Genomic DNA, 56,616 nt, shown 5'->3' on the forward strand with positions numbered 1-56,616 from the left:
ACGGCAGGGCGCAATGGGCAGGGAATGGGCGGTGGTCGGTCGCCGGGTTGGCACCCAGCGGCCTCGGTGTGGGGCCGCTCCCGCGTCAGGGTTGAGGTGGGGCGTCGGGGGCGCGGGTGGCGCGGCGCAGGCCGTACAGGGTCAGCCCTGCCGCCGCGACCAGGGGGGCGCCGTCGCGGACCAGGCCGTCCACGCCGAGCAGCCACCAGCACAGCGGCAGGTCCACAGCGAGTACGACCACCGTGACGACGACAAGCAGGCCGCGCGCCCAGTCCTTGCCCCGCATCAGGAACGCGGTGCAGAACAGCACCGCATAGCTGGCCGTGATGCCCGCGCCGAACCAGAACAGCACGGCCGGGACCGCTGTCAGTCGACCGTCCAGGATGGAACCCCCGGCCACCAGGGCGGGCACCAGCATCAGCGGGCTGTAGGTGAAGGCCGCCACCCGGCTGGTCAACAACCAGGCGCTGGCCTGTGGCCGGCGTGGAGGGGTTTCCCGCCAGGAGATGCCGTCCCGGTCGATGACGAGGCGGGGACGGTGCCGCACCAGGTGCCCGGCCAACGCCGACGAGCGGTAGAGCAGCCAGACCACCACGACACACAGTGCGGTGAGGATCGCGAAGCCGAGCAGACCGGGCAGCGGCGGCACCCCCTGCCGGGGCACGATGAGGCGGCCGACCGCGAAAACCGTGGTGACCGCGAGGATCAGCCCGAACGGGCGGGCCACCGTACGACCCCGGCGCACGTGCCCGATCAACAGCAGGAACCCGAACGAGCGCAGCATGGCCCAGCCGGTGCGTACGGCCAGCCCGAAACCCTGCTCCGGGGCGTACCACCAGTTGAGCAGCTCGACCACGACGGTGGCCGCCGCGGTCGCCGCCAGCAGGGTGGTGAGCACCCGGACGGCGGACGGCCGCCGGACCTGGGTCTCGGCGGCCGTCGTCATGAGAACCGATGTTGCCCGCGCGGGGCGATTCTCACACCTACCGCTGCGGCTGTGCGGCGTCGAGGCGCGCGCGCAGGGCGTCCAACTCGGCCCAGAGCACGCCGGGCAGCTTGTCACCGAACTTCTCGAACCACTCGGTGATCATCGGCAACTCGTTGCGCCACTCGTCCGGGTCGACCTTCAGCGCGATCCGGACGTCCTCCGGGGTCATGTCCAGGCCCTCGACGTCGAGGGCGTCCGGCGCGGGGACCATGCCGACCGGCGTCTCCACCGCGTCGGCAGTGCCCTCGATCCGCTCGACGACCCACTTGAGCACCCGGGAGTTCTCCCCGAAGCCGGGCCAGAGGAACGAGCCGTCCGGGTCCTTCCGGAACCAGTTGACGTAGTAGATCTTCGGCAGCTTCGCCTCGTCGCCGTCGGTTCCCTTACCCATCTCGATCCAGTGCCGGAAGTAGTCCCCGGCGTGGTAGCCGATGAACGGCAGCATCGCCATCGGGTCCCGCCGGACCACACCGACGGCGCCGGACGCGGCGGCGGTGGTCTCCGAGGAGAGCGTGGCGCCCATGTAGACGCCGTGCACCCAGTCGCGGGCCTCGGTCACCAGCGGAACGGTGTCCTTGCGGCGACCGCCGAAGAGGATCGCGTCGATCGGCACACCGTTCGGGTCGAAGTACTCGTCGGCGAGGATCGGGCACTGGGTGATCGGGGTGCAGAACCGGCTGTTCGCGTGGGAGGACAGGCTGTCGCTCTCCGGCGTCCAGTCGTTGCCCTTCCAGTCGATCAGGTGCGCCGGCGGCTCACCCATGCCCTCCCACCAGACGTCACCGTCGTCGGTGAGGCCGACGTTGGTGAAGACGGAGTTGCCCCGGTCCAGGGTGCGCATGGCGTTGGCGTTCGTCTTCCAGTCGGTGCCGGGCGCGACGCCGAACAGGCCGTACTCGGGGTTCACCGCGTAGAGGCGGCCATCCGGGCCGAACCGCATCCAGGCGATGTCGTCGCCGATGGTCTCGACCTTCCAACCAGGAATGGTCGGCTCCACCATGGCGAGGTTGGTCTTTCCGCAGGCGGACGGGAACGCGCCGGCGATGTGGTAGACCCGGCCCTCCGGCGAGGTGATCTTGAGGATCAGCATGTGCTCGGCGAGCCAGCCCTCATCCCGACCCATGACGCTGGCGATCCGCAGCGAGTAGCACTTCTTGCCCAGCAGCGAGTTACCGCCGTACCCCGAGCCGTACGACCAGATCTCCCGGCTCTCCGGGAAGTGCGAGATGTACTTGGTGTCGTTGCACGGCCAGGCGACGTCCTGCTGGCCGGGGGCGAGCGGGGCGCCGATCGAGTGCAGCGCGTGCACGAAGTCCGCGTCATCGCCCATGGCCTCGAGGACCCGGGTGCCCATCCGCGTCATGATGCGCATCGAGGCGACCACGTACGGGCTGTCGGTGATCTCGACACCGAACATCGGGGACTCGGCCTCGACCGGGCCCATGACGAAGGGGATGACGAACATGGTGCGACCGCGCATGGAGCCCCGGTACAGATCCGTCATCGTCCGCTTCATCTCGGCCGGCGCCATCCAGTTGTTGGTGGGGCCGGCGTCCGCCTCGTCGACGGAACAGATGTAGGTGCGTTCCTCGACCCGGGCGACGTCCGTCGGGTCGGTGCGCGCGTAGAACGAGTTGGGCTTCTTCTCCGGGTTGAGCCGGATCAGGGTGCCGGCCTCGACCAGCTCATCGGTGAGGCGGCGCCACTCCTCGTCGGACCCGTCCACCCAGACGACACGGTCAGGGGTGGTCAGTTCCGCGACCTCACGGACCCAGGCGAGCAGTTTCGGATGGGACGTCGGGGCCTGATCGATACCCCGCACAACAGCCGGAGCAACCATGACACATCTCCTTGTGGTCGACGCTGACCGATCTATGGGATGCACGAGACTCGGCGGCGCGAAGCGTCGCCTTCGTGGAAACCTGGGATTGGCCTCAGCGTAAACCGGGCAGCCTTCCGAGTCAGTGGGACAGGTTGTGAAGAACTGCACAAGCTACGGCCTCGCTGCGGTATCACGAGCTGATACCCGCTTTCCCGCGCAGTTTCACGCAAATCTTGTTGTGTACCCCGGCGGACGCTTGTTGCGGTCGGGCCGTGGACCTGCCCCGCCGACCGATGCGCGGATTCCCGTTCCGAGGCGGCTCAGTCCTCCCAATTGGCTACGCTCTGTGTAGCGGTTACACACAGGGCGCTGGGCCCCTCCGGGAGACCACGCCCGCTTGCCGTTGCTACCCCTCTGACTGGCCGGCAGCCGGTAGGCTCCCCCCGTGGCCGCCACGATGACCGGGGAACAACCGGGTCCCCGGCAGACCCGACGGGGTCTCGTCGGCAAGCTCCTCGACCGATTCGGTCACCTGCTCCGCGAGCTGAGCAAGTTCGCCACCGTCGGCGGTTTCGCCTTCCTCGTCGACTTCGCGCTCTTCAACTACCTGACGAGCAGGCAGGGCGTCGAAGAGTTGACCGCGAAGACGATCTCCACGGTGATCGCGGCCTCCATCGCCTTCGTGGGCAACCGGTTCTGGACCTGGCGGCACCGCCAGCGCAACAACGCGGCCCGCGAGTACGCCCTCTTCTTCTTCTTCAACGCGGTCGGCCTCGGCATCACGGTGGCCTGCCTCGCGCTCAGCCGCTACGGGCTCGGGGCCATCTGGCCAGCCGTGTTCCAGACCCGCCTGGCGGACAATCTCGCCAGCTACATCGTCGGCACCGGGTTCGCCACGCTGTTTCGATTCTGGTCGTACCGGCGGTTCGTCTTCGTCGAAGCGGGAACCCCGACCCTTCCGCAGGTGAATCCCGACCGTGACCCCGAGGCGTGACCTGCCGCCCATCTCGTTCGGCCGGTGATCGCCGGCCGCACCGACTGCCCTAAGGTGTTTCGCATGCGTCTTGTCCGCCTGCTGCCTGAGCGCTGGCAAAAGTTCATCAACGAGGCGCTCAAGTTCGGCATCGTCGGCGGCATCAACACCGTCATCAATTACGCGGTGTTCAATGCCCTTGCACTGACCGTTTTCGTCAATGGTCAGTTGAAGGCGACAGTGATCGCGACCATCGTCGCCACGATCACGTCGTACCTGATGAATCGGCACTGGACGTACCGCGATCGCCCGAAGTCGGCACTTCGCCGGGAATATCTCCTTTTCTTCCTTTTCAACGGCGCTGGCCTGCTCATTGAGCTGGGTGCCGTGGCGGCGGCCAAGTACGGCCTCGGCGTCCACGGTCTCCTGGCGCTGAACCTGGCCAAGACCGTGGGTGTCCTGCTGGCGACGCTGTTCCGGTTCTGGTCCTACCGAACCTTCGTCTTCCAACCCGTCGCACCGCCCGAGGACGAGGCAGCGAAGCCCGACTCCACCTGGCACGGCATCCCGCGCGACGAGTGGGACACGATGGCCGAGATGGACCCGGTCGCCGAGTTGGCGGAATCCGTGTCCGAGCTGGAGGAGGCGGAGTCCGCGCCACGCGACGACTCCCCACCCGGCACGCCCACCCAGGGTCGGCCCACCCGGTTGAGCGTCAACCCCGCCGTCGACCTGGACGCGGAACTCGCCGCGGAACTGCACGTCAGCACCCGCCGCTCGCCCCGCCGGTGACGACCCAGGACGCCCGCTCCGGCACGGGGCGACCAGCCGAGCTGTTCTTCGAGGACCTCGTACCAGGGCTCACCGTCGACCTCGGCGTGGTCAGCGTCGACGCCGACGAGATGGTCGCCTTCGCCCGCCGCTTCGACCCGCAGTGGTACCACGTCGACCCCGACCTGGCGGCGGCGAGCCGACACGGCGGTCTGATCGCCAGCGGCTTCTACACGGTCAGCCTGTTCATGCGCGCGTACGTCGACCACCTGCTGTCCCGGGCCGCCGCGGACGCCTCCCCCGGCCTGGAGGAGCTGCGCTGGCTCGCCCCGGTGCGGGCCGGCGACCGCCTCGCGGTGCGGGTCGACGTGATGGGCGCCCGACCGTCGACAGCCCGACCGGGGCTCGGCACGGTAAGTCTCACCGGCACCATGCTGCGCCTCGGCCCGGACGACCGGCCCGAGCAGGAGGTGCTGCGGACCCGCTTCCGTGGCTGGTTCGCCATGCGCCAGATCGAGGCCGACCCGGCGGAGGCCAACGCCGAAGCCGACGCTGACCAGGCCGACGCTGACCGCCCTGGAGGTGGGCGGCCCGACGGCGGCCCGATCGCGGCAAACCCGTCCACCGCCGGGCCGTCCGAGGACGAACCGGCGGACAGCGGCGGCCCGCCCGAGGCGCAACGGACCGACTGACCCGCCCCCCGACACAGTGGCAGGGGCGGGTCACCACCGGCCCGGATCAGGTGGTGGTGTCGCGCAGCGGCTTGCCGTCCTGCATGTCGGCGAGCATGTCGCGCATCTCACCGTCGCCCAACGAGTGCTTGTCGTGCTGTGCCTCGACCAGCTCGTACAGGGTGGTCTGCACCCTCCCGACATCCGGCACGTCGGCGAGCACCGACTGGCCGCGCTCACCTGCCGACTCGATGGTGAGCGTCCCGCACCCGAGCAGACGCTCGACGAAACGCTGGTTCATCGCGTGGTCGTTGACCCGGGCGAGCGGGAGGTCCCGCCGGTCGCGGGAGAACACACCCTTCTGGAGCAGGACGCGCTCGTTGGTGAACAGGTAGTGGGTGGTGCGCCAGACCAGGAACGGCCACAGACCGAGCCAGAGCACCGCGACCAGGGCGATCCCCCCGATCACCGCCAGCGCGATCGAACCGCCGCCACTCTCGGGCAGCAGGAGCACACCGACCACCACCGCGGCGATGGCCAGCACCAGCACCGCGATCGGCCGGATCAACGCCTTCCAGTGCGGGTGCAGGTGCAGCACGACATGCTCGTCCTCGGTGAGCACGTCCTCAGGAAACGCCACGGGAACCTCCAACGCGATTTTCTGGACGCGCAGACGGTAAACCCCCCAGGCCCCACCACGACATCCGCCGCGCGGTCCCACTCCGCTCGGCGTGAGCGTGCAGGCCGTCAGCGGAGGTGCAGCACGTCACCGGCGGCCAGGGTTCGGGTGCCGGCGGGGGTGGCGAGGATGAGCTGACCGTCCGGGTCCACTCCGGTGGCGGTGCCGGTCAGGGACTCCCCGTTCGGGAGCAGGACGCGTACCTCACGGCCGATGGTCGCGCAGGCCGCCAGGTAGGCGTCGCGCAGGCCGCTGGCCACCGCGTCGCCACCCGCCGAACGCCACCTGTCGTACCAGTCGGCGACCGCTCGCAGCAGCGCCCGCAGCAGCGGATCCCGATCGGTGGCGACCGCGCCGGCCAACTGGAGCGAGGTGGCCGGCAGCCCGGTCGGATTCACCGGCAGCTCGTCGGCGCGCAGCGTCACGTTGAGCCCGATGCCGAGCACGATGGCCGGCGGTTGGTCCGGCGCACGTCCGGGCACCGCCTCGGCCAGTACACCGGCGCACTTCGCGTCGTCGACCAGCAGGTCGTTCGGCCACTTCAGTGTGGCCTCCAGCTCGGCCAACCGGGCCACCGCCTCGACCAGCGCCACGCCGGCCAGCAACGGCAGCCACCCGTACCCGGTGGGTGGCGCAGGCAGCCAGCCGCGGTCCGGCACTGCCTCGCCGGGCCGCAGCAGCACGCTCGTCGCGATGCCCGCCCGCGGCGGCGACTGCCAGATTCGACCACGCCGGCCCCGCCCCGCGGTCTGCCGTTCGGCGACCACCACCAGGCCCTCGGGCTCGTCGGCCCGGGCGGCCTCGGCCACGTCGGCGTTCGTGGAACCGGTCTCGGCCCGCAACTCCAGCCGGGCCCACGGCCCGTTCGGCGCGATCAACGCGCGGCGCAGCCGGGCCGCCGACAGCGGCGGTCGGTCCAGATCGGTGTACGGGGAACCCGGCATTCCGCCAGCCTACGGCGGTGCTCCGAGCGACACTGAGGCGTACTGCACAGCGGCACCCACCTGAACCATCGTTATATTCCCTGGGTGACTACCGAGACCGGGACCAACATCCACAGCACCGAGGGCAAGCTGGCGGACCTGGAGCGCCGGGTCGACGAGGCGGTGCACGCCGGGTCGGCCCGCGCGGTGGAGAAGCAGCACGCCCGCGGCAAGAAGACCGCCCGCGAGCGGATCGAGATGCTCCTCGACGAGGGTTCCTTCGTCGAACTCGACGGTCTGGCCCGGCACCGGTCCACCGCATTCGGGTTGGAGCGGAACCGCCCGTACGGCGATGGTGTGGTCACCGGCTACGGCACCGTGGACGGCCGGCAGGTGTGCGTCTTCGCGCAGGACTTCACTGTCTTCGGTGGCTCGCTCGGCGAGGTCTTCGGCGAGAAGATCGTCAAGGTGATGGACCTGGCCATGAAGATCGGCTGCCCGGTGGTCGGCATCAACGACTCCGGCGGCGCGCGCATCCAGGAGGGCGTCGTCTCGCTCGGCCTCTACGGCGAGATCTTCTTCCGCAACGTGCGGGCCTCCGGCGTCATCCCCCAGATCTCACTGGTGATGGGGCCCTGCGCCGGCGGCGCTGTCTACTCCCCGGCGGTCACCGACTTCACCGTGATGGTCGACCAGACCTCGCACATGTTCATCACCGGCCCGGACGTGATCAAGACGGTGACCGGCGAGGACGTCGGCATGGAGGAGCTGGGCGGCGCGCGGACGCACAACTCCCGCAGCGGCAACGCGCACTACCTCGCCAGCGACGAGGAGGACGCCGTCGACTACGTCAAGGCGCTGCTGTCGTACCTGCCGTCGAACAACCTCGACGAGCCGGTGGTCGTCGACGCCCCCGCCTCGCTCGAGGTCACTGACGAGGACCGGGAGTTGGACACCCTCGTCCCGGACTCGGCCAACCAGCCGTACGACATCCACACGGTGATCGAGCACGTCCTCGACGACGGCGAGTTCCTGGAGGTCCAGCCGCTCTACGCGCAGAACATCGTGGTCGGCTACGGCCGGGTCGAAGGACGACCGGTGGGTGTGGTGGCCAACCAGCCGATGCACTTCGCCGGCACCCTGGACATCGCCGCCTCCGAGAAGGCCGCCCGGTTCGTCCGTACCTGCGACGCGTTCAACATCCCGGTGCTGACCTTCGTGGACGTGCCCGGCTTCCTCCCCGGCACCGGTCAGGAGTGGGACGGCATCATCCGCCGGGGCGCCAAGCTCATCTACGCGTACGCCGAGGCGACAGTCCCCAAGGTCACCGTGATCACCCGGAAGGCGTACGGCGGGGCGTACGACGTGATGGGCTCCAAGCACCTCGGCGCGGACCTGAACTTCGCCTGGCCGACCGCGCAGATCGCGGTGATGGGCGCGCAGGGCGCGGTCAACATCCTCTACCGCTCCGAGCTGGCCGGGGCCGAGGACCCGGCCGCGGTACGGGCCGAGAAGATCGCCGAGTACGAGGACACTCTGGCCAACCCCTACGTGGCCGCCGAGCGCGGGTACGTCGATGCGGTGATCCCGCCACACGAGACGCGTACCCAGATCGTCCGGGCGTTGCGTGTGCTGCGCACCAAGCGGGAGACCCTGCCCCCGAAGAAGCACGGCAACATCCCGCTCTGATCTCGCCGGTGCCCGTTGGCCCCGAGCCGGTCAGCACTGTGGGTTGGCGGCGGCGCACATCCGGGCCGCCGCCACCACGGCGAGCTGCACGAGTTCCGCCTCGGTGCCGTCGTAGCCGAGGCGCAGCACCGAGACGGTGTCGCCGACCCGGACGACCGCCAGCAGGATCGGCGACGGAGCGTCAGCGAGCGGCTGGCCGGTCTCCAGATCCCGGGTGGCGGTGAGCGAGTCCCGCAGGATGGCGGCATCGTCCCCGGCGAAGGCCCGCCGCACCACCGACCACCGGTGCAGCGCTTCCCCCCTGCGGGTCCCTCCTGCCGTCAGGATCGGCCCGACGCTCAGCCACTGGGCACACGGAGCGACCAGGTCGTCCAAACTGGCGAAGAGGTGTCTGGCCGTCTCGGGTGCCAGCCGGAAGAGGTCCTGTGTGACCAGACCGTCCGACTGGGTGAGGATCGGCGCAGCGCGTTTGGGCACGAACGTCTGCGAACGGGACAGGATCGACATCTGCCAACCCTCCGGCTGTCCCTGGCTCGTCCGGCAGTAGCTGAGCATGCGGTCCAGCAGGACCGGCTCGCCCAGGCCCGACTCACTGAGCTGCACATCGACCTGCTGTGGCAGGTCGGCCGGCTGCAACAGGGCGTCGAGGGGTATCTCGTGCCGGGTCGGCGATGCGGAGGCGACCGGCTGAACATCGGGCGGGGACGTCCTCGGTGCGGCGACCGCCACGGCGGAACCCCCGGCGACGGCCAGCACGACGGCCGCCACCACGATTCTGCGCCGGCTGCGGCGACGACCCCGGGAGCGGATCTCCTCCGGGCCGAGCCAGCGCACGTCCTGTAGGTCCCGCTGGACCTGTTCGACGAACGTCGGGTCGTCACGCATCGGTTGCCTCCTCCAGGTCAGAGACGGCGAGCAGACCGGCGAGCGCGGCACGCCCCCGGGATAGTCGCGCCTTGACCGTGCCCACCGGGGCCGCGGTCTCCCGTGCCACCTCGGCGACCGGCATACCCATCAGGTAGTAGAGGGCGATGGCGACGCGTTGCTCCTCGGGCAGCCGGCGCAGCGCGGCGACCACCTCGACGGTGTCGGTGCCCGGGCCGGGAACCGACTCGATCGCACCGTGCCGCAGGTAGGCGCGGGCCCGACTCCGCAGGCTGCGCCACCGGCTGACGGCGATCCGGCTGGCCACCACCCGCACCCACGCCTCCGGGTCGTCGTACGCGCTGACCGTCGACCAGCGCTGCCACGCCCGGACGTACGCCTCCTGCACGGCGTCCTGCGCCTCGCCCCGATCGCCGGTGAGGGCGTAGACGAACCCGAGGAGTCGTTGCCGGCTCCCCCGGTAGAACTCGTCGAACCCGTCGACGTCCGGCACCCGAACCTCCCCGTGTCGGTCGCTGGGAACACGCACCGGACCGGGTAGCCGGTTGCCCCGATCAGCCGATCATCTTCTCCAACTCGGTGAGCGGGAACGCGCCGGCCGCGATCCGGTCCCGCACCGCCCGGCGTACGGCCCGCTGCACGGCGTCGTTCGCCGGTGTCGGTACGCCGTGCAGCCGGCCGAGCAGCGCGATCTCACCGTTGAGGTGGTCGACCTCGGTGGAGCTGGTGCCCCGGGCCAGGCTCTGCCAGGTGGAGCCACCGGAGCGGGCCTCGCCGCCGACCGGCCGCTGCCCGACCAGGTCGCCGCGTTCGGCCTTTTCCTCCTCCGGCGAGGTGTGTGCGATGCCGGCGGCGGCGAGCGCGGCGACACCTTCGGCGCGTACCCGCTCGACGAGCGCGTCCGGGATCTCCTGGCCGAGCAACGCCTGTAGGCCGTTGCCGAGGTTGCTGAGCAACTTGCCGTACTTCCAGCGCAGCACGTCGGCGCGGACCGGCGCGACGAAGCCGGCGGCGGTCAGGTCGTCGGCGATCGCCCGGTCGGTGTCGTCGGCACCCCCGGGGTACCGCCCGATGTGGAGCATCCCGGGGTGCGGGTACCCGTTGGCGACCACCACACCCGGGTCCAGGTGGGTGGCCGGCAGCCAGACGCAGACCGGGTGCACGTCGGCGAAGAGCCGCAGCGCGGCCCGCTCGTTCGCGACCCCGTTCTGTGCGGTCACCAGCGGCAGACGTTCGCCCGCCGTGCCACCGCCGACCACCGGCGCGTCCACCCAGGCCGCCAACGCGCCGGCAGTGTCCTGCGACTTCACCGTGAGGACCAGCACGGTGTCCGCCGGCAGCGGCTCGTCACCGGGCCGGTCCACCGCCGGGAGCCGGGCGGTGACCTCACCGTCGGGCTGCCGCAGGGTCAGCCCTCGCGCGCGGATCGCGCCCAGGTGGGCGCCGCGGGCCACCAGTGTCACGTCCCGGTCGGCCTGGGTCAGCCGTACGCCGATGGTCCCGCCGACCGCACCCGCCCCGATGATCACGTATCGCATGACCCACATTCTGCCCGCCGGTCAGACGGTCAGGCCGGCGTCGGTGAGGAACGGGCCGGCGAGCAGGAGCGCTCCGGCGATCAGCGCCGCCACGTTGACGAGGGTAAAGAGGCTCACCCAGAAGATCGGCGGGAACGGGGTGAGTCCGGCGAGCTGATCGGCGTCGGAGGCCGGCATCCGACCGCGCGAACGCAGGCGTTGCAGCTCCACCACCGGCCGCACCCCACCGAGCAGCAGGAACCACACCCCGGCGTACGCGAACGCGGCCTGCACCTGCGGCGTCGCGTACCAGGAGACGGCGAACACCAGTGCGCCGGTGACCAGCAGCGACACCACACCGAAGACGTTGCGGATCATGATGAGCATGGCCAGCAGCAGCGCCACCGCCACCCAGAGCAGCAAAGTGATCCGGTTACCGCCGAGCAGCCAGGCGCCGCCCAGCCCGACCAGCGGCGGTGCGACGTACCCGGCGAGCAGGGTGAGGATCATGCCCGGCCCGGTGGGACGGCCAGCGGAGAGCGTCAGCCCGGACGTGTCCGAGTGCAGCCGGATGCCGCGCAGCTTGCGACCGGTCAGCAGGGCCACCAGGGCGTGCCCACCCTCGTGCGCGATGGTGATGGCGTTACGGGCGATCCGCCACGGCAGCCGGGTGGACACCACCACCAGCGCGACGGCAGCGGTGAGGAGCACCAGCAGTGCGGGCGGGTCCGGCTGCGCGCCGAACAGCGTGTCCCACAGGTCGCCCAGCCCGTCGATCGACATCATGGGGCGCGAGCCTACCGGCGGCGTTCCGTGTCGCTCCCGAGGCACCGGCTCGTATCCTGTGAGACTGAGCAGGTCAGTTCCGAAGCGGAAGGTGGACGCCGATGAGCGCGGCACCCCTTGAACCACACATCGGGCTGTGGACCGAGGAGGACTACTTCGCCCTCGGTGAGACCGCGGACCGGATTGAGCTGCTCGACGGGAGCCTCATCGTGAGCCCAGCCCCCAGCAAGCGGCATCAGTTGGTGTCGTGGGAACTCGCCTACAGCTTGCGCCGAGCGATGCGACCACAAAATCTGCTCGTCTTTGAAGCGGTCAACGTACGGCTCGGGGTCGACCGGATCGCCATCCCCGACGTGGTCGTCGCAGACACCGACGACGAGGGCACTGTGGTGGAGGCCGCCGAGGTGGTGCTGGTCTCCGAGATCGTCTCGCCGGGCAACGCAGCCGCCGATCGCCTGGTCAAGATGCAGCTCTACGCCATCGCGCGCATCCCGTGGTACCTGCTTGTCGAGCAGGACGGTGACGATCACTCGCTCCGGCTGTTCCGGCTGGACGGTGAGCACTACGTCGAGGACCAGGTGGCCAAGACCGGCGAGACGCTGACCGTCGTCGAGCCGTTCCGCTGGCAGCTCGATCCGGCCACCCTGCGCTGATCCGCTCCGCCTCGGCCTGCGGTCCCGCGCGTTCCGACATTGAAGCTTTTATTCAACTCCACTTGCGATCTAGGGCACTTACCTCCAAAGATGGATGTCGATAGAGCGACGTCCTTGGAGGCACTCATGGCCCGTACCTCATCATCGCTGCGCCGCGCGCTCGCGGCCGGCCTCACCGTCCTCGCCACCGCGACGGCGGCCCTCGTCGCGACCGCCGGACCGGCGGCCGCCGCCACCACACCCGGTGTCGACGTCTCCCGCTACCAGGGCACCATCAACTGGACGAGCGTCCGCAACGCGGGCATCGAGTTCGCCTTCATCAAGGCGACCGAGGGCACCAGCTACAAGGACCCGAACTTCAACACCAACTACGTCAACTCGTACAACGCCGGGGTGATCCGCGGGGCGTACCACTTCGCCCGCCCGAACATCTCCGCCGGCTCCACCCAGGCCGCCTACCTGGCCTCCAACGGCGGCGCCTGGTCCGCCGACAGCCGCACCCTGCCCGCCGCGCTGGACATCGAAGCCAACCCGTACAGCGGCGGCTACTGCTACGGGCTCAGCACCACCGGGATGCGCAACTGGGTGCAGGACTTCCTGAACACCTACCGCTCCCGCACCGGCCGGTACGCGGTCATCTACACCACGACGAGCTGGTGGAACCAGTGCACCGGCAGCTGGACCGGCCCGTGGGCGAACCACCCACTCTGGCTGGCCCGCTGGTCGAGCACGCCCGGCGCCCTGCCGGCTGGCGCGTCGGTGTGGAGCTTCTGGCAGTACACGAGCACCGGCGCGGTGTCCGGGATCAGCGGCAACGTGGACCGCAACTACTGGAACGGCGACCGGAGCCGCCTGATCGCGTTGGCCAACAACACCTGACCGGGCCGTTGGCGGCAGCGGGATCGATTGTCACCACACGGTCGACATTCGGTCCGGCTGCCGCCACACCACCGGGTACGGGGTCAGGCCCGTCGCCGGCTCAGGGCCGGCACCACAACTTCCTCACGAGCCAGCGCGGCCCTGCGGGTCAACCGCCAAGCGGCCACGCCAAGGCCGGCAACGATCACGACGCCGAGCAGTGCGACGAGCACCGAGACCCCTGCGCTGACCAGCAACAGGATCGCGTCGCCGAGCGCGACGAGCATCCACAGCCCCAGCCGGGGCCGAGCGTCCCTCCGTCGGTAACCCATGTCGTGCCTCCATCCGTCGTCGACTGTCAATTACCCACGACGACGGAGAGTCATGCGAATGAGTTTCAGTCCTTACGGTCCGGCACGAAACCCTTGGCGATCCGGTCGAAGTTCGGCCGGTTGGCTGCCCAGTCCTTGTCGGCGATCTCCCACCGCAGGGCGTAACCACGGTTGCTGGCCGTCACGAACCCTCGGTTACGAACGTGGATCCGCTGCCCGTCCCGGGTCTCCAGCCACTCCCAGTCCCCACAGGTCTTCCAGAAATCGCATTCAACGATGCCGAGGAGCTTGTAGTCCTTGACGATCCCTTTGCGGTACGGCTCCTTCTCCCACCAGTCGTCGACCGCGTCCTTCTCCGGTTTGTCGGTCCACTGCACGAGCAGCTTGCCCGGCCCGTTCGACTGGTTGAAGACGACAGTGACGCTGTCGGCCTGGCTACGCACCCAACCGTCGGGGATCGGCAGGGCGAAGCCGGTCGGGTCCCGGTGCAGCTTCCAGCCCGCCGGCAACGCGTTCGGGTCGACCGACGGGGTGGCCGAAGCCGACGCCGACGGGCTCGGCGCGCCGGTGGTGGGCGGCGGAGGCGCGGCAGCGGAGGTCGGCGGGGGCGCCGACGTTGCGGCCGCACCTGTCGGGTTGGCCTGCGGGCTCTTGTCGTCGTCACTGGTCAGCATCGGTACGACCACCACGAGGCCGATCAACAGCAGGGCGACCAGCGCACCGATCAGCACGTTACGTCGGGTGTTGTTCGGCTTCGTGCCATCCGACGGCGGCACCGGCGCGCGGCCGGCCGGACTCAGCGGCGGCATCAGCGACGTCGGGGTGGTCGGCTTGCGCTGCTCCGGAGCCACCGGCGGACCGTCGACAACCGTCGGCTCGTCGTCGACGTTCGTCGTACCGTCGCCGCTCGTGTCGGGCGCGGCCGGAACCTTCGCGGTCGGCTCGGCCTCGGACGGGCCGGCCTCGGACGGTCGGGCGATCGTGGCGCTCGGCTCGGCCGGGGCCGCTGCCCCCGACTGGGACGGCACCAGCGCGGTCGGGTCGGCTGTCGCACCGGAGGAGACGACAGCCGTCGGCGTGGCATCGGCAGCGGGAGTCGCCGCGGCAGCCGAGGTCGCTGCGGCGGTGGTAGCGGCGGCGGGCGGCGGCGACACCGGGCGGTCGGCACCCTCGGCCGGTCGCGGGGCCGGCACCAGCGGCGGGCGCGGCTCGCGTGGACCGTTCGGCCCAGGCCGGCGTACGCCATCAAGCAGCGAGATGCTCCGCGACCGCTTGCCACCGGCGCGGCGCAACAGGCGCTCCGCCACCTCGGCGGTGATCCGCTCGTTCGGGTCCTTGCGCAGCAGCCCGTTGAGCACTGCCTTGAGCGGACCGGCGTTCTTCGGCGGCGGAATCGGCTCGGTGGCCAACGCGGCAAGGGTGCCGATCGCCGACGGCCGGGCGTACGGCGACTTGCCCTCCACCGCCGCGTAGAGCGTCGCGCCCAACGACCACAGGTCGGCCTCCGGCCCGGCGGTGCCGTCCCGAGCCCGCTCCGGCGAGATGTACGCGGGCGAGCCGAGCACCATGCCGGTGCGGGTCACGTTGGGGTCACCCGGAATCGTGGCGAGACCGAAATCGGTCAGAACCACCCGGCCGTCGTCACCGAGCAACACGTTGCCCGGCTTCACGTCACGGTGCATGACGCCCGCCTTGTGCGCGGCGCTGAGCGCACCCAGCACACCCAGGCCGATCTCGACAGTGCGGGCAACCCCCACCGGGCCGTCCTCGGCGAGAGTGTCCTGCAACGACCTCGACGCCACATACTCCATGACGATCCATGGATCGCCGTCCGTGCGCAGCACGTCGAAGATGCGGACCACGTTGGCGTTGTTGAGCCGGGCGATGGCCCGGGCCTCCCGCAACGAGCGCTCGCGCATCTCGCGGCGTTCCTCGTCGGTGAGACCGGGCGGCGGCACCAACTCCTTGATGGCGACATCCCGGTGCAGCACCTCGTCGCGCGCCTTCCACACCCTGCCCATGCCACCCTGGCCGAGCGGCGACAGGAGCCGGTATCGGTCAGCGACGAGTTGGGGAAGCGCGTTCGACATCGGTGAGACGGTACCCGGACCGACTGACGCTCACACCGCCGGCACGCCACTGTGCGCTTCCGGTAACTTCGCGCCGCGTACCCTGGCGGCATGTCTGCCGAAGAGCCGCTGTTCCGGGTCGTCCGCGGCGTGCCCACCGCCGAGGAACTGGCCGCTCTGGTGGGGGCGATCATCGTCCGGACCCGTCCCGCCACCGCCACCGCCCCGGCGACCGCGTCCACCTGGGCGCGGAGCGCTCGGCCGGGCACTTCCCGCGGATGGCGAGCCGCCGGCCTGCCCCGCTGACCCGAACGCACCCCGTGCGGGGGCTGTCAGGGTGGCGTGGAGCCGTTAATCTCACTCAGGGAAACGGTGCCGTTACGGGTAGGGAGGATCCATGATCCCCGAAGAGGACCGGCCAGCGCCCTGGCTACGCGGTTACGGCGGCATCGAAGCCGACATCACCCAGCTCAGAGAGTTCGCCGACCGGCTCGCCGCCGAGGTCGAGAGCAACTACGCGCCGCACCTGTCGTACATCGCCGAAGACATGTCAGCGAAGCTGCCCAACCCGTGTGACGCCTTCATCGAACTGGTCACCTTCCTGCACGCGCACCACGAGACACAGCAGGCCACCGCCGACATGGTGTACGCCGTCCGAGGCGCCACCGGCCACCTCGCCGCCGCCGCCGACCAGGTCGCCGCCCACTACGCCGACAGCGACGCCTTCACCGCCGCCCGCGTCGTGGACGTGCAACGAGCCCTCGCCAACCCGGCCAGCGTCCTCCCCGGCGGCCCCACGCCGACACTCACCGACCCGACCAGCCCCAACGCCGAAGGGCCGGTGATGCTGCCATGATCGAACGGGGCACCGGCCGCACCTCCGGCCTCACCGACTGGCACCTCATGGACGTCCACAGCATGTGGGCCTGCCTCCAGGACCACGACACCGCCAACCACTGGAAGCAGGTCGCCGGCTGGCGCAAAGTCTGCGACCTGGCACAAACCCACCTCGGCCGCCTCCAGCAGTACCGCCGCGGCCTCGCCGAGGCCTGGCCGCCCGAAACCAGCGCCGCCTCCCGCACCTACCTCGCCGAACTCGACGAACTCATCGACAAGGTGCAGCGCACCCACGACGCCGCCGCCGCGAACTACACAGCACTCTCCGCCGCAACCCAGGCCATCGGCACCACCCGCGCCGCACTCCACAAGATCTACGAGGAGTACGCGACCAAGTTCCAACAGAAGCAGGCGTACGAGTCGATGGTCGCCGACCCGAAAGCGGTGATGGGCAACCGGACCACCACGCCTCCTGTTGCTGACGGAGAACTGGAACGGCTGAACGTGCAGGCCCGTTCGATGATGTTCAACCTCAGTGGTGAACTCCAACAAGCCCAAGCAACCCTCCAAAAACCACCCCCGCCACCACGTCGACCCGGCCAACAGCCAAACGATCATGACGTTTACGGCCCGAGCGTTCACAACGTCGTCATTCCCCCGGTGGTCGCGGTGCCGATGGCGCCAGCATCCTCGCCGCCGCGATCTCCGGGAACAGCTCCTTCAAAACCTGCAGTTAACCTGACTCCGCCGAGTATCGGGCCCGTCCTGGGTGGAACAGGTGCAACCCTAACGCCGAGCATGCCGAATCCAAATTCAGCCGGGATTGCGAGCCCGGCGCCAGCGTCACCAGTTGGTCCTATAAGCCCGCCACCCGGCATTTCCGTGCGACCTGTTGGGCAACAGGCTCCCCATCCGACGGCAGGATCGATTGGTAGGCTGCCGACTGGAGCCGACGACCCCGCCAATCCTTCGAAGTCGCCGCTGTCCAATAGAGCCATGCCGCCGGGAGGTATCATCGGCGGCCCACCACCGATCGGTTTGAGTCAACCTAGCGCAGGGCCGAACCCTCTCCGCCGCGTCAACCCGATTGGCGGCGTGATCGGAGGTGGGGGAGGCGCGGGCACAGCACCTAGCGGCGGGGCTGGTTCTCGGCCTGGCGCGGGTCGGATCTATTCGGCGGCACAGAGCATTCCACCGATTGGCGGTGGCCCTGGCTCAGCGAGTCCGGGTTATATGCAGCCCAAACCTGCCCGGCCGAACGCCCGCACTACTGATAGTAGTCCGAGCCACTGGGACCCCGATAATCCTTGGGAGACTCAGAAGGGAGTAACCCCGGTAGTCCAGCCACCTGAGGACAATGGTCCCATTGATCCAGGCCCAGCTATCGGCTTCTCACGGTAATGCTATTCATCACCCGAATTATTTTGATCGCACTGGTCTTGCCAATCGGAACTTTAGCAACGGCCACAACGAACGGGCTGCCCGCTAAACACCACGGAGCGAATTTCTCCCAGTTCGATCGCATTAGAGACGACCAGTGGCATCTCCGCTTCCTGGGCGCTTCCCAAGCACATATGATTAGTAAAGGCGAAGGCGTCACGGTCGCGGTGCCAGACACCGGCGTCGACCCTCATCCCGACCTGAGGAATAATCTACTCAAGGGCACAGATACTGTAGCGGGCGGCTTGGGAGATGGCCAGCAGGACTCGAACAGCCACGGCACGAGCATGGCGGGATTAATAGCAGCACATGGCAGGGGCACAAACTCAGGCGCACTCGGCATTGCACCAGAGTCCAAAATTCTCCCGATAAAGGCGTCCGGCGCAGATAATCTTGGCGAAGCCGAAGACCTCGCCGAAGCCGTCGAATATGCGACAGCTAGAGGCGCTCAGATCATTAGCATCTCCAGCGGGGGCGCATCGACACCCCGCCTCGTCCGAGCAATCAGATCCGCCCTCGCAGCAAATATCGTAATTGTGGCATCAGTAGGCAATGCGCCCCACAGTCCAACTGCCTATCCAGCCAGCGAAGAGGGTGTCATAGCGGTTGGAGGCGTCGATCGCGCCGGACGACATGCCGCAATCTCGGTCACCGGACCGAAGATCGACGTGGTCGCTCCAGCAGTCGACATTTATAGCACCAGCTACGGCGGGAAGTACTCAAGAGGAACTGGCACGTCGAGCGCGACGGCGATCGTGGCGGGGGCTGCGGCGTTGATCAGATCCAAGTACCCGTATCTGCCGGCCCGGGAGGTGGCGCACCGGTTGACGGCTACCGCCGTCGACAAAGGCCCGCCTGGGCGTGACGACGAGTACGGCTATGGAGTGATCGATCTTGTGGCAGCGCTGACCGCAGACGTACCGCCGCTGGGGTTTGAATCGGTGAGCGCTCCGGCCGGCGACGGCGCGACCACGACGGCCAATGCTCAGCAGGGTGATGGGAGCGACGGTGCGACCGCGCGTGGCCTGGCCACTCTTGGGGTGATCGTGGCTGCCGGGGTTGGGTGGGCCGTGATTGCGCGGCGACGTCGGCGTGGTGATGATCCGCCGCCCAGGATCAGTCGCTGATCGATCAGCGGAACGCTGATCGACTCGGGTTTCTTGATGTCGGGGTGTCCCGGACGGCGGGACACCCCGACATCGCCGACGCGGAGCCGATCCTTTCGCTGGGCGAGGACGCTGAAGCGGTGATCCACTCGCCTTCCAGGAAACTGCGGTGTCCGGGGCGACGGGACACCGCGTTTTCCTGGAAGGCGAGTGGATCAAGCTCACCCCGACCACCCCGACCACCCCGACCACCCCGACCACCCCGACCACCCCGACCACCCCGACCACGCGACGGCCAGGCCGCCCAATGGGCCAGGCCGCCCAACGAAAAGGCCGCCCAATGGGCCAGGCCGCCCAACGAAAAGGCCGCCCAATGGGCCAGGCCGCCCAACAGCCAAGCCGCCCGCCCCACGGCCCGCCCACTCAAGGACCACGCCGCCCAACGACCACGCCACCTGACGACCACGCCACCTGACGGCAAGGCAGCCCGAACGGCCGAGCAGCCTGGACGGCCAAGGAAGCACGGAAGGCCGGGCGGGGTGCCGGTATTGGCGGAAAGCTTCGCGGTAACGTCGGGCTCGTGTCTGAGACCTTGCCGCTTCGCCTCGTGCTCGCTTCGGCTAGTCCTGCCCGTCGGAAGTTGCTCCAGGCTGCTGGCATTGAGCCGGAGGTCCTGGTCAGCGGGGTGGACGAGTCCCTGGTGGTGACTGAGCGGGCTGAGGAGTTGTGTCTGGAGTTGGCTCGCCTGAAGGCGCAGGCGGTGTTGACCAGGCTGAACCCGGCCGCCGACCAGCGGACGTTGGTGATCGGCTGCGATTCGGTGCTTGCCTTCGACGGGGAGATCCTCGGCAAGCCGGCGGATGCGGCTGACGCGACCCAGCGGTGGCTGCGGATGCGGGGGCGCAGCGGCGTTCTGCACAGCGGGCACTGCCTCGTCGATGTTGCCGCGGGGCGGCGTGCGGAGGCTGTCGCGTCGACGACGGTCCACTTCGCTGACGTCAGTGACGGCGAGATCGCCGCGTACGTGGCCACTGGTGAGCCGTTGGCGGTGGCTGGCGCGTTCACGATCGACGGGCTGGGTGGGGCGTTCGTGGAGCGGATCGAGGGTGACGCGGGGACGGTGGTCGGGTTGTCGATGCCGCTGCTGCGCCGGCTCCTCGCCGAACTGGATCTGCGGATCACCGACCTGTGGACGACCGTCGCGCCGGGCGGCCAAACCGTCGAGCCGATCGGTAACGTCCGGTCATGACCACCAAGTCGATCCCGCTCACCGACGAGCTGCACGCCTATCTGGTCGCTCACGGCTCCCCGCCGGACGAGATCATCCGGGACCTGGCCGAGGAGACCCGATCGGTGCTGCCGGAGCACGCCACCATGCAGGTGGCCCCGGAGCAGGCCGCGTTCCTGACGTTTCTCACCCGACTGCTCGGCGTACGGCAGGCCGTCGAGGTCGGCACGTTCACCGGGCTGTCGTCGCTGGCGATCGCCCGCGGGTTGCCCGAGGGTGGGCGACTCACCTGCTTCGACATTTCCGAGGAGTTCACCGGCATCGCCCGGCGCTACTGGGGGCGGGCCGGGGTGCAGGATCTGATCGACCTGCGCATCGGTCCGGCCGCGGACGGGTTACGGGAGCTGCCGCACGAGAGGCACCTGGACTTCGCGTTCATCGACGCGGACAAGACCGGCTACCCGATCTACTGGGCCGAGTTGGTGCCCCGGATGCGTCCGGGTGGGGTGATCGCCGTCGACAACGTGTTGCGGGGTGGGCGGGTGATCGCCCCGGAGGACGCCAACGACCGGGCCATCGCCGCGTTCAACGACGACGTCCTCGCCGACGTTCGGGTGGAGCCGGTGATGCTTCCGATCGCGGACGGCCTCACCCTCGCCCGGGTCCGCTGACCGCCAGCGAACCGTCGGGCCCCCGCCCCCGCTGACGCACCAACAACGGCAGAACAGGAAATCGGGGTGTCCCTCCGCAAGGGACACCCCGATTTTCAGGAACTCGCACGCGATCAACGATCGGCGGTCAGCGGACGCTTCGGGCGAACTGGCGGGCGGCCCAGTAGACGCCGAGCGCGGCGAGGACCGCGGTGATGCTCAGGCCCTGCCAGACCTTGTCGCTGCCGAGGTCACCGGCGAACAGGGCCCGGGTGCCGTCGACCGCCCAGAAGAACGGGTTCCAGTTGGCGATGCCCTGCAACCATCCGGGCGCGAAGGTCAGCGGCAGCAGGATGCCGGAGAGCAGCAGCACCGGCTGCGCCACCGTGTTCATCAGCGGGGCCAGCGCGTCCTCGCTCTTGACCTTGAGGGCGACGCCGTAGGAGACGGCCGAGGTCATGAGGGCGATCAGGGCGAGCATCAGGTACGCCAGCAGCAGGTCCCCGAGGAACACCCGCAGGTCGAACAGGAGCGCCAGCAGCGTGATGATGACCGCCTGCACCAGGAGTGAGACCACGTCGCGCAGCGAGCGGCCGAGCAGCAGGGCGAGCCGGCTGATCGGGGTGACCCGGGAGCGTTCGATGACGCCGGCTCGCAGTTCGGCGATGAGGCCGAAGCCCTGGAACAGGCCACCGAAGATGGCCAGCAGCACCAGCAGACCCGGTACGAAGATCTTGTAGGCGGCGGCCTGGGTGGGTGCGTTGAGTGCGGGCTTGAGCAGCGGGGCGAAGAGCAGCAGGTACATGACCGGCTGGAACACGCCGACGAAGACCCAGACCGGGTTGCGCAGCAGGAGTTGGATCTGGCGCTGGAAGATCAGCCAGGTGTCACGGGCGAATTTCATTGAAGTCGTCTCCGGTGGTCAGGACTCGCGCAGCGAGCGGCCGGTCTTGGTGAGGAAGACGTCGTCCAGGCTGGGCCGGTGCAGCTCGATCGAGCGCAACTCCAGCCCGGCGTGGTCGAGTCGGCGCAGCACCTGCGGGATGGCGGTGGCGCCCTCGTCGACGGAGAGGCGCAGGCCGCCCTCGTCGACGGTCTCCAGCTTGTTGACGTACGGCTCGCCGTCGAGTGCCTTGGCCGCCTGCTCGGTGGCGGTCAGGTCGAGGCCGACGAGCACCACGTCGCCGGAGATCTCCCGCTTGAGCTCGGCTGGCGTGCCCTCGGCCACCAACTCGCCGTTGTCCATGATCGCGATCCGGTCGCAGAGCGCGTCGGCCTCGTCCAGGTAGTGCGTGGTGATGAAGACGGTCATGCCGTCGGCGCGCAGCCGGCGGATCTCGTCCCACATGTGGGCGCGGCTCTGCGGGTCGAGGCCGGTGGTCGGCTCGTCCAGGAAGACGATCTTCGGCTCGTGGATGATGCCGAGGGCGATCTCGACCCGGCGACGCTGGCCGCCGGAGTAGGTCTTGCACTTGCGGTCGGCGTACTCGGTCAGCTGGAAGGCGTCCAGGGCGCGGGCGGCACGCCGCTGCGCGTCGGCCTTGCTGATGCCGTACATGCGGGCGTGCAGCACCAGCTCCTCGCGGGCGGTGGACTCGTCCCAGGTGCTGCCGCCCTGCGGGACGTACCCGATGCGGCGGCGCACCTCGGCCGGGTCCTTGCGCAGGTCGGCGCCCGCGATGGTGGCCTCGCCGCCGTCCGGCTCGATGAGCGTGGCGAGCATCCGCAGGGTGGTGGTCTTGCCGGCGCCGTTCGGGCCGAGGAAGCCGAAGATCTCACCCTTGGCAACGTCAAGGTCGACGCCCCGCACGGCGTCCACCGTCTTCGTCTCTCGACCCGCGCGGGAGCGGAACGACTTCCGCAGCCCCCTGGTCTCGATCATTTTTGCTCCTGGTCGTTCGGGCCGGCCGGGCCGGCCGTCGATTGGGAGGACGCCAGACGGCGCACTCACCCGCTGTGCCACCAGCAGGCTAACGCGATATAGCTTTTCTAGTCAACGTTGATTATTCTGCGTTGGTGTCGAGCGGCTCCACGCCGTCCCTCCACCCTGACCAACCCTGCGCTTCGTCCAGCTCAGCAGGCAGGTACGACACTCCGGAATCGATCCGGTCGGCGATCCGCTCGCACCAGCCCACCTCCGCCTCCGCCCGCGCCGACCACAGCTCGAACATCCAGCCCACGTGGGCGGGCTTGCGGTTGCGGACCCAGTCCGACTCCAGCGAGGCGCGCATCGACTCGACGCCGGCCCGCAGCAGGTTGGCCCGGTTACGCAGGGCGGCGGCGGCCTCGGCGCGCGGCATGGCCGGCAGGAAGGAGAAGGCAGCCACGAACGGGTCGGGAGGCTCGCTGATGGTCCACCAGGAGTTGCGCAGCAGCGTCTCGAACTCGTCCTCCCCCTTGACCGTCACCTCGTACGTGGTGCGGGCCGGACGGGCGCCGACCTGCTCGGTAGCGACGGCGCGGAGCAGCCCCTCCTCGGTGAGCTTGCGCAGGGCGTGATAGATCGATCCGGGTTGCACGTTCGCCCACTTGTCGGCGCTCCAGCTCAGCAGCTCGCGGCGCACGTCGTAGCCGTGCACGGGCTGCATCCACCGCACCAGACCGAGAATCATCATCCGAGTCGAAGACACCCGATAAGCGTAATAGCCAAGTTTGACTAAACAATGGTCGGTCCAGTGCGGCATCCCACACTGAGCGATCGTTAGGGTCGCCGTGGGCGGCCGATACACTCCCCGTCAGTAACCTGCCCGGGAGGAGCCACGAAGGTGCGCAAGGTACTCATCGCCAACCGCGGCGAGATCGCCGTCCGGGTGATCCGCGCGTGCCGCGACGCCGGCCTGGGCAGTGTCGCCGTGTACGCGGACTCCGACCGCGACGCCCTGCACGCCACCCTCGCGGACGAGGCGTACGCGCTCGGCGGGGACAGCGCGACCGAGACCTACCTACGCATCGACAAGCTGCTCGACGTCGCCGCCCGTGCCGGGGCGGACGCCGTACACCCGGGTTATGGCTTCCTCAGCGAGAATGCCGACTTCGCCCAGGCCGTCATCGACGCCGGGCTGACCTGGATCGGCCCCACCCCGCAGGCGATCCGCGACCTGGGCGACAAGGTCACCGCCCGGCACCTCGCCCAGCGGGCCGGCGCGCCGCTGGTCCCCGGCACTCCGGACCCGGTGGCCAGCCCGGACGAGGTGATGGCATTCGCCGTCGACCACGGTCTGCCGGTCGCCATCAAGGCCGCCTTCGGTGGCGGGGGGCGCGGCCTCAAGGTCGCCCGCACGATGGAGGAGATCCCCCAGCTGTTCGAGTCGGCCACCCGGGAGGCGGTCGCGGCGTTCGGGCGGGGCGAGTGCTTCGTCGAGCGGTACCTCGACCAGCCCCGGCACGTCGAGGCGCAGGTCCTCGCCGACCAGCACGGCAACGTGATCGTGGTGGGCACCCGGGACTGCTCGTTGCAGCGACGCCACCAGAAGCTCGTCGAGGAGGCCCCCGCGCCGTTCCTCAGCGACGCCCAGCGCGCGCAGATCCACGACAGTGCCAAGGCGATCTGCCGCGAAGCCGGCTACCACGGCGCTGGCACCGTGGAATACCTGGTCGGCGTGGACGGCACCATCTCCTTCCTGGAGGTCAACACCCGGCTCCAGGTCGAGCACCCGGTCACCGAGGAGACCGCCGGCATCGACCTGGTTCGCGAGCAGTTCCGGATCGCCGATGGCGAGAAGCTGCGGATCACCGAGGACCCGACGCCGCGTGGGCACGCGATCGAGTTCCGGATCAACGGCGAGGACCCGGGCCGCAACTTCCTGCCCGCCCCGGGCACCGTCACCGCGCTGCGTCTGCCCAGCGGGCCGGGTGTGCGGGTCGACACCGGCATCTCGGCCGGCGACGTGATCGGCGGCAACTTCGACTCACTGCTCGCCAAGGTGATCATCACGGGCGAGACGCGCACCGAGGCGCTGGAGCGCGCCCGGCGCGCGCTGGACGAGATGGTCCTCGACGGCATGGCCACCGCACTGCCCTTCCACCGGCTCGTCGTGCGGGACGAGGCGTTCACCGCCGAGCCCTTCACAGTGCACACCCGGTGGATCGAGACCGAGTTCCACAACACCGTGCCGGCGTTCACCGCCGCCGCCGGCACCGCCGAGGCGCCGGCCGACCGCGACACCGTCGTGGTCGAGGTCGGCGGCAAGCGCCTCGAGGTCAGCCTCCCCGCCGGCTTCGGCGCAAGTACGACCACAGCGGCACCCGCCCCCCGCAAGGCGACTCGGCGCGTCGGCGGCGCGAAGGCCGGCTCCCCGGTCGGCGGCGACGCGCTCACCTCGCCGATGCAGGGCACCATCGTCAAGATCGCGGTGGCGGACGGCGACACAGTGGCCGAGGGCGACCTGGTCGTGGTGCTGGAGGCGATGAAGATGGAACAGCCGCTGCACGCGCACAAGGCGGGCACTGTCAGTGGTCTCAGCGCGGAGGTCGGTGCCGTGATCACCGCCGGGGCCCCGATCTGCACCATCGCCTGACTGGCTTGGCGGGCGGTCAGCGCAGGGTCTCGCCGGCTACCGCGCGGACGGCTGCGGTCAGGGCGTTCAGCACGTCCGACTCCAGCCTCCAGTGCTGCCAGTAGAGCGGGACGTCGAGGTGTCGTCCCGGTGCGAGGTCGACACAGCGGCCGGCGTCCAGGTCGGCGTGGGCGATCTGTTCGGGCGCCAGACTCCAGCCCAACCCGAGCCTGATCATTTCGCTGAGCGCCGGGACCGACGGTACGTAGTGCAGCGGCGGGTCGAACGGCCGACCGGCCACCGACCGGATGAAGCGGTGTTGCACCTGGTCCTTCCGGTCGAAGAGGATCAGCGGCGCGCTCGCCAGCGCGGCGGCGGTGAACCCGTCGGCGAAGTGCTGTGCCGCGAATTCCGGCGTGGCCAACGCGCGGTAACGCATCGCCCCGAGCCGCAGCACCCGGCAGCCCTGCACGGCTTCCCGCTGGGCGGTGACCGCCGCCGTCACCGAACCGTCGCGGAGCAGCTCTGCGGTGTGGTCCTGATCGTCCTGCCGGAGGTCGAACGAGAGCCCGGCCCGCTGCGGCAACCGGGCCAGCGCGGCGGGGAACCAGGTGACCAGCGAGTCCGCGTTGACCACCACGGCGACCCGGATCCGGCCGCCGCCGGCCAGCGGGCCACGGGCATCGACGAGCGCCTCCCGTTCGAGCAGCGTGAGCTGGCCGGCCAGGCGCAGCAGCGGACGGCCGGCGTCGGTTGCCACACACGGTCGGGCGCGGCGGACCAGCACCTGACCGACTGTCTCCTCCAACGCCTTGATCCGTTGGCTCACCGCCGACGGGGTGACGTGCAGCAGCCGGGCCGCCGCGTCGAAGCTGCCCTCCGCCACCACCGCCGCGAGCGTCCGCAGCTGCGTCGAGTCGAGACCTTCCATCAGCTGAGCTTAAGTTGCATCAGGATCTTTAGTTGGACTGGTGACCGTTGGCGGCCCTAGCGTCGAGTCCGTGCTCGCTTCCGCCGTCGCCGGCTTCTCGATCTCCATCGCGCTCATCGTCGCCATCGGTGCCCAGAACGCCTTCGTCCTGCGCCAGGGCCTGCGACGGGAGCACGTCGTACCCGTGGTGCTCACCTGCGCCGCGTCCGATGCGTTGCTGATCATGGCGGGGGTGGCCGGGGTCGGTTCCCTGGTGGCCAGCCGACCGGGCCTGCTGACGGCGATCCGCTGGGGCGGGGCGGCGTTCCTGCTCTGCTACGCGGGGCTCGCCGCCCGTCGCGCCCTGCGTCCCGGCGCCCTGCTGCCCACCGACCGACCGCCGGCCACGCTGGGGACGACCCTGCTCGCCTGCGCCGCCTTCACCTACCTGAACCCCCACGTCTACCTGGACACCGTGCTGCTCCTCGGCGGCGTGGCCCAACAACACACGTACCGGTGGGTCTTCGGTGCCGGTGCCGCACTGGCCAGTGTCGTCTGGTTCACCGCGCTCGGTGTCGGCGCGCAGCACCTCGCCCCCCTGCTCGCCCGCGCCGCCGCCTGGCGGGTGCTGGACGCGGTCATCGCCCTCGTGATGGCCGGACTCGCCGTGGCGCTTCTGCTGGGCTGACCGGGTCGCCACCACCCACCGCGGTACGAGTGTTTTCCGCGACCACCGGCGGTGAAATGGGCAGCGAGCGGGAATGATTGCCCGGTGCGGTTCCTTCACGGCGCGGTCCCCGCGCACGACCTGACCTATACCGACGTCTTCATGGCGCCGGCCCGCTCCGATCTGGGCTCCCGGCTCGACGTCGACCTCTCCACCGGCGACGGCACCGGCACCACCATCCCGCTCGTCGTGTCGAACATGACAGCGGTCGCCGGACGGCGGATGGCGGAGACCGTCGCCCGCCGGGGCGCCATCACGGTGATCCCGCAGGACATTCCGATCGAGGTGGTGGCGAACGTCGTCGCCTGGGTCAAGCAGCGCCACCTGGTCTACGACACCGCGATCACGCTCGGCCCGACCGAGACCGTGGGCGACGCCATCCACCTGCTGCCCAAGCGTTCGCACGGTGCGGTGATCGTCGTCGACGACGACGGCCGGCCGATGGGTGTGGTCACCGAGGCGGACACCGCGGGCGTGGACCGGTTCGCCCAACTGCGGCACGTCATGTCCACCGAGCTGCACACCGTTCCCGCGGACGCCGACCCGCGGACCGGGTTCGACAGGCTCTCGGCGGGCCGTCGCCGACTCGCCCCGGTGGTGGACGCCGAGGGTCGGCTGGTCGGGGTGCTGACCCGGCAGGGCGCGTTGCGCGCGACCCTGTACACCCCGGCGGTGGACGACCGGGGCCGGCTGCGCATCGCGGCGGCCGTCGGGATCAACGGCGACGTGACAGGCAAGGCCGCCGCCCTGCTGGAGGCGGGGGTGGACACGCTTGTGGTGGACACCGCGCACGGCCACCAGGCACGGATGATCTCCGCACTCCAGGCGGTCCGCAAGCTGGACCCGGGGGTGCCGGTGGCGGCCGGCAACGTGGTGACCGCCGAGGGCGTACGTGACCTGGTGGAGGCGGGGGCGGACATCATCAAGGTCGGCGTCGGTCCGGGCGCGATGTGCACCACCCGGATGATGACCGGAGTGGGTCGACCGCAGTTCTCCGCCGTCCTCGACTGCGCGGCAGCGGCCCGCCAACTGGGCCGGCACGTGTGGGCGGACGGCGGGGTGCGACACCCTCGGGACGTGGCGCTCGCGCTCGCCGCCGGCGCGTCGAACGTGATGGTCGGCTCCTGGTTCGCCGGGACCTACGAGTCCCCCGGTGACCTCTACACCGACGCGGACGGCCGGCGGTACAAGGAGAGCTTCGGGATGGCCTCGGCTCGGGCGGTCAGCGCCCGCACCGCCGACGACAGCCCGTACGACAGGGCCCGCAAGGCGGTGTTCGAGGAGGGCATCTCCTCGGCGCGCATGCACCTGGACCCGGCCCGCCCCGGCGTCGAGGACCTGATCGACGAGATCATCGCGGGCGTTCGCAGCGCCTTCACCTACGCCGGCGCACGGAACCTGACCCAGTTCCACGAGCGGGCCGTCGTCGGTGTGCAGAGCGCCGCCGGCTTCACCGAGGGGATGCCCCTCCCCACCAGCTGGTAACTCCCACCCACCTCTGGTTGATCATGAGGTTGACGGCCTCCCGCCTCGGCGTGTCGCAGCGGTAACCTCATGATCAACCGAGAAGAGGTCGCGGCGCGGTGGGCCTCCTGGTGCCGGCGACCGCCCGGGTCGCCGCAGTCGGGCTCGGCCTGCTCATGCTCGCCATGTTCCCGGCAAACGCCTCGGCCGCGCGCCGGAAGCTGACCCTCGCCGGACGTCCGGTCACCCCGCTCGCGCAGCGGACGATTCTGCAGATCGTGTTCGTGGCCACGGCGGCGGCAATTTCGTTTGGCCCCTGACTATCAGGGCGCTAACCTACTTGTCGTGGAACTCGTGACCCTCCAGGACGTGCCGCTCGGCCGGCTCCTGGTGGTGGCCGGGCACCTCGTCGGGCAGCGGTGGAACCGTTACCTGGCCGAGGAGCACGGCCTCACCCAGGCCGGCATGATCACCCTGATGACGCTCGCCCGACACGGCGAGCTTCCCCACCGGGCGGTCGCCGAGAAGGGGTTCGTCCGGCCGGCGACCCTGACCGGCATCGTCGACACGCTCGAGCGCGACGGCCTGGTCGAGCGCCAGCGCGACGACAACGACCGGCGCAGCATCCGACTCGCCATCACCCCCGCCGGGCGCGAACGGGTGGCCGCGCTCGGCGCGCTCATGCACTCCGGACGGCCCCTCACCTCGGTCGACGCCGACCCGGCGAAGGCCGCGGTGATCCGGGAGTTCCTGCTTGAGGTCATCGGCAGCGGAGACGACCCGCGGATGACCGGACGCCCTACCGAAACGAAGGACCCGGCGTGCTGATTCGACTTCTGCGCAACCAACTGCGCACCTATCAGAGACCGTTGCTGGCGGTCGTGCTGCTCCAGTTCGTGGGCACCATGGCCTCGCTCTACCTGCCCAGCCTCAACGCGGACATCATCGACCAGGGCGTGGCCCGGGGCGACACCGACTACATAGTGCGCACCGGCGGCTGGATGCTGCTGGTCAGCCTGGTCCAGATCGTCTGTTCGATTGCCGCCGTCTACCTGGGTGCGCGGGTCGCGATGGGCTTCGGCCGCGACGTACGCGCCAAACTGTTCGGGCACGTCAACCGCTTCTCCGCCCGCGAGGTGGCCCGGTTCGGGGCGCCGTCGCTGATCACCCGCAACACCAACGACGTGCAGCAGGTGCAGATGCTCGTGTTGATGAGCTGCACGATGATGGTCGCCGCCCCGATCATGAGCGTCGGCGGAGTGTTCATGGCGCTGCGCGAGGACGTCGGGCTCTCCTGGCTGATGCTGGTCAGCGTGCCGGTGCTGGCCATCGCGCTCGGCGCGATCATCCGTCGGATGGTGCCGGGCTTCCGCCTCATGCAGACCCGCATCGACACCGTCAACCGGGTGCTGCGGGAGCAGATCACCGGCATCCGGGTGGTCCGCGCGTTCGTCCGCGAGCCGTACGAGACGGACCGCTTCGGCGTCGCCAACGCCGACCTGACCGCCACCGCGCTGCGTACCGGCCGGTTGCTGGCGTTGATCTTCCCGGTGGTCATGCTGGTGCTGAACGTCTCCAGCGTGGCGGTGCTCTGGTTCGGCGCGCAGCGGGTGGACGCCGGCGCAATCCAGATCGGGGCGCTCACCGCGTTCCTGCAGTACCTGATGCAGATCCTGATGGCCGTCATGATGGCCACCTTCATGCTGATGATGGTGCCTCGGGCGGCGGTCTGCGCCGAGCGGATCGTCGAGGTGCTGGACACCGACTCGTCGGTGGTCCCGGCCAGCGTTCCGGTCACCGAGCTGCCCACCCGCGCCGAGTTGGAGCTGCGCGGGGTGCGCTTCCAGTACCCGGGCGCGGTGGAGCCGGTGCTGCGCGACATCTCCTTCCGGGCGACCCCGGGCACCACCACGGCGATCATCGGCAGCACCGGCGCGGGCAAGACAACACTGCTGTCACTGATTCCCCGCCTGGTCGACGTCAGCGCCGGCGCGGTGCTCGTCGACGGGGTGGACGTGCGGGAGTTGGCGCCGGACGAGCTGTGGCGACGCATCGGCCTGGTGCCGCAACGGCCGTACCTGTTCACCGGGACGGTCGCCAGCAACCTGCGCTACGGCAACCCGGACGCCACCGACGAGGAGCTGTGGACGGCGCTGGAGATCGCCCAGGCCCGGGACTTCGTGGCGCAGATGCCCGGCGGGTTGGACGCCCCGATCGCGCAGGGCGGCACCACCGTCTCCGGTGGGCAGCGGCAGCGCCTGGCCATCGCCCGGGCCCTGGTGCGGCAGCCGGAGATCTACCTCTTCGACGACTCGTTCTCCGCGCTCGACCTGGGCACCGACGCGCGGCTGCGAGCGGCCCTGCGGCCGGTCACCGCGCAGGCGGCGGTGGTGATCGTGGCCCAGCGGGTCTCCACGATCATCGACGCCGATCAGATCATCGTCCTGGAGAACGGAGGGGTCGTCGGAGTGGGACGACATGCGGAGTTGTTGGACACCTGCCCGACGTACGCCGAGATCGTGGCCTCGCAGCAGACCACGGAGGTGGCGGCATGAGCGAGCGTGACGAGCCGCGCACCGCGGCCGTACCCAGTCAGAAGCCGGCTGGCGACGCGGCGCGGACGCCGAAGCGGCTGCCGCCCGGCCGCCCGGGCGGCGGCCCGGGGTGGATGAGCGCCGGGATGCCCGCCGAGAAGTCGATGAACTTCGGGCCGTCGGCCCGACGGCTGCTCGGCCGGCTGCGCTCGCACCGACTCCACCTCGCCGCGATCATCACCCTCGCGGTGGTGAGCGTCGGGTTCAGCGTGGCCGGGCCGAAGATCCTCGGCCACGCCACCGACCTGATCTTCAGTGGGGTGATCGGTCGGCAACTGCCCGCCGGCACCACCGCCGACCAGGCCGTCGCGGCAGCCCGGGCCAGCGGCAACGACAGCTTCGCCGCCATGCTGGCCCGGATGGACCTGGTGCCCGGGGTGGGCATCGACTTCAGCGCCCTGAGTCGGGTGCTGCTGCTGGCGCTCGGGCTCTACCTGGCGGCGAGCCTGCTGTCCTGGTGGCAGGGCTGGCTGCTCAACGGGGTGGTCCAGCGCACCGTGCTTCGGCTGCGCGCCGAGGTGGAGGAGAAGCTGAACCGGCTGCCGCTTCCCTACTTCGACAGGCAGCCGCGTGGTGAGCTGCTCAGCCGGGTCACCAACGACATCGACAACATCTCCACGAGCCTCCAGCAGACCCTCAGCCAGCTGCTCACCTCGCTGCTGACCGTCGTCGGCGTGCTGGCCGTGATGTTCTGGATCTCGCCGGTGCTGGCCCTGGTGGCCCTGGTCGCGGTGCCGCTGTCGGTGCTCGTCACCCAGCGCATCGCCAAGCGCTCCCAGAAGCAGTTCATCGCACAGTGGACGCACACCGGCGAGTTGAACGGCCAGATCGAGGAGGCGTACACCGGCCATGAGCTGGTGAAGGTCTTCGGCCGGCAGCGTGAGGTGGAGGCCGCCTTCCACGCGAAGAACGAGGAGTTGTTCCGGGCCAGCTTCGGGGCGCAGTTCATCTCCGGGATCATCATGCCGTCGATGATGTTCATCGGGAACCTGAGCTACGTGGCGATCGCCGTGGTCGGTGGCCTGCGGGTCGCCTCCGGCACGATGAGCCTCGGTGACGTGCAGGCGTTCATCCAGTACTCCCGCCAGTTCACCCAGCCGCTCACCCAACTCGCCTCGATGGCCAACCTGCTCCAGTCCGGGGTGGCGTCGGCCGAGCGGGTCTTCGCGGTGCTCGACGCGGACGAGCAGACCCCTGACCCGGTCGCGCCGGCCCGGGTCGCCGACCCGCACGGTCGGGTCGAGTTCGAGCACGTCTCGTTCCGCTACGAGCCGGACAAGCCACTCATCGACGACCTGTCACTCGTCGCCGAACCCGGGCACACGGTGGCCATCGTCGGCCCGACCGGCGCCGGCAAGACCACGCTCGTCAACCTGGTGATGCGGTTCTACGAGCTGGACGCCGGCCGGATCACGCTCGACGGGGTGGACGTCACCACGATGCGCCGCGACGACCTGCGCGGGCGGATCGGCATGGTGCTCCAGGACACCTGGCTGTTCGGCGGCACCATCCGGGACAACATCGCCTACGGGCGGCCGGACGCCACCGAGGAGGAGATCCTCGCCGCGGCCCAGGCCACCTTCGTGGACCGGTTCGTGCGCAGCCTCCCCGACGGGTACGACACGGTCATCGACGAGGAGGGCAGCAACGTCAGCGCCGGCGAGAAGCAGCTCATCACCATCGCGCGGGCGTTCCTCGCCGAGCCGTCGCTGCTGATCCTCGACGAGGCCACCAGTTCGGTGGACACCCGCACCGAGGTGCTCCTGCAACGGGCGATGGCCGCGCTGCGCTCGGACCGGACCAGCTTCGTCATCGCGCACCGGCTGTCCACCATCCGCGACGCCGACCTGATCCTCATGATGGAGAACGGTCGGATCGTCGAGCAGGGCACCCACGAGCAGTTGCTCGCCGCCCACGGCGCGTACCACCGGCTCTACCGCTCGCAGTTCAGCGGAGCGGTGACCGACGAGGAACCGGCCGCCCAACCGGCGTCGGTCTGAGGTCGGGCGGCCATGCGCGCGAGACGATCGGTGGGAGTGTCAGCCCGGCGGCAGCAGGTCGGTCGCGCGGGCGTGCACCTGCCCGCCGATCAGGGCGAGCGCGGCGTCGGCGGGCATCGGGGCCAGGGCGCGACCGCCGCGCACGCGCAGCGTGAGGTGCCCGTCGGCGACCTCCCGGGCACCCAGCACCCCGAGGTACGGGACGCGGCGGCGGGCCGCGTCCCGGACCCGGGCGCCCAGCGAGCCAGCGGCGTCGACCTCGACCCGCAACCCGGCGTCGACAGCTCGCCGGGCCAGCTCGGCCGCCGCGTCTGCCTGCCCGTCGTCGACCGGCAGGAGCACCACCTGGACGGGTGCGTACCAGGCCGGGAACGCCCCCGCGTGCACCTCGATGAGGTACGCGAACAGCCGCTCCATGCTGCCGACCAGGCTGCGGTGCACCATCACCGGGCGACGCCGGCTGCCGTCCGAGTCGGTGTACGACAGGTCGAACCGTTCCGGCTTGTCGAAGTCCAGTTGGATGGTGGAGATGGTCGACTCCCGGCCGACGGCGTCGACGATCTGGATGTCGATCTTCGGACCGTAGAAGGCGGCCTCCCCCGGCGCCTCGACGAACTCCACTCCGGCCAGCGCCTCCCGGAGCAGTTCCTCGGCGCGGGCCCACTGGGCGTCGTCGCCGACGTACTTCTTGCCCGGCCCGCGCAGCGACAGCCGGAACCCGGCCGGACGGACGCCGAGCGCGGCGTGCGCTTCGCGGATCAGCCGGAGGATCTCGACGACCTCCGCGCCGACCTGCTCGGGGGGGCAGAAGGTGTGCGCGTCGTTGAGCGAGATGGCGCGGACCCGGGACAGCCCACCGAGCACGCCCGAGCGCTCCGAGCGGTACATCCCGCCCAGCTCGGCGATGCGCAGCGGCAGCTCCCGGTACGACCGGCCCCGCGCCCGGAAGACCAACGCGTGGTGCGGGCAGAGCGCCGGCCGGAGCACGAACTCGTCGTCGGCGCTCAGCCGCATCGGCGGGAACATGTCGTCGGCGAAGTAGCCGAGATGGCCGGAAAGTTCGAAGAGTTCCCGCTTACCCAGCGGCGGCGAGTAGACGTGCTGGTGGCCGGAGCGGCGCTCCAAATCCCTGACGTACTCCTCGACGGCGTGCCGGGCGGCGGCACCGGCCGGCAGCCAGATCGGCAGGCCGGCCCCGGCCAGCGGGTCGGAGACGAAGAGGTCCAGCTCGCGGCCGAGCCTACGGTGGTCGATCATGTCGGGCTCCTGGATCGGGTACGACCCGGAGGCGACCTGGGCTCCGAACGGCGCGCTGCCCTCGGGGGCGGATCGCCCCGGGGCCTGGTCGACGATGGTGACGTCAGAGCGGCGCGCCGGGGATACCCGGCGTCGTGGTCATCACTACCGCGCTGCGCATACGGCGACCGTATCCGCCGAACCAACGGCGACGCACCCGGATTTGCGGCGGAGGGGTGGGCCGCCGGCGCGGGACCCGCCGGCGGCCCTGGCGGCCGAATCGTCAGGAACGGGGGACCCGACGGGCATGGCCGCGCCGACAACGGTACGCCGACGAACGACGTTCCGCCGCCCGCCCGGAACGGGTGGAACCGCCCCCGAACCCGTCACCCAGAAACGATCGGCCTCGTTGTAGCTGGGTGGCCCAGTCGTGTCGACGGTCACGACGGGCCGGGGCCATCCACCGTGACGCCGGACACGACGTCAGGCTCAAGACACCCAATTGGCCGCATTCGGCGAGGTGGCAGGCGTGCCCGAACTTCTGACTGACGTCGCGTCGCCGACGTGGGCGTACCTGGTGCTGCTCGCTCTGCTGATCGCGGACGCCTTCGTACCGGTGATCCCCACCCAGATCGTCATGATCACCAGTGGCGCGCTCACCGTCTACGGCGGGCTCAGCCTGCCGGTCACCATCGCCGTCGGCGCGCTCGGCGTCTTCGCCGGCGACCTGGCCTGCTACCTGCTCGGACGCAGCGCGCCGGACCGGCGGACACCCAAACACGCCGAGCTGAGCCGCGCCCGCCGGGTGGCCAGCCGGGTCACCCAGGGGCTGCGACAACCCGGGCCGCTCGTCATCCTGCTCTGCCGGTTCGTGCCCGGCGGCCGGATGGCGGCCTGCTTCTCGGCCGGACGTAGCCGCTACCCGTACCGGCTGTTCGTGCTGTACGAGACCGTCGCCGCGCTGGGGTGGGCCACCTACGGCGCCCTGGTGGGGCACCTGGGCGGCACCGCGCTCACCGAGTCGGCCTGGCGGCTGGCCATCATCGCCACCGCCGCGGCGGCCGGCTTCGCCGCTGCCGGATGGGCGATGACTGTGGTCAGCGCCCGCCACGCCCGCGCCGCCGCCGCAGACGTCCCCATCGACTGAGTGTCGCGGGGCTTAGGGGTGGTCCCGGGGGACGATGTCGGTGGCTGTCCCGGATTCGGCTGGGGTGTCCGTGGCGACAGGCTGAGGCATGCCTGTTACCCGGAGTACCGGCCTGCTGGCCCTGGGCGGGATCGCCCTGGCGGCGCTGCTCACCGTGATCGGCCACCTCGAAGTCAACGACGACCTCAACCCGTGGGCGTTGACCATCAGCGACTTCGCGGTCTCCGACCGGGGCGGTGTCATCGACATCGCCATGGTGGTGCTCGCGCTCGCCACAGTGGCGCTGCTGTACGGCCTGCGCCGCGCCGGCCCACCCAGACCCCGTTCGGGTCGAGCGGCCGAACTGCTGCTCGGCGCCTGGGTGGGTGGGCTGCTGCTGGCCGCCGTGGTGCCGACGAACGAGCCGGGCACCGCCATGACCACCGCCGCCTACCTGCACCGGTACGCCTCGGTGATCGCGTTCCTGGCGTTGCCGGTGGCCGGTTGGCTGCTCGCCCGCCGACCCGACCTGACGCCCGCCGCCCGGACGCTACGCGCCCTGGTTCTGCTGAGCCTGGCCCTGGCGGCGGCGATGATCTGGTCCGCCTACCCCGGCGACCGGATGCTCATCGGGCTGGCCGAACGCCTCCTGATCCTCACCGAGGTGGCGGTCCTGGCCACCGTGGCGCTGCTCCAGGCCCGGCAGGTCACTCCAACTCGTGCAGCATGAGCTGGCGGGCCGCCTCGGTGATCGAGCCGGAGAGGCTCGGGTAGATGGTGATGGTCTGGGCCAACTCGTTGACCGTGAGGTTGTTCTCCACGGCCATGGTGATGGGCAGGATCAGCTCGCTGGCCTTCGGAGCGACCACCACACCGCCGATCACCTGACCGCTGGCCGGCCGGCAGAACAGCTTCACGAAACCGTCGGAGAGGTCGTCCATCTTCGCCCGGGCGTTGCCGGAGAGCGGCAGCATCACCTGCCGGGCCGGGGTCTTGCCCGCGTCCACCTCGTCCTGCGAGACACCCACCGTGGCCAGCTCCGGGTCGGTGAAGACGTTCGCCGCGACGGTACGCAGCCGCAGCGGGCGGACCGCCTCGCCGAGCGCGTGCCACATGGCGATCCGGCCCTGCATGGCGGCGACGCTGGCCAGCAGCAGCACCCCCGTGCAGTCGCCGGCGGCGTAGATGCCGGGCACGTTGGTCCGGGAAGCCCTGTCGACGGTCAGGTAGCCGCCCCGACCCAGCTCCACCCCGTACTCGGTCAGACCCAGGTTGGCGGTGTTCGGAATCGAACCGACGGTGATCAGCGCGTGCGAGCCGGTCACCTTCCGGCCGTCGGACAGCTCCACCTCGACCCCGTCGGCGGTACGCCGGACCGCGTCCGCGCGGGAGTTGTTGAGGATCTCCATGCCCCGGTTACGGAACACCCGCTCGATGGCGGAGGCGGCGTCGGCGTCCTCGTGGGGCATCACCCGGTCCCGGCTGGAGACCAGGGTCACCTCGACTCCCATTGCCAGGTAGGCGCTGGCGAACTCCGCCCCGGTCACGCCGGACCCGACAACGATCAGGTGTTCGGGCAGCTCCGGCAGGTCGTACACCTGTCGCCAGGTCAGGATGCGCTCACCATCAGGTACGGCGGTGGGCAACTGGCGGGGGGTCGAGCCGGTGGCGATCAGCACGGTGGACGCGGCGATCCAGTACTCCTCGCCGCCGTCGGCGGGGGTGACGACGACCCGGTGGGTGTGCCCGAGAGCATCCTCGCCGAGCCGCGCGGTGCCGGCCACGAAGGTGACACCCGCCTTCAGCAGCTTGGCGTGGATGTCGGCGGACTGCGCCAGAGCCAACCTCTTCACCCGCTCGTGCACCGCCCGGGCGTCGACTGTCACCGCCTCCAGGCCGTCCGAGTGCACCCCGAACTCCTCGGTGTCGCGGTAACCCGTCACCACTTGCGAGCTGGCGATGAAGGTCTTCGACGGTACGCAGTCGGACAGCACGCAGGCGCCACCGGCACCGTCGGCCTCCACCACTGTGACATCGGCGTCCAGCTGGGCGGCGACCAGAGCCGCCTCGTACCCGGCCGGCCCCCCACCGATGATCACGATCCGGCTCACAGCGTTCGCCCTTCGTTGATGCTCACAGTGACTTTCTTCTCCCGAGCGCATTCGACACGCACTGTCGTATTCTCCCCCACCCGTCCGCCGGGCTATCGTCATCGCCGTGCGTCATCACGCCGCCTACGGCTCAAATCTCGACCCTGCCCGGATGCGTGCCTACTGTCCGCATTCGCCGATGGTGGGCACCGGCTGGCTGGAAGGCTGGCGGCTGACGTTCGCCGGGGCGGACGTGATCGGCTGGGAGGGCGCGGTGAGCACCCTTGTCGAGTCTCCCGGCGACCGGGTCTTCGTGGCGCTCTACGACATCCACCCGTACGACGCAGGTCAGCTCGACGAGATCGAGGGGGTGACCGCCGGCACGTACCGCAAGCTGCACGTCCGGGTCTCCACCCTCGACGGCGACGTCACCGCGTGGATCTACGTCTTCAACGGGTACGAGGGTGGCCTGCCGACCTCGTGGTATCTGTCGGAGATCGCGAACGCCGCCGAGAAGGCGGGCGCCCCGGACGACTACGTCACCGAGCTGCGCGCCCGCCCCACCGGCACCGCGTCGGCGTAGCAGCGCGTCTGGCACGCCCACAAGTGTGCTACCGCCGTCGACCGGAACGCCGATCGGGCCCGCTCGGCGTCGTCAATCACACACCGGCCGCCGGTACGGACAGTTCGTACATGTCGGTCCACTGGGTCTCCCGTAGGCCCACCGCCCGGTAGAGCGACAGCGGGGCGGTCGGGTTGGTGAGGTCGACGCCCAGGCCGGCCGCCTGCCGCCCCTTCTCGGCGTAGCGGGCGAAGGCGCGACGCAGCAACGCCGCGCCCACCCCCCGACGCCGGTACGCGGACAGCACCGACAGGCTCTTCACCCAGCCCGACTGCTGGTCGAGCGCCTGATCCGAGGACTGCAACGCGCCGACCGGCACCCCGTCGACCTCGGCGACGAACCACTCGTCCCAGGCGGTCAGGTCGCCGATCCGGGCACGCCACCGCTCGTACGACAGCGGTTCGTGGTCCGGGGCGTCGCCGAAGGCGGCCTCGTAGATCCGGTGGAACTCGACCAGGTCGGTCTCGTCGTCCGGGCGGACCGTGCGCACCGTCACCGCCGGTGAGCCGGCCGGCTCGACGGGAAGGTCGTCCAACTGTCGGCTCATCCGGACGTACCGCTTGACGAGGGTGAACCCGAGCCCGCGCAGGGTGTGTTCCCAGTCACGTTCCGGGGCGAAGACCGCGCAGCGGACGGTGAGCGACGGCAGCCGCCGCTCGGCAGCGCGCTCCGCGACCCGGTCCAGTTGGCGGACCAGCAACGGCGCCCGGATGGCGGCGGCCCGCACCGGATCGACGTAGACCTCCACGAACTCCCGGCCCACCCCGGTCGGGTTGTCCAGCGTCGCCCAGCCGACCACCGTGTCGTCCGGGTCGATGGCCAGCCAGCAGTCCCGGGTCGGGTCGACGTGGGGGGCGGTCAGCGACGCCGCGACATCCTCGGCGTCGAAGTCGGGATGGCCGATGGCGAACGTGTCGGCGGCGTGCACCACCGCGAGGATCGCCGGAACGTCGTCGAGGGTGGGCCGGCGCGTCGTCCAACCAGCGGGAAGGGTCACGGGAGGACATCCTGGCAGCCGACCGGCTCGCACGCCGCCCATTTTCCGGCCGGCGGGAGGCTCAGCCGAGGTCGACCCGGGTGCGGTGCAGCAACTCCACCAACTCCGCGCCGTCGGCGGGACCGAGGGCCCTGAACGCCGGCGCGGCCAACCGGTTGGTCACCGCCTCCGCCCAGAGTCGGCGGCGCACCAGCGGCCCGATCGGAGGGTACGGCGGCGGCCAGCCGCAGGCCACCGCCCCGGCCTCGCCCTCCGGCCCGGCCAGCACGGCCTCCAAGGGGGACATCCCGGCGGCGCGTACGGCCAGGAGGTAGGCGCCGGTGAAGTGTTCCCGGAGCAGCCGCAGCCCGGCCGCAGTGCGGGCCCCAGGCGAGAGGTCCGGAAGCGGCATGGCCCGCCACGCGGCGAAGAGTGGCATCCCACTGGCCTCCGCCGCCACCACGGCCCGCTCGACGAGCGCCGACAGACGCTCGGTGCCGGGCAGGGGGCCGAGTTGCTGGGCACCCCACCGGCAGCATTCGGCGAGACTCGCGGCGGCCACCTCGAACGGCGGGACCACCCGGGCGGCGGCGTCCCAACCGTCGGCGACCGCGTCCGGGGCGATGAAGCCGAGAGCGGCGGCGGCCGTCTCGGCCCGCACACCGCCGAGAGCGCCGGCCCGGCCGCTGATGTAGAAGGCCCAACCGGAGATGCCGAGCAGTCGAGCCCGGCGCAACGTGGTCGGGTCCCGGCTGAAGGCGTCGCCCAGGTTGAGCACGACAGGCTTACTGGCGGCAGCGACCTGCTCCGGAGTCACCGCGTTGCCCCGCTCGGGCAGCCCGAGCCGCCGACCACGACCCGACCCGGGGCCACCCGCCAGTCACGACCCGCACACTCGTCGTCGTCCATCGATGCTCAGTCTGCCGCGCCACCGCCAGCGTCCGCATTCCCCTCTTCGGCCGCCAGTGCCTCCACCGCCGCCTCGACCTCGCCGGCGCGTCGCCGGGCCACTGTGACCGCCCGCTCGGCGGCACGCCGGGCGAGCTTGGCCCGGCTGAGATCCTGCTCGGCGACCGCGCGCCGCCGCTCCAGCTCGGCCAGCTCGGCCTCGAGACCATCGAGTACCGCCGCACCGTCGCGTTCCTGCCCGGTCGCCTCGGTCAACTCGGACTCGGCCCGTTCCTGATCAGCCTTGGCCTTCACCAACTCCCGGTCCAGGGCACGGCGCTGCCGGGCCCGCTCGGCACGGGCCGCCCGCTGAGCGGCCTGCTCGGCGCGCTCGGCCGCCCGATCCGTGCGGGGCGCCGCCTCCGGACGCCCCCGCTGGGGGCCGGGCTGGCGGGCCGGACGTTCCGCCTCGCGATCCTCGTCCTCCCCGGTCACCAGCCGTAGCTGTGGGCGGGGCACCTCACCGAAACCGGCGTAGCTGGCCGCCCGCAGCAGACGACCCGCCCGCACCTGCTCGGCGACCTCGACGTCGGAGAACGCCGCGTTGAGCGTCGCCTCCACCTCGGCCAGTGGCAGCCGGCTCGCCGGTGGCGCGTCCTGCTCGGCCGCGGCGAGCTTGCGGACCTCGGCGACCAGTGCGCCGACCACCGCCCGCCGCTGCGCCGACAACTCCCGCAGTCGAGGCCCGCGCAGCTCCCGCTGGGCGACTCGCAGGGCGTCGGCGAGCTGCACCAGATCAGCCACCAGTTCCGGACGACGGATCGCGAGCAGGTTCACCAGCCAGGCGGCGACCGTCGGACGACGCAGCCGGGCCAGTTGCCGGGCGGTGGTCGGGTCGCCGGCCCGGCGGGCCTCGGCCACGGCGGCGTCCCGGGCGGCCACGAACCGGTCCGGTGGGGTGCGGTAGAGCTGCTGCACCAGCTCCGCGGAGAGGCCGGGCATCGGGTCAGACGTCCACCCGGCTACCGGGCTCCAGACGCTGGTATTCGGTGCCGGACATCGCCGTGTACTGCCGGTCGAGCACGCCCAGGCCGTTGTCGTTGAGCAACGCGTCGTGCGCGGCGTACGCGCGTCGCGGCGCTACCGCGCGGATGAAGTCGAGCACCTCGGAGAACTTCGACCAGGGCGCGTGGATCGGCGCGAAGAGCGTGTCGACCGGTGTCTCGTCGGGCACCACCAGGGAGTCACCCGGGTGGTAGACCACGTCGTTGATCAGATAGCCGAGGTTGTCGATGACCGGGATGTCGGGGTGGATCACGGCGTGCCGCCCCCCGTAGGCGCGCACTGCCACCCCGGCGGCGGTGAACGACTCACCGGCGCTGACCGGGCGCAGCACGTCCGCCGCGTCGCCCAGGGTCGCGGCCAACGCGGCGGGCCCGTGGATCGGAAACGGCTGGCGGTCGAGCTGGAGGCGGACCGCTGCCAGGTCGAGGTGATCCGGGTGTTCGTGGGTGATCAGCACCGCGTCCGCACCGTCGAGCGCCGAGGCGGCGTCGCTGAACACCCCCGGGTCGACGACGAGCACTCCCCCGTCGTGCTCCACCCGAAGGCAGGAGTGGGCGTACTTGGTGAGCCGCATCGTGACTCCTCGATTATCGAATCGTGACGTCCTCAGCGCAGTCTGCCGGAACCAGCCGACGTGCGCGTCGCGTCCGAGCTATCGCCACACCGGTTGACGACGATGGGAGCGGGGATGGACGGACAGGTGGGACGACACCGCAGTGCGCTGCTGGCGGCGACGACACTGGCGGCTGCGCTGGTGTTGACGGGATGCGGTGCCGGCGACAGCGGCTCGAAGGACACCGCGGGTTCGGCGGCCGAGGCGCCGGCAGCCAACGGGGGCGAGGCGGGCCGGGACGCCGCCGCCGGCGCACCGGAGGGGGCCGGCGCCGGAGCGCCGGATCTGCGGATCGACCAGCGGGCGATCATCTACACCGGAACGATGCGGGTGCAGGTGAACGATGTGGACTCGGCCGCCCGCGAGGCGACCACCGTGGTCACCCGGGCCGGCGGCTTCGTCGGTGGCGACGAGCGGCGTAGTGCCGACGACGACGACGCGGTGGCCGAACTGGAGCTACGCGTACCGGCGGCGCAGTTTACCGCCGTGGTCGAGGAGATCGCGAAGCTCGGTCGCCAGCAGAGCCGGGAGATCAACACTCAGGACGTCACCGAGGAGACGGTCGACCTGGACGCCCGGATCACCAGTCAGCGCGCGCGGGTGGAGAGCGCCCGCCGGTTGCTGGCCCGGGCTTCCTCGATCACCGACCTGGTGTCGTTGGAGAACGAGTTGGGCCGCCGGGAGGCCGACCTGGCGTCGCTGGAGGCCAAGAAGCGACGCCTGGCCGACCTGACCGCACTCTCCACGATCACCGTCTCGCTGGCCGGGCCGGCCGCGAAGGCCACCGACGAGAAGGCCGAGACGGGCTTCCTGGTCGGGCTCAGGGGCGGCTGGAAGGCGTTCGTCATCTCGATGACCGTCCTGCTCACGGTGCTGGGCGCGTTGCTGCCCTGGCTGGTGGCGTTCGGCGTACCAGTCGTGGTGCTGCTCGTGTTGCTGCGCCGACGGCGCAAGGCCCCGGCGCTGGTCGCGCCGGTCAGCGCGCCGCAGCCAGTGCCCTCAGCGCGGTCTGCACCATGACGCGGACGCCGACCGGGATGGCCCGCTCGTCCACGTCGAAGCTCGCCCGGTGCAGGTCGACGTTGGGGCCGGTGCGACCCACGCCGAGCCGGGCGAGGGCGCCGGGGACGTACTCCAGGTACCAGGAGAAGTCCTCGCCGCCCATGCTCTGCGGTGTCTCGGCGACCCCGTCCGGGCCGAGTGCGGCGGAGGTGGCGGCGGTCAGCACCTGGATGGCGCGGGCGTCGTTGCTCACCGGCGGCCGGCCGCGCAGGTATTCCAGGTCGACAGTCGCGCCGGTCGGTGCGATCACGTCCCGCACCACCTGAGCGACGATCTTCGGTGCCAGCTCCCAGGTGTCGCGGTCCATCACCCGGAGGGTGCCGGAGGCGCTCGCCTCGGACGGGATGACGTTGTAGCGGGTGCCGGCCGAGGCGTGGCCGAAGACCAGCAGCAGGCCGCTGTTGGCCGGCACCCGGCGGCTGACCAGGGCGGGCACCTCGGTGATCAGCCGACCGAGCGCGTCGACCATGTCGACGGTCAGGTGGGGGCGGGCGGTGTGCCCACCCGGGCCGGAGAGTCGGACGGTCACGTTGTCGGCGGCCGCGGTGATCGGGCCGACGCGCAGGCCGACCTGACCCACCGGCAGGTTCGGGTCACAGTGCAGCGCGAAGATCTGCACCACGTCGTCCAGGCCACCGGCCTCGATCACCTCCAGCGAACCGCAGGGCAGGATCTCCTCGGCCGGCTGGAAGATGAGCCGGACCCGGCCGTCGAGCCCACCGAGGTCGGCGAGCTGGGCGAGCAGCATGCCGACGCCGAGCAGGATCGAGGTGTGCACGTCGTGCCCGCAGGCGTGGCAGACGCCCTCGACGGTCGACCGGTACGGGACGTCCTTGGGATCGGCCAGGGGCAGGGCGTCGATGTCGGCGCGCAGGGCCACGACCGGGCCGTCCGGCACGCCGTTGACGTCGCAGATCACGCCGTTGCCCTTGGGCAGCAGGCGCGGGTTCAGTCCGAGCAGCGACAGCTCCCGGACGATGAGCGCGGCGGTCTCGAACTCGTTGCCGGAGAGTTCAGGGTGCGAGTGGAGGTGACGGCGCGTGGCGATCAGCCCCGGTACCCGGAGCGCGAGAAGGTGGTCAAGCTCGCGGGGCAGGGGCTGGGATCCCGGTGGCGTCTCCGGCCAGGACGACGCCAGCTGGCCACTCGTGGGCAGCGTCAACGCACTCGTCACGTCGATATCTCGATCACTAGAAATGGATGGATCATCGGGGACAGCAGACAGCCTAGACCTCCGACGGTGACGCTGCGCAACCTCGTTACGGTAATGATCGGACCGCGAAGAGTCACGTATGCCCTGCTGGGGGCGCTCGTCAAGGCGTGGGACAGCAGGTAGATCACGGTCGAACGCCGTCATCAGCCCCTCACCTCCTACAACGCGTAACCGATTGCGGCGGTCCCGAATCCCGGCACCAGTCGGAGCGCCGTTGCCAAATTGTCGCATTAGTCGGGGTGGTGAACTGACACTCCGACAATTAGCCGACCACACTCCGCAACGAGCCGGGAAGGACGCTCACACGCAGCCGATCACCGTGGGCGCACACGGTGTGCGTCCCGGCTCAACCGACCGGGTACCCGCTGAGCCCTCCGGGCACACCGCGCCCGAAGGCCGGCCCCGACCGCGTTCAGAAGCGGTCCGTGGGCCGGTACAGCCCCCACACCTCACGCAGCGTCCCGCAGACCTCGCCGACCGTCGCCCGGGCCCGCAGGGCCTCCTTCATCGGGTACAACACGTTGTCAGAGCCCTCGGCGGCGGCGCGAAGATCGGCGAGCGCCCGCGACACCGCGTCCGCGTCCCGCTCGGCGCGCAGCCGGGCCAGCCGGTCGGCCTGTGCCGCCTCGATCGTCGGATCGACCCGCAGCGGCTCGTACGGCTCCTCCTCGTCCACGGTGAACCGGTTGAGCCCCACCACCACCCGCTCCCCCGAGTCGATCTCCTGGGCGATCCGGTACGCGGACTGCTCGATTTCCCGCTTCTGGAACCCGGCCTCGATCGCGTCCACCGCCGAGCCGTGGTCGGCCACCCGCTCCATCAACTCGACGGCGGCGGCCTCGATCTCGGCCGTCATCGCCTCCACCACGTACGAGCCGGCGAACGGGTCGACGGTGCCGGTCAGGTCCGTCTCGTAGGCCAGCACCTGCTGGGTACGCAACGCGAGCCGGGCCGCCTTCTCGGTGGGCAGCGCGATCGCCTCGTCGAAGCTGTTGGTGTGCAGCGACTGGGTGCCGCCGAGCACGGCGGCCAACCCCTGCACCGCCACCCGAACCAGGTTCACCTCCGGCTGCTGCGCGGTGAGCTGCACGCCAGCGGTCTGGGTGTGGAACCGCAGCATCATCGACTTCGGATCCTTGGCGCCGAAGTCGTCGCGCATCAGCCGGGCCCAGATCCGCCGGGCGGCGCGGAACTTCGCCACCTCCTCCAGCAGCGTGGTGCGGGCCACGAAGAAGAACGACAGCCGGGGCGCGAAGTCGTCCACGGCGAGCCCGGCGGCGAGCGCCGCCCGCACGTACTCCACGCCGTTGGCCAGGGTGAACGCGATCTCCTGCGCGGGCGTCGCGCCGGCCTCCGCCATGTGGTAGCCGGAGATGGAGATGGTGTTCCACTTCGGCACCTCCTGGCGGCAGTACGCGAACGTGTCGGCCACCAGGCGCAGCGACGGCTTCGGCGGGAAGATGTACGTCCCCCGGGCGATGTACTCCTTGAGGATGTCGTTCTGGATGGTGCCGTTGAGCGCAGTGCCCGGCACCCCGTTCTCCTCGGCGACGAGCTGGTAGAGCAGCAGCAGCACCGAACCGGGCGCGTTGATCGTCATCGAGGTGGACACCTTGTCCAGGGGGATGTCGGCGAAGAGCAGCCGCATGTCCTCGATGGAGTCGATCGCGACGCCCACCTTGCCGACCTCGCCGTGCGCGATCGGCTCGTCGGAGTCGTAGCCCATCTGGGTCGGCAGGTCGAACGCGACCGAGAGGCCCATCGTGCCGGCCCGCAACAGTTGGTGGTACCGCCCGTTGGACTCCGTGGCGGTGCCGAAGCCGGCGTACTGGCGCATCGTCCACGGGCGGGAGGTGTACATGGTGGGGTAGACACCCCTGGTGTACGGGAACTCGCCCGGGCCGCCGAGCCGGGAGTCCAGGTCTTCCGGAAGGTCGGCCTCCGTGTAGACGCCGTTGATCGGGAAACCGGACTCACTTGACCGCCGTTGGTTCATCCCCGGATGGTAGGACGCCTGGCCACGTCGTCGCGTGAGGGATACCGCACAGTGCGTCCCGAGCTGTCGACCGGTGGTGAACGACAGGGCACGTTCTGTCGACTTCGACAAACGTCCGTCGCGTCGGCTTTCGCATCGGGCGTCGGAACCAGCAAGATAGGGGGGTTGTGTCCCAGCCCCCCTCGATTTCCCCCGGTGGCTTTTCTGTGACTCAGATCCCGACGTGGAGCGGCGGACCAGTCAGTCCCGCCAACGGACGAGCGGCGCCCGGCACCACAATTGGTGGCCGGTACTCGCTGCGGTCCTCGGTGGGCAACGGCGGCATGGGCACGGTGTGGCGCGCCACAGACACGCTGCTACGCCGTGACGTGGCGGTGAAGGAGGTCGTCCTGCCGCCGGGGCTGGCCCCCAGCGACCGTGACGCGATGTACGAACGCACCCTGCGCGAGGCCCGCGCCGCGGCCGCCATCCAGCACCCCGCCGTCGTGCAGGTGTACGACGTGGTCACCGAGGCCGGCCGACCGTGGATCGTGATGGAGCTGCTGGACGCCCGCAGCCTCGCCGACATGGTGATCGAGGACGGGCCGGTCGCGCCCCGCGCCGTCGCCAAGATCGGCATCGCGTTGCTCGGCGCGCTGGAGGTCGCCCACGCGATAGGTGTGCTGCACCGCGACGTCAAACCCGCGAACGTGCTGATCTGCACCGACGGGCGGTGTGTGCTCACCGACTTCGGGGTCGCCCGGATGCCCACCGACGTGCAGCTGACCACGCCCGGCATGGTGCTCGGCTCGCCGCACTTCATCTCCCCCGAGCGGGCCATGGGCCAGGAGTTCGGCCCGCCCAGCGACCTCTTCTCGCTGGGTGTGACGCTCTACACCGCGGTCGAGGGGCGCCCCCCGTTCGACAAGGGCGACCCGATCGAGACCATGCACGCCGTGGTGGAGGACCCGCCCGCCCCGCCGCAGCGCAGCGGCCCGCTGACCCGCGTGCTGATGGGTCTGCTGGAGAAGGACCCGGCGCGTCGACTCGACGTGCACACCTCCCGGGCCATGTTGCGCGAGCTGCTCGCCGGCCCGCTGGGCAGCACGGCGACGTCCGTGCACTCGGTCACCGACCCGTACGCCGTGGTGCCGGTGCAGCTGCGACCCGTTCCCGTCCTCCCGCCGCCCCAGCCGGAGCCGAAGCCGGACAGCCAGATCGGTGGCCCGGCGATGCTGGCCCCTGGTGAGTCCCTGACCGACCGTCTGGCCTCGCTGCGTCAGGGCCAGCGCCCCCAGGCAGCGGGCCCGGCCGGCACCACCGGCGGGCTCGACGAGACGAGCGCCGACGCGTTGGCCGGCCCACTGCACACGCCGACCGGAGCGATGCCGGCACCGGGCCGGCCGGCGACCGGGCGCACGTACGGCGGCAGCGCGGACGCCACCCAGCGGGTGGACGCCGGCGGGCGCCCCGACGCGACCCAGCCGGTCAGCTACGGCAGCCCGGCCGACGCCACCCAGCAGGTCGGGTACGGCAGCGCACCGGAGGCCACCCAGCGCATCGGTGGCACCTACGGCGGCGGCAACCAGTGGTCGGTGCCGGGCACCGGCCAGCCCTGGGCCACCACACCCGCAGCGTCGGGCGGCAGCGCGCTGGACAAGGTCCGGGCCACCGGGGGTCAGCTCGTCACCACTGTGAAGGGCTGGCCGCGCAAGGTGCAGCTCGCCGCGGCCGGCGGGTTGGTGGTGGTGCTGTTGATCACCGCGGTGGCGCTCTCCGGCGGCGACGACGCCGCGCCCAACACGCCGGCGGCGCAGCCCAGCGCGTCCGCCCCGGCGGCACCCACGCTCGAGATGCAGGAGCACTCGGCCCGCGGGATCCAGGTCATGGTGCCGAAGGGTTGGAAGAAGAGCACCGGCGGCTCGTACACCGACTACATCGACCCGGCGGACAGCGGCCGCAAGGTCCGGATCATCACCGAGAAGTGGACAAGCAGCTCCACCAGGTGGGCCGAGACGGCCGAGAACGGCCTCAAGACGCGCAGCACCTCCTGCGTCAAGCCGTACAACCAGATCTCCTCCGGTGACACCGAGCTGGCCAGCAAGCCGGCCGCCGAGTTCGAGTACACCTGCGGCGCGGGTGACGCGATGCGGCACGGCGTCTGGCGGGGCGTGGCGCAGGACGGCAAGGCGTACTCGTTCTACCTCACCGCCACGGACGCCAAGTTCGGGGAGAGCAAGCCGATCTTCGACGAGATGGCGAGGACGTTCCAGCTCACCGGGGACGGCTGACCCGGAGGGAACCCACAGGGGTGATCCGCCGCCGTGCTATCAAGGGGCATGGCGGCGGACAGCACTGACATCGACGACATTCGCGAGCAAGCCCGGCGCTGGCTGGCCGACGACCCAGACCCGGCCAGCCGGGACGAGCTGACGGCGGTGCTCGACGGGCTGCCCGCGAGCGCCCCGGAGTTGGCCGACCGGTTCGCCGGCCCGCTGACCTTCGGCACGGCGGGCCTGCGCGGCCCGCTGCGCGCCGGCCCGAACGGCATGAACCTCGCCGTGGTCACCCAGGCCGCTGCCGGCCTGGTCACCTGGCTCGCGACTCACTCTGGCACCGGCCCGCTGGTGATCGGGTACGACGCCCGGCACGGCTCCCGGGAGTTCGCCGAGCGCACCGCCCGGGTGGCCACCGGTGCTGGCCGCCCGGCGCTGCTGCTGCCCCGTCCGCTGCCCACCCCGGTGCTGGCGTACGCCGTGCGGCACCTCGGCGGTGTCGCCGGAGTGATGGTCACGGCCAGCCACAACCCGCCACAGGACAACGGCTACAAGGTCTACCTGGGCGCGGAACTGGGCGGCGAACTGGGAGCCGGCGCGCAGATCGTGCCACCGGCCGACGCGGGCATCGAGGCGGCCATCCGATCGGTCGGGCCGCTGACCGAGGTGCCGCTGGGCGGGCCCGGTCAGGTGCTCGGCGACGACCTGGTCGCCTCGTACGTCGCACGGGCCACCGCGGTGATCGACCCGGACGGGCCACGCGACCTGACGGTGGCGTACACGCCGCTGCACGGGGTGGGCGCGGCGGTGCTCACCGCCGCCTTCGCCAGCGCCGGCTTCCCCACCCCCGGGGTGGTGCCCGACCAGGCCGAACCGGACCCGGAGTTCCCCACAGTGTCGTTCCCCAACCCGGAGGAGCCCGGTGCGGTGGACCGGCTGATCGCCCTTGCCGACTCCACCGGGGCGGACCTCGCCATCGCCAACGACCCGGACGCCGACCGTTGCGCGGTGGTCGTGCGGGACGACCGCGACGGCTGGCGGATGCTGCGCGGCGACGAGGTCGGCGTCCTGCTCGCCGACCATCTCATGCGCCGGGGGGTGACCGGGCTCTACGCCACCACAATCGTGTCGTCGTCACTGCTGCGGGCGATGTGCGCGGCCCGAGGGCTGCCCTACGACGAGACGCTCACCGGCTTCAAGTGGATCGTGCGGGCCGGTGGCGGGAGCGCGCCGCTGGTCTTCGGCTACGAGGAGGCGCTCGGCTACTGCGTCGCCCCGGACCACGTCCGGGACAAGGACGGCATCACCGCTGCGCTGACCGTGGCCGAGCTGGCGGCCGGCCTGAAGACGCAGGGTCGCACGTTGACCGACCGGCTGGACGAACTGGCCGCCGAGTTCGGCGTACACCACACCGACCAACTCTCCGCCCGGGTGGACGACCTGCGGATCATCGCCGACGCGATGGCCCGGATTCGGGCGGACACTCCGGCCACCCTGCTCGGGCAACCGGTGGACAGCGTCCGGGACCTGCTGCCCGAGTCGGACGTGGTGATCCTGCGGACCGGGGCGGCCCGGGTGGTGATCCGCCCGTCCGGGACCGAGCCGAAGCTCAAGGCGTACCTCGAGGTGGTGGAACCGGTCGTGGACGGTGACGTTCCGGCGGCCCGCAGCCGGGCGGCACAGGCGGTCGTCGGGCTGCGGGCCGAGGTCGGCGCCGCTCTCGGCATCTGACCGCCGAAGGACCCGTCCAGCCGGCACGTCGCCTTTGCTCTGCACCCGCGGATGCGCCATGGGGCGACCGCAGCGCTGCGGCGCTCTCGGCATCCGACCGCCGAAGGACCCGTCCACCCGGCACGTCGCCTTTGCTCTGCACCCGCGGATGCGCCATGGGCCGGCCGCAAACGCTGCGGCCGCCTAACGGCGCTGACCAGGCGTCGCCGACCACGCGGCGGCCGCTGCGGCCACCACGGCGCGGCCACCGTGCCGCAGCCACCACCCGCCGGCAGTGGCGCAGATACGGGTGCAGAGCAAAGGGCGGCAGGGACGTGATGCCTCCGACGCACAGACGCGCAGGCCGACGGTCAGACGCGCTTGCCGAGCGCCTGGTCGACGGCCGTGGCCAGGGCTGCGACGACCAGGCCGACCGACGGGCGGACCACCGAATCGTCGGTGCTTACCTCGCCGGAGAACCCCGCGCCGGTGGCGATCTCCGTCAACCGACGGCGTGCGTCTGCCGCGGCCTCCCCGCTGACCCCGAGCGCGGACTCCATCCGGAGCACCACGACGAGGGTGGCAAGGGCGGCGGTCCGCTCGTCCGGGGCTGCCGCGCCGGTCAGCGCCTCGGCCAACCGCTGCCGGGTCTCCGCCTCGACGGAGGTGTCGACCACCGGGTAGCGATGCACGTGGATGAAACCCAACTCGGTCTCGTCGACGTCCCTGACCACACCCTGCCGGCACAGGTCCGCGAGGATCCGGTCGCGCAGGCCGTGCCGCAGGCGCTGCACCCAGGACGCCGGGGTGTGCGGGGTGTCGGCGGCGATACGGCTGAGAACGTCGTCGCTGAACGGCTCGCCCGTCGGCGTCGGGTCGTTCACCGTCAGGGACCCGTCGGCGTACGCGATCCGGCCGGCCAGGGCCAGCTCGACCAGCACCGCGGCGGCCATGCCCAGATCCAGGCTGATCCGCGGCATGGTCGCCTTGCCGGTCGTGTCGTCGTAGGCGAGGAGCAGTAACTCCTCGGCGAGCGCAACACCAGTCATGGCCGGAGACGGTAGCGGGTCCGCGCATCCCGCGCACGGACCCGCCGGACCCGGCACCGACCGGGTACCACCTCAGAAGCGGGGCATGCCACCAAACTGGCGGTCACCGGCGTCGCCGAGCCCGGGAACGATGAACATGCGGTCGTTGAGCCCCTCGTCGATCGAGGCCGTGACCAGGCGCAACGGCAGACCAGAGCGCTCCAGCCGCTCGATGCCGACCGGGGCGGCGAGCACACAGAGCACTGTGATGTCGGTGCACCCACGGTCGGCCAGCAGCTGGCAGCAGTGCTCCAGCGAACCGCCGGTCGCCAACATCGGGTCGAGCACCAGCACCGGCAGCCCCGCCAGGTCGCGCGGCAGCGACTCCATGTACGCGCGGGGCTCGTAGGTCGCCTCGTCGCGGGCCAGGCCCACGAAACCCATCGAGGACTCGGGCAGCAGGCCCAGTGCGGCGTCCGCCATGCCCAGCCCGGCGCGCAGCACCGGAACCAGCAGCGGCGGGTTGGCCAGCCGGGTGCCCTCGGTGCCGGTGACCGGCGTCTGCACCGGGTACCGCTCGACGGGGAAAGAGCGCGCCGCCTCGTACACCAGCATGGTGGTCAGTTCGTGCAGTGCCGCCCGGAACGTCGAGGAATCGGTGCGCGCGTCCCGCATGGCAGTCAACCGGGACTGGGCCAGCGGGTGGTCAATGACGTGTACGTCCACGATCGCTCAACCTACCGGTCCGTAGCGCGCGACGGTGCGGGTGCGGGCGGACCAGGGACGTCGCTCACGTCGACGCGTCCATGCCCGCTCGTGAGCAAGATCACTCGGCGGTCCGGTGCGTAGACTTCTCGCCATGACGGCGACAACGACGTCGGCCCGGTCGGAGCTCTCCGAGCTGGGACGATCCGAGACCGCTCTGCGGACCTTCCTGCACGGCCTGCCCGGCGTGGACCAGGTCGGCGCGGAGCAGCGGGCGGCACAGCTCGGCACCCGCTCCATCAAGACAACCGCCAAGGCGGCGGCTATCGACCTGGCGATCCGGATGGTCGACCTGACCACCCTGGAAGGGGCGGACACCCCCGGCAAGGTGCGCGCGCTCGCCGCGAAGGCCCTCCGCCCGGACCCGGCCGACCCGTCCTGCCCGCACGTCGGCGCGGTCTGCGTCTACCCGGCGATGGTCCCGTACGTGGCCGAAGTGCTGCGCGGAAGCGCCGTTCACCTGGCCAGCGTGGCGACCGCGTTCCCGTCGGGTCAGGCGCCGCTGGAGATCAAGCTGTCCGACACCCGGGCCGCCGTCGCGGCCGGCGCCGACGAGATCGACATGGTGATCAACCGGGGAGCGTTCCTGGCCGGGCGGTACAAGGAGGTCTACGACGAGATCGTGGCCGCCAAGGAAGCCTCCGGGGACGCCCACCTCAAGGTGATCCTGGAGACCGGCGAGCTGGCCACCTACGACAACGTCCGCCGGGCCTCCTGGCTGGCCATGCTGGCCGGCGGCGACTTCATCAAGACCTCCACCGGCAAGGTCCCGGTCGCGGCGACGATGCCGGTGACCCTGGTGATGCTCGAGGCGGTCCGCGACTTCCGCGAGGCGACCGGACGGCAGGTGGGCGTGAAGCCCGCCGGTGGCATCAAGACCACCAAGGACGCGATCAAGTACCTGGTGATGGTCAACGAAACCGTCGGCCCGGACTGGCTGGACCCGGACTGGTTCCGCTTCGGCGCGTCCAGCCTGCTCAACGACCTGCTGATGCAGCGCACCAAGCTGACGACCGGCACCTACTCCGGTCCCGACTACTTCACCCTGGACTGATAGCCGATGTTCGAATACGCCCCCGCCCCCGAGTCCCGCTCGGTGGTGGACCTCAAACCCTCGTACGGGCTGTTCATCGACGGCACGTTCGTCGACCCCGCCGACGGAGGCAACTTCAAGTCGATCAACCCGGCGTCCGAGGAGGTGCTCGCCGAGGTCGCCGAGGCCGGCGCCCAGGACGTGGACCGCGCGGTGCGCGCCGCCCGCAAGGCGTACGACAAGGTCTGGGGTCCGATGCCGGGCCGGGACCGGGCGAAGTACCTGTACCGGATCGCCCGGCTCATCCAGGAACGCTCGCGTGAGCTGGCAGTGCTGGAGTCGCTGGACAACGGCAAGCCGATCCGCGAGTCCCGTGACGTCGACCTGCCGCTGGTCGCCGCGCACTTCTTCTACTACGCCGGTTGGGCCGACAAGCTCGGTCATGCCGGTTTCGGCCCGAACCCGCAGCCGATCGGCGTGGCCGCGCAGGTCATCCCGTGGAACTTCCCGCTGCTCATGCTCGCCTGGAAGATCGCCCCGGCCCTCGCCGCGGGCAACACCGTGGTGTTGAAGCCGGCCGAGACCACCCCGCTGACCGCGCTGCTCTTCGCCGAGATCTGCCAGCAGGCCGACCTGCCGGCCGGTGTGGTCAACATCCTCACCGGCGCCGGCGACACCGGTAGGGCGCTCGTCGAGCACAAGGGCGTGGACAAGGTGGCCTTCACCGGGTCCACCGACGTGGGCCGGGCCATCGCCCGCTCGGTCGCCGGCACCCGCAAGAAGCTCACCCTGGAACTGGGCGGCAAGGCAGCCAACATCGTCTTCGACGACGCCCCCATCGACCAGGCCGTCGAGGGCATCGTCAACGGCATCTTCTTCAACCAGGGGCACGTCTGCTGCGCCGGCTCCCGGCTGTTGGTCCAGGAGAACGTTGCCGACCGGGTGCTCGAGTCGCTGAAGCGACGGATGGCTCAGCTCCGCGTCGGCGACCCGCTGGACAAGAACACCGACGTCGGCGCGATCAACTCGGCCGCCCAGTTGGAGCGGATCCGCGAACTGTCCGACGCCGGCTCGGCCGAGGGCGCCGAGCGCTGGTCACCGCCGTGTGACCTGCCCGACCGGGGCTTCTGGTTCGCGCCGACCATCTTCACCGGTGTCACCCAGGCACACCGCATCGCCCGCGAGGAGATCTTCGGCCCGGTGCTGTCGGTGCTCACCTTCCGCACCCCGGCCGAGGCCGTGGAGAAGGCCAACAACACGCCGTACGGGCTGTCGGCCGGGATCTGGACCGACAAGGGCTCCCGGATCCTGTGGATGGCCGACCGGCTGCGCGCCGGCGTCGTCTGGGCCAACACCTTCAACAAGTTCGACCCCACGTCGCCGTTCGGTGGGTACAAGGAGTCGGGCTACGGTCGCGAGGGCGGCCGGCACGGGCTGGAGGGCTACCTCAATGTCTGAGCGAGTCGCGGTACGCAAGACGTACAAGCTCTTCATCGGCGGGAAGTTCCCGCGCAGCGAGTCGGGACGGTCGTATCTCGTGCAGTCCTCGAATGTGTCACTGGCCTCCCGCAAGGACGCCCGGGACGCGGTGGTCGCCGCCCGCGCCGCCGTCAAGGGCTGGGCCGGCGCGACCGCGTACAACAGGGGTCAGATCCTCTACCGGGCCGCCGAGATGCTGGAGGGCCGCCGCGAGCAGTTCGTCGCCCTGGGCATCCCCGGCGACGAGGTGGACGCCGCCGTCGACCGCTGGGTCTGGTACGCCGGTTGGGCCGACAAGCTCGCCCAGGTGTACGGCGGCGCCAACCCGGTCGCCGGCCCGTACTTCAACATCTCCGCTCCCGAGCCGACCGGCGTCGTCGCGGTGGTCGCACCGGAACGCCCGGCGCTGCTCGGCCTGGTGAGCGTGATCGCCCCGGCGATCGTCACCGGCAACACAGTGGTGGTGGCGGCCTCCCCGAGTGAGCCGCTGGCGGCGGTGACGCTGGCCGAGGTGCTGGCCACCTCCGACCTGCCCGGCGGTGTGGTCAACATCCTCACCGGCGCGATCACCGAGACCGCGCCGACGCTCGCCGCGCACATGGACGTCAACGCGATCGACCTGACCGGGGTGACCGACGGCGCGCTCGCCGTCGACCTGGAGGTCAAGGCGGCGGAGAACCTCAAGCGGGTGCTCCGCCCGGCCCCGGCCGACCACGACTGGGCCGCCGATCCCGGGGTCGCGCCGATGACCGCGCTGTTGGAGACGAAGACGGTGTGGCACCCCAAGGGGGTGTGATTCCGCATCCGGCTCCTGGGTTTTCCGGGGGAGCCCGCCCGCGCACTCCGGGCGGTCAGGCTTGATCCCTGCGTGGGCGGGCTTCCCCCGGAAAACCTGACCTGGGCCGGGTACGTGGGGTGGGTCAGCTCGGGGGTTCTGCCTCGGGTCGGGTTGCCGGTCGGCGGGGGCGTCGGCTGACCTCGCCGCGCCGGTTCCGCCCGGCCCGGCACCGGTCCGCCCCGCACGGGTATGCCCGGGTCCGCTGGCGTGCTGATCCGGGTTCGCTGTCGGCGGCCGGTCAGGATCCACTGCAACTTCAGGGATGTTGCTGCCTCCTGCACCTCGGAGGCAGCAACATCCCTGTTCTTGTCCTGCGCTCGTCCTGTCCCGCCGATCTCACCCCTGGTGATCATGGGGTTGGCGGGGGCTTCGATCTCTCCGCCCGGTCAATCCCATGATCGCTGGTGGCGAGGGTGGGTGGGGACGGGCGGGTGGGGACGGGCGGGTGGGGGGGTCTACTACCGGGGGTAGGATTGCGGTGTGACTCGGTTGGGCGATCTTGAGCGTGCGGTGATGGACGTGCTGTGGGACGTGGTTCCCGGCACGTCGGACGGGGTGACCGTGCGCGAGGTGGCCGACGCGCTCGATGGCCGCGAACTGGCCTACACCACTGTGATGACCGTCCTGGACCGTCTCGCCGGCAAGGGCATGGTGCAGCGGGAGCGGGAGGGTCGGGCCTGGCGGTACCGGCCGGCCGCCAGCCGCGAGGCGCACATCGCCCAGCTCATGCTCGACGCCCTGGACCTGGGCGGCAGCCGGGACGCCGCCCTGGTGCGGTTCGCCCGCTCGGTGACCGGCACCGAGGCTGAGGTGCTGCGGGCGGCCCTGGGCAGCGAGGCCGGCCTGGCCGGGTCGGGTTCCACCGGCGGCGACACGGGCGGGGCGGACGCCCTGACCGATCGGGTGGACGGGCCGGCGGGCCGACGACCCGCCGGCGAGGCCGCGGAGCGGTAGGGCGTACGCCATGGCCTACGCCGTGCACTTCGCCGCCACGATCCTGGCGTGCTATCTGACCGCCCAGGTGTTGGCCCGCTCCACCTGGACGTGGCGCAGCCCTCGGGTGGCGATCGTCTGCTGGCAGGCCGTCGGGCTGGCGCTGGGCCTCTCCGCGATGGGCCTGCCGATGGCGCTCGGACTGAGCGCCTACGACCGGCCGACCGGCGGCGCACTGCTCGCCCTCGCCAACGACCTCGCCCACGGCACCCTGCCGATCGGGGTGGGCGCCTTCCACCTGGCCGGCGTCGGCGTGGGCTTCGGCATCGGGGCGGTGCTCGTCATGACGACAGTGCGCAGCATCCACGGCACCGTACGCGCCCAACGGCGCCACCGGGACCTGCTCTCCCTGGTCGCCCGGAACGACCCGGCCGCACCGGGCGCGCTGGTGCTGGACCATCCGAGCGCCGCCGCGTACTGCCTGCCGGGCGTCAAGCCGCAGGTGGTGGTCAGCGCCGGCACCCTCAGCCTGCTGGACCGGGCCGAACTGGCCGCGGTGCTCAGCCACGAGCGCGCGCACGCCCACGAGCGGCACGACCTGGTGCTGCTGCCGTTCACCG

At 70.7% G+C, this 56,616-nt stretch carries 53 protein-coding genes and 1 pseudogene (1 of these 54 cut by a window edge); 30 read left to right on the top strand and 24 right to left on the bottom strand.

Features of this window, described 5'->3' with window-relative positions:
* Positions 1 to 85: 85 nt before the first annotated feature.
* Positions 86 to 946, bottom strand: a complete 861-nt coding sequence (locus ABZ406_RS19190) for a hypothetical protein (RefSeq protein WP_357763163.1) — start codon at positions 944 to 946, stop codon at positions 86 to 88.
* A gap of 37 nt (positions 947 to 983) precedes the next feature.
* On the bottom strand, positions 984 to 2,828 hold the full coding sequence (locus ABZ406_RS19195; protein WP_357763165.1) for a phosphoenolpyruvate carboxykinase (GTP): 1,845 nt from the start codon (positions 2,826 to 2,828) through the stop codon (positions 984 to 986).
* 427 nt (positions 2,829 to 3,255) lie between these two features.
* Here ABZ406_RS19195 and ABZ406_RS19200 point away from each other — a divergent pair, with 427 nt between their 5' ends.
* From ABZ406_RS19200 to ABZ406_RS19210, 3 genes are all read left to right on the top strand, one after another.
* Positions 3,256 to 3,804, top strand: a complete 549-nt coding sequence (locus ABZ406_RS19200; protein WP_357763168.1) for a GtrA family protein — start codon at positions 3,256 to 3,258, stop codon at positions 3,802 to 3,804.
* A 63-nt stretch (positions 3,805 to 3,867) separates the two neighbouring features.
* The gene (locus ABZ406_RS19205) at positions 3,868 to 4,575 is read left to right on the top strand and encodes a GtrA family protein (protein WP_357763171.1); all 708 of its coding nucleotides are present in this window, start codon (positions 3,868 to 3,870) and stop codon (positions 4,573 to 4,575) included.
* Positions 4,572 to 5,246 carry a MaoC/PaaZ C-terminal domain-containing protein gene (locus ABZ406_RS19210; protein ID WP_357763174.1) on the top strand — a complete coding sequence of 225 codons (675 nt, stop codon included), beginning with the start codon at positions 4,572 to 4,574 and terminating at the stop codon, positions 5,244 to 5,246. The genes ABZ406_RS19205 and ABZ406_RS19210 overlap by 4 nt, the downstream gene beginning before the upstream one ends.
* A gap of 46 nt (positions 5,247 to 5,292) precedes the next feature.
* On the opposite strand, the gene ABZ406_RS19215 is transcribed toward ABZ406_RS19210, so the two are convergent.
* A complete protein-coding gene (locus ABZ406_RS19215; protein WP_357763177.1) occupies positions 5,293 to 5,865 on the bottom strand; it encodes a PH domain-containing protein in 573 nt (190 codons plus the stop codon).
* Between the two features lie 107 nt (positions 5,866 to 5,972).
* The gene (locus tag ABZ406_RS19220; RefSeq protein ID WP_357763180.1) at positions 5,973 to 6,848 is read right to left on the bottom strand and encodes a biotin--[acetyl-CoA-carboxylase] ligase; all 876 of its coding nucleotides are present in this window, start codon (positions 6,846 to 6,848) and stop codon (positions 5,973 to 5,975) included.
* Between the two features lie 84 nt (positions 6,849 to 6,932).
* On the opposite strand from ABZ406_RS19220, the gene ABZ406_RS19225 reads away from it, so the two are divergent.
* Complete coding sequence (locus ABZ406_RS19225; RefSeq protein WP_357763183.1) at positions 6,933 to 8,516, top strand: acyl-CoA carboxylase subunit beta; 1,584 nt, start codon at positions 6,933 to 6,935, stop codon at positions 8,514 to 8,516.
* 30 nt (positions 8,517 to 8,546) lie between these two features.
* Here the strand turns inward: ABZ406_RS19225 and ABZ406_RS19230 are convergent, their stop codons facing one another.
* The 4 genes from ABZ406_RS19230 to ABZ406_RS19245 form a co-directional block, all read right to left on the bottom strand.
* Positions 8,547 to 9,401 carry a hypothetical protein gene (locus ABZ406_RS19230; RefSeq protein WP_357763186.1) on the bottom strand — a complete coding sequence of 285 codons (855 nt, stop codon included), beginning with the start codon at positions 9,399 to 9,401 and terminating at the stop codon, positions 8,547 to 8,549.
* Entirely contained in the window at positions 9,394 to 9,894 is a 501-nt protein-coding gene (locus tag ABZ406_RS19235; protein ID WP_357763189.1) for a SigE family RNA polymerase sigma factor, read from the bottom strand. The genes ABZ406_RS19230 and ABZ406_RS19235 overlap by 8 nt, the downstream gene beginning before the upstream one ends.
* Before the next feature lie 61 nt (positions 9,895 to 9,955).
* Positions 9,956 to 10,939, bottom strand: coding sequence for a 2-dehydropantoate 2-reductase N-terminal domain-containing protein (locus ABZ406_RS19240; RefSeq protein WP_357763192.1), 984 nt, complete (start codon positions 10,937 to 10,939; stop codon positions 9,956 to 9,958).
* A 21-nt stretch (positions 10,940 to 10,960) separates the two neighbouring features.
* The gene (locus tag ABZ406_RS19245; protein WP_357763195.1) at positions 10,961 to 11,704 is read right to left on the bottom strand and encodes a M50 family metallopeptidase; all 744 of its coding nucleotides are present in this window, start codon (positions 11,702 to 11,704) and stop codon (positions 10,961 to 10,963) included.
* Positions 11,705 to 11,805: 101 nt separating this feature from the next.
* Here ABZ406_RS19245 and ABZ406_RS19250 point away from each other — a divergent pair, with 101 nt between their 5' ends.
* Together ABZ406_RS19250 and ABZ406_RS19255 are read left to right on the top strand one after the other, a co-directional pair.
* Positions 11,806 to 12,357, top strand: a complete 552-nt coding sequence (locus tag ABZ406_RS19250; protein ID WP_357763198.1) for a Uma2 family endonuclease — start codon at positions 11,806 to 11,808, stop codon at positions 12,355 to 12,357.
* Between the two features lie 126 nt (positions 12,358 to 12,483).
* On the top strand, positions 12,484 to 13,236 hold the full coding sequence (locus ABZ406_RS19255; protein ID WP_357763201.1) for a GH25 family lysozyme: 753 nt from the start codon (positions 12,484 to 12,486) through the stop codon (positions 13,234 to 13,236).
* A gap of 83 nt (positions 13,237 to 13,319) precedes the next feature.
* Here ABZ406_RS19255 and ABZ406_RS19260 read toward each other — a convergent pair whose 3' ends face one another.
* Positions 13,320 to 13,547, bottom strand: coding sequence for a hypothetical protein (locus tag ABZ406_RS19260; RefSeq protein WP_357763204.1), 228 nt, complete (start codon positions 13,545 to 13,547; stop codon positions 13,320 to 13,322).
* A gap of 65 nt (positions 13,548 to 13,612) precedes the next feature.
* Positions 13,613 to 15,637, bottom strand: coding sequence for a protein kinase (locus ABZ406_RS19265; RefSeq protein ID WP_357763207.1), 2,025 nt, complete (start codon positions 15,635 to 15,637; stop codon positions 13,613 to 13,615).
* A gap of 90 nt (positions 15,638 to 15,727) precedes the next feature.
* Here ABZ406_RS19265 and ABZ406_RS19270 point away from each other — a divergent pair, with 90 nt between their 5' ends.
* The 6 genes from ABZ406_RS19270 to ABZ406_RS19295 all read left to right on the top strand — a co-directional run bounded on the left by ABZ406_RS19270 (position 15,728) and on the right by ABZ406_RS19295 (position 20,898).
* Positions 15,728 to 15,922: an acyl-CoA carboxylase epsilon subunit gene (locus tag ABZ406_RS19270; protein ID WP_357763210.1), complete on the top strand. Its 195-nt coding sequence runs from the start codon at positions 15,728 to 15,730 to the stop codon at positions 15,920 to 15,922.
* A gap of 91 nt (positions 15,923 to 16,013) precedes the next feature.
* Positions 16,014 to 16,472, top strand: a complete 459-nt coding sequence (locus tag ABZ406_RS19275; protein WP_357763212.1) for a hypothetical protein — start codon at positions 16,014 to 16,016, stop codon at positions 16,470 to 16,472.
* Entirely contained in the window at positions 16,469 to 17,854 is a 1,386-nt protein-coding gene (locus ABZ406_RS19280) for a hypothetical protein (protein ID WP_357763215.1), read from the top strand. The genes ABZ406_RS19275 and ABZ406_RS19280 overlap by 4 nt, the downstream gene beginning before the upstream one ends.
* Positions 17,854 to 19,020, top strand: a complete 1,167-nt coding sequence (locus ABZ406_RS19285; protein WP_357763218.1) for a S8 family serine peptidase — start codon at positions 17,854 to 17,856, stop codon at positions 19,018 to 19,020. The genes ABZ406_RS19280 and ABZ406_RS19285 overlap by 1 nt, the downstream gene beginning before the upstream one ends.
* Before the next feature lie 559 nt (positions 19,021 to 19,579).
* Positions 19,580 to 20,248, top strand: coding sequence for a nucleoside triphosphate pyrophosphatase (locus ABZ406_RS19290; protein WP_357763221.1), 669 nt, complete (start codon positions 19,580 to 19,582; stop codon positions 20,246 to 20,248).
* The gene (locus tag ABZ406_RS19295; protein WP_357763224.1) at positions 20,245 to 20,898 is read left to right on the top strand and encodes an O-methyltransferase; all 654 of its coding nucleotides are present in this window, start codon (positions 20,245 to 20,247) and stop codon (positions 20,896 to 20,898) included. The genes ABZ406_RS19290 and ABZ406_RS19295 overlap by 4 nt, the downstream gene beginning before the upstream one ends.
* Positions 20,899 to 21,025: 127 nt before the next feature.
* Here the strand turns inward: ABZ406_RS19295 and ABZ406_RS19300 are convergent, their stop codons facing one another.
* The 3 genes from ABZ406_RS19300 to ABZ406_RS19310 all read right to left on the bottom strand — a co-directional run bounded on the left by ABZ406_RS19300 (position 21,026) and on the right by ABZ406_RS19310 (position 23,492).
* On the bottom strand, positions 21,026 to 21,781 hold the full coding sequence (locus ABZ406_RS19300; protein ID WP_357763227.1) for an ABC transporter permease: 756 nt from the start codon (positions 21,779 to 21,781) through the stop codon (positions 21,026 to 21,028).
* An 18-nt stretch (positions 21,782 to 21,799) separates the two neighbouring features.
* Entirely contained in the window at positions 21,800 to 22,759 is a 960-nt protein-coding gene (locus tag ABZ406_RS19305) for an ATP-binding cassette domain-containing protein (protein WP_357763230.1), read from the bottom strand.
* 121 nt (positions 22,760 to 22,880) lie between these two features.
* Positions 22,881 to 23,492 (bottom strand): PadR family transcriptional regulator, encoded by a 612-nt coding sequence (locus ABZ406_RS19310; RefSeq protein WP_357763360.1) that lies wholly within the window; start codon positions 23,490 to 23,492, stop codon positions 22,881 to 22,883.
* A 150-nt stretch (positions 23,493 to 23,642) separates the two neighbouring features.
* Here ABZ406_RS19310 and ABZ406_RS19315 point away from each other — a divergent pair, with 150 nt between their 5' ends.
* Positions 23,643 to 25,394: a biotin carboxylase N-terminal domain-containing protein gene (locus ABZ406_RS19315; RefSeq protein WP_357763233.1), complete on the top strand. Its 1,752-nt coding sequence runs from the start codon at positions 23,643 to 23,645 to the stop codon at positions 25,392 to 25,394.
* Positions 25,395 to 25,410: 16 nt separating this feature from the next.
* Here ABZ406_RS19315 and ABZ406_RS19320 read toward each other — a convergent pair whose 3' ends face one another.
* Positions 25,411 to 26,304 (bottom strand): LysR family transcriptional regulator ArgP, encoded by an 894-nt coding sequence (locus ABZ406_RS19320; RefSeq protein WP_357763235.1) that lies wholly within the window; start codon positions 26,302 to 26,304, stop codon positions 25,411 to 25,413.
* Between the two features lie 70 nt (positions 26,305 to 26,374).
* On the opposite strand from ABZ406_RS19320, the gene ABZ406_RS19325 reads away from it, so the two are divergent.
* The 6 genes and pseudogenes from ABZ406_RS19325 (at position 26,375) to ABZ406_RS19350 (ending at position 33,068) form a co-directional block, all read left to right on the top strand.
* Positions 26,375 to 26,971 (top strand): LysE/ArgO family amino acid transporter, encoded by a 597-nt coding sequence (locus ABZ406_RS19325; RefSeq protein WP_357763238.1) that lies wholly within the window; start codon positions 26,375 to 26,377, stop codon positions 26,969 to 26,971.
* Between the two features lie 84 nt (positions 26,972 to 27,055).
* Positions 27,056 to 28,495 (top strand): GuaB1 family IMP dehydrogenase-related protein, encoded by a 1,440-nt coding sequence (locus ABZ406_RS19330; RefSeq protein WP_357763240.1) that lies wholly within the window; start codon positions 27,056 to 27,058, stop codon positions 28,493 to 28,495.
* Positions 28,496 to 28,587: 92 nt separating this feature from the next.
* A pseudogene (locus ABZ406_RS19335) lies at positions 28,588 to 28,794 on the top strand (DoxX family protein); the annotation flags it as partial.
* A 25-nt stretch (positions 28,795 to 28,819) separates the two neighbouring features.
* Entirely contained in the window at positions 28,820 to 29,302 is a 483-nt protein-coding gene (locus tag ABZ406_RS19340; RefSeq protein ID WP_357763243.1) for a MarR family transcriptional regulator, read from the top strand.
* Positions 29,296 to 31,029: an ABC transporter ATP-binding protein gene (locus ABZ406_RS19345; RefSeq protein WP_357763246.1), complete on the top strand. Its 1,734-nt coding sequence runs from the start codon at positions 29,296 to 29,298 to the stop codon at positions 31,027 to 31,029. The genes ABZ406_RS19340 and ABZ406_RS19345 overlap by 7 nt, the downstream gene beginning before the upstream one ends.
* Positions 31,026 to 33,068 (top strand): ABC transporter ATP-binding protein, encoded by a 2,043-nt coding sequence (locus ABZ406_RS19350; RefSeq protein ID WP_357763249.1) that lies wholly within the window; start codon positions 31,026 to 31,028, stop codon positions 33,066 to 33,068. Before ABZ406_RS19345 ends, ABZ406_RS19350 begins: the two co-directional genes overlap by 4 nt.
* A gap of 39 nt (positions 33,069 to 33,107) precedes the next feature.
* Here the strand turns inward: ABZ406_RS19350 and thrS are convergent, their stop codons facing one another.
* Entirely contained in the window at positions 33,108 to 34,325 is a 1,218-nt protein-coding gene (thrS, locus tag ABZ406_RS19355; protein WP_357763252.1) for a threonine--tRNA ligase, read from the bottom strand.
* Between the two features lie 508 nt (positions 34,326 to 34,833).
* Here thrS and ABZ406_RS19360 point away from each other — a divergent pair.
* Together ABZ406_RS19360 and ABZ406_RS19365 are read left to right on the top strand one after the other, a co-directional pair.
* Positions 34,834 to 35,451: a DedA family protein gene (locus ABZ406_RS19360; RefSeq protein ID WP_357763255.1), complete on the top strand. Its 618-nt coding sequence runs from the start codon at positions 34,834 to 34,836 to the stop codon at positions 35,449 to 35,451.
* 88 nt (positions 35,452 to 35,539) lie between these two features.
* Positions 35,540 to 36,160, top strand: coding sequence for a DUF998 domain-containing protein (locus tag ABZ406_RS19365; RefSeq protein WP_357763258.1), 621 nt, complete (start codon positions 35,540 to 35,542; stop codon positions 36,158 to 36,160).
* On the opposite strand, the gene ABZ406_RS19370 is transcribed toward ABZ406_RS19365, so the two are convergent.
* Positions 36,138 to 37,541, bottom strand: coding sequence for an NAD(P)H-quinone dehydrogenase (locus ABZ406_RS19370; RefSeq protein ID WP_357763261.1), 1,404 nt, complete (start codon positions 37,539 to 37,541; stop codon positions 36,138 to 36,140). The two genes, ABZ406_RS19365 and ABZ406_RS19370, sit on opposite strands and share 23 nt — an antisense overlap.
* A 106-nt stretch (positions 37,542 to 37,647) precedes the next feature.
* Here ABZ406_RS19370 and ABZ406_RS19375 point away from each other — a divergent pair, with 106 nt between their 5' ends.
* A complete protein-coding gene (locus ABZ406_RS19375) occupies positions 37,648 to 38,103 on the top strand; it encodes a gamma-glutamylcyclotransferase (RefSeq protein WP_112588201.1) in 456 nt (151 codons plus the stop codon).
* 76 nt (positions 38,104 to 38,179) lie between these two features.
* On the opposite strand, the gene ABZ406_RS19380 is transcribed toward ABZ406_RS19375, so the two are convergent.
* The 4 genes from ABZ406_RS19380 to ABZ406_RS19395 form a co-directional block, all read right to left on the bottom strand.
* Positions 38,180 to 39,139, bottom strand: coding sequence for a GNAT family N-acetyltransferase (locus tag ABZ406_RS19380; RefSeq protein ID WP_357763265.1), 960 nt, complete (start codon positions 39,137 to 39,139; stop codon positions 38,180 to 38,182).
* A gap of 61 nt (positions 39,140 to 39,200) precedes the next feature.
* A complete protein-coding gene (locus tag ABZ406_RS19385; protein WP_357763268.1) occupies positions 39,201 to 39,935 on the bottom strand; it encodes a hypothetical protein in 735 nt (244 codons plus the stop codon).
* 98 nt (positions 39,936 to 40,033) lie between these two features.
* A complete protein-coding gene (locus ABZ406_RS19390) occupies positions 40,034 to 41,008 on the bottom strand; it encodes a hypothetical protein (protein ID WP_357763271.1) in 975 nt (324 codons plus the stop codon).
* A gap of 4 nt (positions 41,009 to 41,012) precedes the next feature.
* Positions 41,013 to 41,645 carry an MBL fold metallo-hydrolase gene (locus tag ABZ406_RS19395; RefSeq protein WP_357763274.1) on the bottom strand — a complete coding sequence of 211 codons (633 nt, stop codon included), beginning with the start codon at positions 41,643 to 41,645 and terminating at the stop codon, positions 41,013 to 41,015.
* Positions 41,646 to 41,738: 93 nt separating this feature from the next.
* On the opposite strand from ABZ406_RS19395, the gene ABZ406_RS19400 reads away from it, so the two are divergent.
* Positions 41,739 to 42,704 carry a DUF4349 domain-containing protein gene (locus ABZ406_RS19400; protein WP_357763277.1) on the top strand — a complete coding sequence of 322 codons (966 nt, stop codon included), beginning with the start codon at positions 41,739 to 41,741 and terminating at the stop codon, positions 42,702 to 42,704.
* Here the strand turns inward: ABZ406_RS19400 and ABZ406_RS19405 are convergent.
* Both ABZ406_RS19405 and ABZ406_RS19410 read right to left on the bottom strand, forming a co-directional pair.
* Positions 42,661 to 43,920 (bottom strand): amidohydrolase, encoded by a 1,260-nt coding sequence (locus ABZ406_RS19405; protein ID WP_357763280.1) that lies wholly within the window; start codon positions 43,918 to 43,920, stop codon positions 42,661 to 42,663. The genes ABZ406_RS19400 and ABZ406_RS19405 overlap by 44 nt on opposite strands.
* A 451-nt stretch (positions 43,921 to 44,371) precedes the next feature.
* Positions 44,372 to 45,955 (bottom strand): methylmalonyl-CoA mutase family protein, encoded by a 1,584-nt coding sequence (locus tag ABZ406_RS19410; RefSeq protein WP_357763283.1) that lies wholly within the window; start codon positions 45,953 to 45,955, stop codon positions 44,372 to 44,374.
* A gap of 206 nt (positions 45,956 to 46,161) precedes the next feature.
* Between ABZ406_RS19410 and ABZ406_RS19415 the strand changes: the two genes are divergently transcribed.
* Positions 46,162 to 48,225: a protein kinase gene (locus ABZ406_RS19415; protein WP_357763285.1), complete on the top strand. Its 2,064-nt coding sequence runs from the start codon at positions 46,162 to 46,164 to the stop codon at positions 48,223 to 48,225.
* 48 nt (positions 48,226 to 48,273) lie between these two features.
* Entirely contained in the window at positions 48,274 to 49,941 is a 1,668-nt protein-coding gene (locus ABZ406_RS19420) for a phospho-sugar mutase (protein WP_357763287.1), read from the top strand.
* A gap of 350 nt (positions 49,942 to 50,291) precedes the next feature.
* Here the strand turns inward: ABZ406_RS19420 and ABZ406_RS19425 are convergent, their stop codons facing one another.
* Together ABZ406_RS19425 and upp are read right to left on the bottom strand one after the other, a co-directional pair.
* The gene (locus ABZ406_RS19425) at positions 50,292 to 50,969 is read right to left on the bottom strand and encodes a GPP34 family phosphoprotein (protein WP_357763290.1); all 678 of its coding nucleotides are present in this window, start codon (positions 50,967 to 50,969) and stop codon (positions 50,292 to 50,294) included.
* A 72-nt stretch (positions 50,970 to 51,041) separates the two neighbouring features.
* On the bottom strand, positions 51,042 to 51,674 hold the full coding sequence (gene upp, locus ABZ406_RS19430) for a uracil phosphoribosyltransferase (RefSeq protein ID WP_109819875.1): 633 nt from the start codon (positions 51,672 to 51,674) through the stop codon (positions 51,042 to 51,044).
* Positions 51,675 to 51,807: 133 nt separating this feature from the next.
* Between upp and deoC the strand changes: the two genes are divergently transcribed.
* The 5 genes from deoC to ABZ406_RS19455 form a co-directional block, all read left to right on the top strand.
* Positions 51,808 to 52,767 carry a deoxyribose-phosphate aldolase gene (deoC, locus tag ABZ406_RS19435; protein ID WP_357763293.1) on the top strand — a complete coding sequence of 320 codons (960 nt, stop codon included), beginning with the start codon at positions 51,808 to 51,810 and terminating at the stop codon, positions 52,765 to 52,767.
* Between the two features lie 6 nt (positions 52,768 to 52,773).
* A complete protein-coding gene (locus ABZ406_RS19440) occupies positions 52,774 to 54,204 on the top strand; it encodes an aldehyde dehydrogenase family protein (protein WP_357763296.1) in 1,431 nt (476 codons plus the stop codon).
* Positions 54,197 to 55,021, top strand: a complete 825-nt coding sequence (locus ABZ406_RS19445; protein WP_357763299.1) for an aldehyde dehydrogenase family protein — start codon at positions 54,197 to 54,199, stop codon at positions 55,019 to 55,021. The genes ABZ406_RS19440 and ABZ406_RS19445 overlap by 8 nt, the downstream gene beginning before the upstream one ends.
* 522 nt (positions 55,022 to 55,543) lie before the next feature.
* On the top strand, positions 55,544 to 56,017 hold the full coding sequence (locus ABZ406_RS19450; RefSeq protein WP_357763302.1) for a BlaI/MecI/CopY family transcriptional regulator: 474 nt from the start codon (positions 55,544 to 55,546) through the stop codon (positions 56,015 to 56,017).
* Positions 56,018 to 56,027: 10 nt separating this feature from the next.
* Positions 56,028 to 56,616: the 5' portion of a M56 family metallopeptidase gene (locus ABZ406_RS19455; protein ID WP_357763305.1), read on the top strand. The gene runs 317 nt beyond the window's last position; only the first 589 of its 906 coding nucleotides appear in the window; the start codon lies at positions 56,028 to 56,030; its stop codon lies beyond the right edge, outside the window.

The sequence above is a fragment of the Micromonospora sp. NPDC005710 genome (assembly GCF_040630995.1).
GTDB lineage: Bacteria > Actinomycetota > Actinomycetes > Mycobacteriales > Micromonosporaceae > Micromonospora.

What these genes read in the sequence shown, in the direction of transcription:
- ABZ406_RS19190 (WP_357763163.1), bottom strand. Translation starts at nt 946, where the DNA reads ATGACGACGGCCGCCGAGACCCAGGTCCGGCGGCCGTCCGCCGTCCGG.
- ABZ406_RS19195 (WP_357763165.1), bottom strand. Translation starts at nt 2,828, where the DNA reads ATGGTTGCTCCGGCTGTTGTGCGGGGTATCGATCAGGCCCCGACGTCC.
- ABZ406_RS19205 (WP_357763171.1), top strand. Translation starts at nt 3,868, where the DNA reads ATGCGTCTTGTCCGCCTGCTGCCTGAGCGCTGGCAAAAGTTCATCAAC.
- ABZ406_RS19220 (WP_357763180.1), bottom strand. Translation starts at nt 6,848, where the DNA reads ATGCCGGGTTCCCCGTACACCGATCTGGACCGACCGCCGCTGTCGGCG.
- ABZ406_RS19230 (WP_357763186.1), bottom strand. Translation starts at nt 9,401, where the DNA reads ATGCGTGACGACCCGACGTTCGTCGAACAGGTCCAGCGGGACCTACAG.
- ABZ406_RS19240 (WP_357763192.1), bottom strand. Translation starts at nt 10,939, where the DNA reads ATGCGATACGTGATCATCGGGGCGGGTGCGGTCGGCGGGACCATCGGC.
- ABZ406_RS19245 (WP_357763195.1), bottom strand. Translation starts at nt 11,704, where the DNA reads ATGATGTCGATCGACGGGCTGGGCGACCTGTGGGACACGCTGTTCGGC.
- ABZ406_RS19250 (WP_357763198.1), top strand. Translation starts at nt 11,806, where the DNA reads ATGAGCGCGGCACCCCTTGAACCACACATCGGGCTGTGGACCGAGGAG.
- ABZ406_RS19255 (WP_357763201.1), top strand. Translation starts at nt 12,484, where the DNA reads ATGGCCCGTACCTCATCATCGCTGCGCCGCGCGCTCGCGGCCGGCCTC.
- ABZ406_RS19260 (WP_357763204.1), bottom strand. Translation starts at nt 13,547, where the DNA reads ATGGGTTACCGACGGAGGGACGCTCGGCCCCGGCTGGGGCTGTGGATG.
- ABZ406_RS19265 (WP_357763207.1), bottom strand. Translation starts at nt 15,637, where the DNA reads ATGTCGAACGCGCTTCCCCAACTCGTCGCTGACCGATACCGGCTCCTG.
- ABZ406_RS19270 (WP_357763210.1), top strand. Translation starts at nt 15,728, where the DNA reads ATGTCTGCCGAAGAGCCGCTGTTCCGGGTCGTCCGCGGCGTGCCCACC.
- ABZ406_RS19275 (WP_357763212.1), top strand. Translation starts at nt 16,014, where the DNA reads ATGATCCCCGAAGAGGACCGGCCAGCGCCCTGGCTACGCGGTTACGGC.
- ABZ406_RS19280 (WP_357763215.1), top strand. Translation starts at nt 16,469, where the DNA reads ATGATCGAACGGGGCACCGGCCGCACCTCCGGCCTCACCGACTGGCAC.
- ABZ406_RS19285 (WP_357763218.1), top strand. Translation starts at nt 17,854, where the DNA reads ATGCTATTCATCACCCGAATTATTTTGATCGCACTGGTCTTGCCAATC.
- ABZ406_RS19295 (WP_357763224.1), top strand. Translation starts at nt 20,245, where the DNA reads ATGACCACCAAGTCGATCCCGCTCACCGACGAGCTGCACGCCTATCTG.
- ABZ406_RS19300 (WP_357763227.1), bottom strand. Translation starts at nt 21,781, where the DNA reads ATGAAATTCGCCCGTGACACCTGGCTGATCTTCCAGCGCCAGATCCAA.
- ABZ406_RS19305 (WP_357763230.1), bottom strand. Translation starts at nt 22,759, where the DNA reads ATGATCGAGACCAGGGGGCTGCGGAAGTCGTTCCGCTCCCGCGCGGGT.
- ABZ406_RS19310 (WP_357763360.1), bottom strand. Translation starts at nt 23,492, where the DNA reads ATGATGATTCTCGGTCTGGTGCGGTGGATGCAGCCCGTGCACGGCTAC.
- ABZ406_RS19320 (WP_357763235.1), bottom strand. Translation starts at nt 26,304, where the DNA reads ATGGAAGGTCTCGACTCGACGCAGCTGCGGACGCTCGCGGCGGTGGTG.
- ABZ406_RS19350 (WP_357763249.1), top strand. Translation starts at nt 31,026, where the DNA reads ATGAGCGAGCGTGACGAGCCGCGCACCGCGGCCGTACCCAGTCAGAAG.
- thrS (WP_357763252.1), bottom strand. Translation starts at nt 34,325, where the DNA reads ATGATCGACCACCGTAGGCTCGGCCGCGAGCTGGACCTCTTCGTCTCC.
- ABZ406_RS19365 (WP_357763258.1), top strand. Translation starts at nt 35,540, where the DNA reads ATGCCTGTTACCCGGAGTACCGGCCTGCTGGCCCTGGGCGGGATCGCC.
- ABZ406_RS19390 (WP_357763271.1), bottom strand. Translation starts at nt 41,008, where the DNA reads ATGCCCGGCCTCTCCGCGGAGCTGGTGCAGCAGCTCTACCGCACCCCA.
- ABZ406_RS19395 (WP_357763274.1), bottom strand. Translation starts at nt 41,645, where the DNA reads ATGCGGCTCACCAAGTACGCCCACTCCTGCCTTCGGGTGGAGCACGAC.
- ABZ406_RS19410 (WP_357763283.1), bottom strand. Translation starts at nt 45,955, where the DNA reads ATGAACCAACGGCGGTCAAGTGAGTCCGGTTTCCCGATCAACGGCGTC.
- ABZ406_RS19420 (WP_357763287.1), top strand. Translation starts at nt 48,274, where the DNA reads ATGGCGGCGGACAGCACTGACATCGACGACATTCGCGAGCAAGCCCGG.
- ABZ406_RS19425 (WP_357763290.1), bottom strand. Translation starts at nt 50,969, where the DNA reads ATGACTGGTGTTGCGCTCGCCGAGGAGTTACTGCTCCTCGCCTACGAC.
- deoC (WP_357763293.1), top strand. Translation starts at nt 51,808, where the DNA reads ATGACGGCGACAACGACGTCGGCCCGGTCGGAGCTCTCCGAGCTGGGA.
- ABZ406_RS19440 (WP_357763296.1), top strand. Translation starts at nt 52,774, where the DNA reads ATGTTCGAATACGCCCCCGCCCCCGAGTCCCGCTCGGTGGTGGACCTC.
- ABZ406_RS19445 (WP_357763299.1), top strand. Translation starts at nt 54,197, where the DNA reads ATGTCTGAGCGAGTCGCGGTACGCAAGACGTACAAGCTCTTCATCGGC.